This is a genomic window from Streptomyces sp. CA-251387, assembly GCF_050936625.1.
Classification (GTDB): Bacteria; Actinomycetota; Actinomycetes; order Streptomycetales; family Streptomycetaceae; genus Streptomyces.
The window spans coordinates 1,995,643-2,053,313 of sequence record NZ_JBNJMJ010000001.1 but is presented as its reverse complement, the minus strand read 5'-3'; the positions used below and the strand labels follow the sequence as shown (position 1 = coordinate 2,053,313).

At 69.7% G+C, this 57,671-nt stretch carries 45 protein-coding genes and 3 rRNA genes (2 of these 48 only partly in view); 33 read left to right on the top strand and 15 right to left on the bottom strand.

Annotated features, from left to right (window positions below; translation table 11 throughout):
* Positions 1 to 258: the beginning of a FadR/GntR family transcriptional regulator gene (locus ACQEV2_RS09050; RefSeq protein ID WP_433038404.1), read on the bottom strand. Its footprint begins 435 nt before the window's first position; 258 of the gene's 693 nt are visible here — the first part of the coding sequence; the start codon lies at positions 256 to 258; its stop codon lies beyond the left edge, outside the window.
* Positions 259 to 328: 70 nt separating this feature from the next.
* Here ACQEV2_RS09050 and ACQEV2_RS09045 point away from each other — a divergent pair, with 70 nt between their 5' ends.
* The 4 genes from ACQEV2_RS09045 to ACQEV2_RS09030 all read left to right on the top strand — a co-directional run bounded on the left by ACQEV2_RS09045 (position 329) and on the right by ACQEV2_RS09030 (position 2,839).
* Entirely contained in the window at positions 329 to 1,663 is a 1,335-nt protein-coding gene (locus tag ACQEV2_RS09045) for a CynX/NimT family MFS transporter (protein WP_433038402.1), read from the top strand.
* A gap of 49 nt (positions 1,664 to 1,712) precedes the next feature.
* Positions 1,713 to 1,832, top strand: a complete 120-nt coding sequence (locus tag ACQEV2_RS09040; RefSeq protein ID WP_302001726.1) for an SGM_5486 family transporter-associated protein — start codon at positions 1,713 to 1,715, stop codon at positions 1,830 to 1,832.
* A 216-nt stretch (positions 1,833 to 2,048) separates the two neighbouring features.
* Positions 2,049 to 2,255, top strand: coding sequence for a hypothetical protein (locus tag ACQEV2_RS09035; RefSeq protein ID WP_433038399.1), 207 nt, complete (start codon positions 2,049 to 2,051; stop codon positions 2,253 to 2,255).
* A 65-nt stretch (positions 2,256 to 2,320) separates the two neighbouring features.
* The gene (locus tag ACQEV2_RS09030) at positions 2,321 to 2,839 is read left to right on the top strand and encodes a SixA phosphatase family protein (RefSeq protein ID WP_433038397.1); all 519 of its coding nucleotides are present in this window, start codon (positions 2,321 to 2,323) and stop codon (positions 2,837 to 2,839) included.
* A gap of 248 nt (positions 2,840 to 3,087) precedes the next feature.
* On the opposite strand, the gene serB is transcribed toward ACQEV2_RS09030, so the two are convergent.
* Positions 3,088 to 4,296 carry a phosphoserine phosphatase SerB gene (serB, locus tag ACQEV2_RS09025; protein WP_433038395.1) on the bottom strand — a complete coding sequence of 403 codons (1,209 nt, stop codon included), beginning with the start codon at positions 4,294 to 4,296 and terminating at the stop codon, positions 3,088 to 3,090.
* Positions 4,297 to 4,888: 592 nt separating this feature from the next.
* The gene (locus ACQEV2_RS09020) at positions 4,889 to 7,114 is read right to left on the bottom strand and encodes a streptophobe family protein (RefSeq protein WP_433038393.1); all 2,226 of its coding nucleotides are present in this window, start codon (positions 7,112 to 7,114) and stop codon (positions 4,889 to 4,891) included.
* A gap of 239 nt (positions 7,115 to 7,353) precedes the next feature.
* Here ACQEV2_RS09020 and ACQEV2_RS09015 point away from each other — a divergent pair, with 239 nt between their 5' ends.
* A complete protein-coding gene (locus ACQEV2_RS09015) occupies positions 7,354 to 9,930 on the top strand; it encodes an FHA domain-containing protein (RefSeq protein ID WP_433038391.1) in 2,577 nt (858 codons plus the stop codon).
* Between the two features lie 88 nt (positions 9,931 to 10,018).
* On the opposite strand, the gene ACQEV2_RS09010 is transcribed toward ACQEV2_RS09015, so the two are convergent.
* The 3 genes from ACQEV2_RS09010 to ACQEV2_RS09000 all read right to left on the bottom strand — a co-directional run bounded on the left by ACQEV2_RS09010 (position 10,019) and on the right by ACQEV2_RS09000 (position 12,910).
* Positions 10,019 to 10,792 (bottom strand): transglycosylase SLT domain-containing protein, encoded by a 774-nt coding sequence (locus ACQEV2_RS09010; RefSeq protein ID WP_433038389.1) that lies wholly within the window; start codon positions 10,790 to 10,792, stop codon positions 10,019 to 10,021.
* Between the two features lie 298 nt (positions 10,793 to 11,090).
* The gene (locus ACQEV2_RS09005; protein ID WP_433038387.1) at positions 11,091 to 12,215 is read right to left on the bottom strand and encodes an S-adenosylmethionine:tRNA ribosyltransferase-isomerase; all 1,125 of its coding nucleotides are present in this window, start codon (positions 12,213 to 12,215) and stop codon (positions 11,091 to 11,093) included.
* Entirely contained in the window at positions 12,212 to 12,910 is a 699-nt protein-coding gene (locus ACQEV2_RS09000; RefSeq protein WP_433038386.1) for an SDR family NAD(P)-dependent oxidoreductase, read from the bottom strand. Before ACQEV2_RS09000 ends, ACQEV2_RS09005 begins: the two co-directional genes overlap by 4 nt.
* A gap of 242 nt (positions 12,911 to 13,152) precedes the next feature.
* Here ACQEV2_RS09000 and ACQEV2_RS08995 point away from each other — a divergent pair, with 242 nt between their 5' ends.
* The 3 genes from ACQEV2_RS08995 to ACQEV2_RS08985 all read left to right on the top strand — a co-directional run bounded on the left by ACQEV2_RS08995 (position 13,153) and on the right by ACQEV2_RS08985 (position 15,346).
* Positions 13,153 to 14,298, top strand: coding sequence for a GAF domain-containing sensor histidine kinase (locus ACQEV2_RS08995; protein WP_433038383.1), 1,146 nt, complete (start codon positions 13,153 to 13,155; stop codon positions 14,296 to 14,298).
* On the top strand, positions 14,291 to 14,932 hold the full coding sequence (locus ACQEV2_RS08990) for a response regulator (RefSeq protein ID WP_433038381.1): 642 nt from the start codon (positions 14,291 to 14,293) through the stop codon (positions 14,930 to 14,932). Before ACQEV2_RS08995 ends, ACQEV2_RS08990 begins: the two co-directional genes overlap by 8 nt.
* A 168-nt stretch (positions 14,933 to 15,100) precedes the next feature.
* Positions 15,101 to 15,346: a chaplin gene (locus tag ACQEV2_RS08985; protein ID WP_433038379.1), complete on the top strand. Its 246-nt coding sequence runs from the start codon at positions 15,101 to 15,103 to the stop codon at positions 15,344 to 15,346.
* A 271-nt stretch (positions 15,347 to 15,617) separates the two neighbouring features.
* Here the strand turns inward: ACQEV2_RS08985 and ACQEV2_RS08980 are convergent, their stop codons facing one another.
* The gene (locus tag ACQEV2_RS08980; protein WP_433038377.1) at positions 15,618 to 16,406 is read right to left on the bottom strand and encodes a hypothetical protein; all 789 of its coding nucleotides are present in this window, start codon (positions 16,404 to 16,406) and stop codon (positions 15,618 to 15,620) included.
* 154 nt (positions 16,407 to 16,560) lie between these two features.
* Between ACQEV2_RS08980 and ACQEV2_RS08975 the strand changes: the two genes are divergently transcribed.
* From ACQEV2_RS08975 to ACQEV2_RS08965, 3 genes are all read left to right on the top strand, one after another.
* A complete protein-coding gene (locus ACQEV2_RS08975; RefSeq protein ID WP_433038375.1) occupies positions 16,561 to 17,358 on the top strand; it encodes an ABC transporter ATP-binding protein in 798 nt (265 codons plus the stop codon).
* A 95-nt stretch (positions 17,359 to 17,453) separates the two neighbouring features.
* Positions 17,454 to 17,885, top strand: a complete 432-nt coding sequence (locus tag ACQEV2_RS08970) for an NfeD family protein (RefSeq protein WP_433038373.1) — start codon at positions 17,454 to 17,456, stop codon at positions 17,883 to 17,885.
* Positions 17,886 to 18,018: 133 nt separating this feature from the next.
* A complete protein-coding gene (locus ACQEV2_RS08965) occupies positions 18,019 to 18,975 on the top strand; it encodes an SPFH domain-containing protein (RefSeq protein WP_433038371.1) in 957 nt (318 codons plus the stop codon).
* Positions 18,976 to 19,112: 137 nt separating this feature from the next.
* Here ACQEV2_RS08965 and ACQEV2_RS08960 read toward each other — a convergent pair whose 3' ends face one another.
* The 3 genes from ACQEV2_RS08960 to ACQEV2_RS08950 form a co-directional block, all read right to left on the bottom strand.
* Positions 19,113 to 19,619 (bottom strand): HNH endonuclease, encoded by a 507-nt coding sequence (locus ACQEV2_RS08960; RefSeq protein WP_433038369.1) that lies wholly within the window; start codon positions 19,617 to 19,619, stop codon positions 19,113 to 19,115.
* Between the two features lie 146 nt (positions 19,620 to 19,765).
* Entirely contained in the window at positions 19,766 to 20,305 is a 540-nt protein-coding gene (locus tag ACQEV2_RS08955; protein ID WP_433038367.1) for a YbhB/YbcL family Raf kinase inhibitor-like protein, read from the bottom strand.
* 43 nt (positions 20,306 to 20,348) lie between these two features.
* Positions 20,349 to 21,131, bottom strand: coding sequence for a sporulation protein (locus ACQEV2_RS08950; protein WP_433038365.1), 783 nt, complete (start codon positions 21,129 to 21,131; stop codon positions 20,349 to 20,351).
* A gap of 139 nt (positions 21,132 to 21,270) precedes the next feature.
* On the opposite strand from ACQEV2_RS08950, the gene ACQEV2_RS08945 reads away from it, so the two are divergent.
* The 5 genes from ACQEV2_RS08945 to ACQEV2_RS08925 all read left to right on the top strand — a co-directional run bounded on the left by ACQEV2_RS08945 (position 21,271) and on the right by ACQEV2_RS08925 (position 29,538).
* Positions 21,271 to 21,921: a DNA-3-methyladenine glycosylase gene (locus ACQEV2_RS08945; RefSeq protein WP_433038363.1), complete on the top strand. Its 651-nt coding sequence runs from the start codon at positions 21,271 to 21,273 to the stop codon at positions 21,919 to 21,921.
* A gap of 523 nt (positions 21,922 to 22,444) precedes the next feature.
* Positions 22,445 to 23,970: ribosomal RNA gene (locus ACQEV2_RS08940) — 16S ribosomal RNA — on the top strand.
* 304 nt (positions 23,971 to 24,274) lie between these two features.
* Positions 24,275 to 27,395, top strand: a 23S ribosomal RNA gene (locus ACQEV2_RS08935).
* Between the two features lie 104 nt (positions 27,396 to 27,499).
* Positions 27,500 to 27,616: ribosomal RNA gene (gene rrf, locus ACQEV2_RS08930) — 5S ribosomal RNA — on the top strand.
* Together the 16S, 23S and 5S rRNA genes form the textbook arrangement of a ribosomal RNA operon.
* 1,172 nt (positions 27,617 to 28,788) lie before the next feature.
* Positions 28,789 to 29,538: a hypothetical protein gene (locus ACQEV2_RS08925; protein WP_433054291.1), complete on the top strand. Its 750-nt coding sequence runs from the start codon at positions 28,789 to 28,791 to the stop codon at positions 29,536 to 29,538.
* A 73-nt stretch (positions 29,539 to 29,611) separates the two neighbouring features.
* Here the strand turns inward: ACQEV2_RS08925 and ACQEV2_RS08920 are convergent, their stop codons facing one another.
* Positions 29,612 to 30,904 carry a DUF1015 domain-containing protein gene (locus tag ACQEV2_RS08920; RefSeq protein ID WP_433038361.1) on the bottom strand — a complete coding sequence of 431 codons (1,293 nt, stop codon included), beginning with the start codon at positions 30,902 to 30,904 and terminating at the stop codon, positions 29,612 to 29,614.
* Positions 30,905 to 30,976: 72 nt separating this feature from the next.
* Here ACQEV2_RS08920 and ACQEV2_RS08915 point away from each other — a divergent pair, with 72 nt between their 5' ends.
* From ACQEV2_RS08915 to ACQEV2_RS08900, 4 genes are all read left to right on the top strand, one after another.
* A complete protein-coding gene (locus tag ACQEV2_RS08915; RefSeq protein WP_433038359.1) occupies positions 30,977 to 32,005 on the top strand; it encodes an HAD hydrolase-like protein in 1,029 nt (342 codons plus the stop codon).
* 104 nt (positions 32,006 to 32,109) lie between these two features.
* Positions 32,110 to 33,153: a FecCD family ABC transporter permease gene (locus ACQEV2_RS08910; RefSeq protein WP_433038357.1), complete on the top strand. Its 1,044-nt coding sequence runs from the start codon at positions 32,110 to 32,112 to the stop codon at positions 33,151 to 33,153.
* 74 nt (positions 33,154 to 33,227) lie between these two features.
* Complete coding sequence (locus tag ACQEV2_RS08905; protein ID WP_433054288.1) at positions 33,228 to 34,277, top strand: FecCD family ABC transporter permease; 1,050 nt, start codon at positions 33,228 to 33,230, stop codon at positions 34,275 to 34,277.
* Complete coding sequence (locus tag ACQEV2_RS08900) at positions 34,274 to 35,197, top strand: ABC transporter ATP-binding protein (protein ID WP_433038355.1); 924 nt, start codon at positions 34,274 to 34,276, stop codon at positions 35,195 to 35,197. The genes ACQEV2_RS08905 and ACQEV2_RS08900 overlap by 4 nt, the downstream gene beginning before the upstream one ends.
* Positions 35,198 to 35,231: 34 nt before the next feature.
* Here ACQEV2_RS08900 and ACQEV2_RS08895 read toward each other — a convergent pair whose 3' ends face one another.
* The gene (locus ACQEV2_RS08895) at positions 35,232 to 35,579 is read right to left on the bottom strand and encodes an SCP2 sterol-binding domain-containing protein (RefSeq protein ID WP_433038353.1); all 348 of its coding nucleotides are present in this window, start codon (positions 35,577 to 35,579) and stop codon (positions 35,232 to 35,234) included.
* Between the two features lie 42 nt (positions 35,580 to 35,621).
* On the opposite strand from ACQEV2_RS08895, the gene ACQEV2_RS08890 reads away from it, so the two are divergent.
* The 6 genes from ACQEV2_RS08890 (at position 35,622) to ACQEV2_RS08865 (ending at position 42,496) form a co-directional block, all read left to right on the top strand.
* Positions 35,622 to 35,996, top strand: a complete 375-nt coding sequence (locus ACQEV2_RS08890) for a hypothetical protein (RefSeq protein WP_433038351.1) — start codon at positions 35,622 to 35,624, stop codon at positions 35,994 to 35,996.
* A 7-nt stretch (positions 35,997 to 36,003) separates the two neighbouring features.
* Entirely contained in the window at positions 36,004 to 36,819 is an 816-nt protein-coding gene (locus tag ACQEV2_RS08885) for a TlyA family RNA methyltransferase (RefSeq protein WP_433038349.1), read from the top strand.
* Positions 36,816 to 37,721 (top strand): NAD kinase, encoded by a 906-nt coding sequence (locus tag ACQEV2_RS08880; protein ID WP_433038347.1) that lies wholly within the window; start codon positions 36,816 to 36,818, stop codon positions 37,719 to 37,721. The genes ACQEV2_RS08885 and ACQEV2_RS08880 overlap by 4 nt, the downstream gene beginning before the upstream one ends.
* A 232-nt stretch (positions 37,722 to 37,953) precedes the next feature.
* A complete protein-coding gene (gene recN, locus ACQEV2_RS08875) occupies positions 37,954 to 39,672 on the top strand; it encodes a DNA repair protein RecN (RefSeq protein ID WP_433054285.1) in 1,719 nt (572 codons plus the stop codon).
* Positions 39,673 to 40,037: 365 nt separating this feature from the next.
* Positions 40,038 to 40,802 carry a hypothetical protein gene (locus ACQEV2_RS08870; protein WP_433038345.1) on the top strand — a complete coding sequence of 255 codons (765 nt, stop codon included), beginning with the start codon at positions 40,038 to 40,040 and terminating at the stop codon, positions 40,800 to 40,802.
* A gap of 584 nt (positions 40,803 to 41,386) precedes the next feature.
* On the top strand, positions 41,387 to 42,496 hold the full coding sequence (locus ACQEV2_RS08865) for a glycosyltransferase family 4 protein (RefSeq protein ID WP_433038343.1): 1,110 nt from the start codon (positions 41,387 to 41,389) through the stop codon (positions 42,494 to 42,496).
* A 20-nt stretch (positions 42,497 to 42,516) separates the two neighbouring features.
* On the opposite strand, the gene ACQEV2_RS08860 is transcribed toward ACQEV2_RS08865, so the two are convergent.
* Positions 42,517 to 44,199 carry a PucR family transcriptional regulator gene (locus ACQEV2_RS08860; protein ID WP_433038341.1) on the bottom strand — a complete coding sequence of 561 codons (1,683 nt, stop codon included), beginning with the start codon at positions 44,197 to 44,199 and terminating at the stop codon, positions 42,517 to 42,519.
* A 223-nt stretch (positions 44,200 to 44,422) separates the two neighbouring features.
* Here ACQEV2_RS08860 and ACQEV2_RS08855 point away from each other — a divergent pair, with 223 nt between their 5' ends.
* Complete coding sequence (locus ACQEV2_RS08855) at positions 44,423 to 45,928, top strand: APC family permease (RefSeq protein WP_433038339.1); 1,506 nt, start codon at positions 44,423 to 44,425, stop codon at positions 45,926 to 45,928.
* Between the two features lie 10 nt (positions 45,929 to 45,938).
* Positions 45,939 to 46,898, top strand: coding sequence for an LLM class F420-dependent oxidoreductase (locus ACQEV2_RS08850; RefSeq protein ID WP_433038337.1), 960 nt, complete (start codon positions 45,939 to 45,941; stop codon positions 46,896 to 46,898).
* 213 nt (positions 46,899 to 47,111) lie between these two features.
* On the opposite strand, the gene ACQEV2_RS08845 is transcribed toward ACQEV2_RS08850, so the two are convergent.
* Both ACQEV2_RS08845 and ACQEV2_RS08840 read right to left on the bottom strand, forming a co-directional pair.
* A complete protein-coding gene (locus ACQEV2_RS08845) occupies positions 47,112 to 48,494 on the bottom strand; it encodes an FAD-binding oxidoreductase (RefSeq protein WP_433038335.1) in 1,383 nt (460 codons plus the stop codon).
* Between the two features lie 108 nt (positions 48,495 to 48,602).
* Positions 48,603 to 50,405: a glycoside hydrolase family 15 protein gene (locus ACQEV2_RS08840; RefSeq protein ID WP_433054282.1), complete on the bottom strand. Its 1,803-nt coding sequence runs from the start codon at positions 50,403 to 50,405 to the stop codon at positions 48,603 to 48,605.
* Between the two features lie 493 nt (positions 50,406 to 50,898).
* Between ACQEV2_RS08840 and ACQEV2_RS08835 the strand changes: the two genes are divergently transcribed.
* The 5 genes from ACQEV2_RS08835 to ACQEV2_RS08815 all read left to right on the top strand — a co-directional run.
* A complete protein-coding gene (locus ACQEV2_RS08835) occupies positions 50,899 to 52,545 on the top strand; it encodes a CTP synthase (RefSeq protein WP_433038333.1) in 1,647 nt (548 codons plus the stop codon).
* A gap of 92 nt (positions 52,546 to 52,637) precedes the next feature.
* Complete coding sequence (locus tag ACQEV2_RS08830; RefSeq protein ID WP_433038331.1) at positions 52,638 to 53,264, top strand: NUDIX domain-containing protein; 627 nt, start codon at positions 52,638 to 52,640, stop codon at positions 53,262 to 53,264.
* Positions 53,265 to 53,687: 423 nt separating this feature from the next.
* Positions 53,688 to 55,769, top strand: coding sequence for a tetratricopeptide repeat protein (locus ACQEV2_RS08825; protein WP_433038329.1), 2,082 nt, complete (start codon positions 53,688 to 53,690; stop codon positions 55,767 to 55,769).
* A 135-nt stretch (positions 55,770 to 55,904) separates the two neighbouring features.
* Positions 55,905 to 57,029: an alanine dehydrogenase gene (gene ald / locus ACQEV2_RS08820; RefSeq protein ID WP_433038327.1), complete on the top strand. Its 1,125-nt coding sequence runs from the start codon at positions 55,905 to 55,907 to the stop codon at positions 57,027 to 57,029.
* Positions 57,030 to 57,428: 399 nt separating this feature from the next.
* A protein-coding gene (locus ACQEV2_RS08815; RefSeq protein ID WP_398827522.1) for a ParA family protein crosses the window boundary here: on the top strand, positions 57,429 to 57,671 show its start. The gene runs 894 nt beyond the window's last position; only the first 243 of its 1,137 coding nucleotides appear in the window; it begins with the start codon at positions 57,429 to 57,431; its stop codon lies off the right edge, out of view.

Sequence of the window (57,671 nt, the reverse complement as noted above, 5' to 3'; positions counted from 1 at the left end):
GCGGTGCATGACGCCCGCCAGCTCGCTGGTGGCCACCACATAGGTGCCGGAGCCCTGGCGGATGTCCAGCAGGCCGTTGTGCGCGAGCGCGCGGACCGCCTCGCGGACCGTGTTGCGGGCCACGCCGAGCTGCTCGACCAGCTCGGGCTCCGTCGGGATGCGGGAGCCGACCGGCCATTCGCCCGAGGTGATCTGGTTCCGCAACTCCGCGATGACCTGCTCGGACAGTGCCGAGCGGCGGGGGTGGCTCAGGGGCATGGCACACCTTCGCACGGGAAGGCCGGGACCGTGTAGCCCCGGACTGGACAGTCAATCATCCTATGATTCTATGATGGCTCCCATGGCAAGCGAGGACACCCGGACGGTGACGTCCATGCGGATACACACCCCTGAGACACACACCCCTTCCCAGCCCGCCACGCGCGCGTGGACGATGCGGCTGCTTGTGCTCGGCATCGTGCTCACCGCGCTGAACCTCCGCCCCGCCATCACCAGCCTCGGAGCCCTCCTCGAGGAGGTCCGCGACGGGCTCGGCATGAGCGGCAGCGTGGCCGGGCTGCTCACCTCCGTGCCCCCGCTGTGCTTCGCCGTCTTCGGCGTGGCGGCCCCGCGCCTGGCGCGCCGCTTCGGCCCGGGCACGGTGGTGTGCGCGGGCATGGCCGCCATCACCGCGGGCCTGCTGATACGGCCGTACGCCGGAGGTACGGCCGGCTTCCTGGCCGCCACCGCTCTCGCCCTCATGGGCATCGCGGTCAGCAACGTCCTGATGCCGGTCATCGTCAAGCGCTGGTTCCCCGACCGGGTCGGCTCCATGACCGGCCTGTACTCGATGGCCCTCGCCCTCGGTACCGCGTCCGCGGCGGCGGTGATGGTGCCCATGACCGAGGCGCTGGGCGGGAGTTGGCACACCGGGCTCGCGGTGTGGGCGGCGCTCGCGGCGGCGGCCGTAGTGCCGTGGCTTCCCTTCGTACGGGACCGTGGGGCGGCGCCCGCGGCCTCCGCGCAGACGCCTGCCGCCTCCGCGCAGACGCCTGCCGCCTCCGCGCAACAGAATCACGCGCGCGTGGACGCGCCCCCGCTGCGGATCACCCGGAGCCGCACCTCCTGGGCCCTCGCCGTCTACTTCGGGCTCCAGGCCACCGGCGCCTACATCACGATGGGCTGGATGGCGCAGATCTTCCGCGATGCCGGAGTGCCCGCCGGCACGGCGGGGCTGCTGCTCGCCGTCACGATGGTGATGGGCGTGCCGCTGGCCTTCGTCATCCCGCGCGTCGCCACCAGGCTGCCGCACCAAGGGCCGATCGTGCTCGTGCTGGGCGCCTGCGGTCTCGTCGGTTACGCCGGCCTGTACCTCGCGCCGGCCGCCGGCTCCTGGGCCTGGGCCCTGCTGCTCGGCGTCTCCAACTGCTCGTTCCCGCTGGCCCTCACGATGGTCGGCATGCGGGCCAGGACCAGCGCGGGAGTGGCCCAGCTGTCGGGCTTCGCGCAGAGCACCGGCTATCTGCTCTCCATCCCCGGCCCGCTCCTGGTGGGAGTGCTCTACCAGCACAGCGGCGGCTGGGGGCTGCCGATCGCGCTCATGGCCGGCCTGATGATCCCGCAGATGGCGGTGGGTGTCCTGGCGGGACGCAACCGCACGGTGGAGGACGAGGCGGCCCGCTGAGCCGCACCCCGGAGGGCCGCGCCGGGGCGGAGGGTGCGAGACTTGCCGTATGTCGCCAGTGCTCGACCCGAACCCCCAGAACGGCCAGAAGAAGATGCTGCTCGTCTTCGGCGCGTTCTTCGCCATCTTCGTGATCATCGCCGTCATCGCGACGATCGCCTCTCCCTGACGGGAACGCACTGACGCACGTCCCCTACGGATGCGCAGGCCGACATGTACGCATGCCGGCCTGCCGATGGTGGGGCTAGCCCCACCATCCCCTAGGGGGTGGGTGTCAGGGTCAACTGGGTGGATCACCGGATGGGTTGAGGGCCCGGAGTTCCGTAGCTTCGAAGTGTGACCGCGAGAGGCGGACACGGACCGCTCGAGGACTCACGGAGGCACCATGTCGGCCCGCATGCACACCCCGCCCCACCCGGCGTCCACGGGCCGTGCCGACATCCGGCTGCCCTGGTGGGCCCTCGCCCTGCCGACGCTCGCCTTCGTCACTCTGCTGACGCTGATACTCAACCCGTCCGACGCGCAGGCGGCGACCGCCGAGCCCGCGATCACCCAGCTCTTCGAGCGCATACAGCAGCTGATCATGCGCTGAGCACGGGCGAAGCCGCCCGTCAACTCCCTGCGCCCCATGGCCTGTTTCATGCGAAGCTGGGTCTCATGAGCGTCGCAGAATCCCGCAGGATTGTCCTCTTCCGGCATGCGAAAGCCGACTGGCCACAGGTGACCGATCACGAGCGGCCGCTCGCCGACCGGGGCAGAATGGACGCGGCAGAGGCCGGACGCAGGCTGGCCGACACCGACATCCCCTTCGATCTGGCCCTGTGCTCCACCGCGACCCGGACCCGGGAGACCTGGAAGCTCGCCGTCCACGAGTTCCCGCACCGGCCGAAAACCATCTACGAAGAGCGGATCTACGAGGCCTCGCCCGGCGAGCTGATCGCCGTGCTCAACGAAACACCCGACGACGTGCAGAACGTCCTGCTGATCGGCCACAACCCGGGCGTGCAGGGCCTCGCCGAAATCCTGTCCGGCTCGGCCGAGGACGAGGCACGCGAGCGGATGAGCCGCCGCGGCTTCCCGGCCGCCGCCTTCGCCGTCCTCTCCTTCAGCGGCCCCTGGAAGACGCTGGAGCCCGGCGTGGCCACGCTGCTGGACTACTGGGCACCCTCGGAGTGACCGCCCCACGCGTAGGGCCCGGCACCGTTGTGGTGCCGGGCCCTACGCGTGCAGGTCAGCGGATGAGGGGGGTGCGAGCCGTCAGGCCGGGTGATCACGGGCGAGTCGTCGGGTCCGGGTGATCACGGTGGGTCGTCGGGTCCAGGTGATCATGGGCGGGTCGTCAGGTCCGGCAGATCACGGGCGAGTCGTCAGGTCCGGCAGATCACGGGCAGGCCGTCAGGTCCCGGACGAGTACGTGCCGCTCATCAGGCCTCGTCGTGCATGTCCGCCGCCTCGACCTCTTCGCGGGTGACGCCCAGCAGATACAGGACCGTGTCCAGGAACGGCACGTTCACCGCCGTGTGCGCGGCCTCCCGCACCACCGGCTTGGCGTTGAAGGCGACGCCCAGACCGGCCGCGTTGAGCATGTCCAGGTCGTTGGCACCGTCGCCGATCGCCACCGTCTGCGACAGCGGCACCCCCGCCTCGGCGGCGAACCGGCGCAGCAGCCGCGCCTTGCCCGCCCGGTCCACGATCTCGCCGGTGACCTTGCCCGTCAGCTTGCCGTCGACGATTTTCAGCGTGTTCGCCTGGGCGAAGTCGAGCCCGAGCCGCTCCTTGAGATCATCGGTGACCTGGGTGAACCCACCCGAGACGACCCCGACTTGATAGCCGAGCCGCTTCAGCGTACGGATCAGCGTGCGCGCGCCCGGTGTCAGCCGCACCTCGCTGCGCACCTTCTCCACCACCGAGGCGTCCAGCCCCTCCAGCAGCGCCACACGCGCGTGCAGCGACTGCTCGAAGTCCAGTTCCCCGCGCATCGCGGCCGCCGTCACCTCGGCCACCTTGTCCTCGCAGCCGGCGTGCGCGGCGAAGAGCTCGATCACCTCGTCCTGGATGAGCGTGGAGTCCACGTCCATCACGACCAGGCGCTGCGCGCGCCGGTGCAGGCCGGCCGCGACGACCGCGATGTCGACACCCAGTGCCGCCGCGTCCGTCACCAGGGCGGTGCGCAGCGGCTCGGTCTCCACACCGGACACCGCGAACTCGACCGCGGTGACGGGGTACTTGGCGAGCCGGAAGATACGGTCGATGTTGCCGCCGGACTTGGTGATCCGGGCGGCGATCGCGGCCGTCGCCCCCGCGGTGAGCGGGTGCCCGAGCACGGTCACCAGGGAGCGTCCGAGCCCGCGGGGCCGGTTGTCGCCGCGGCCGGAGATGATCTCCGCCTGCATCTTCATCGACTCCGCCCAGCTGTGGACGGTCGCCCGCAGATCACCCTCCAGATCGGCCGGGGGCTGCGTCACGAGCGCGCACAGCGTGATCCGGCCACGGGTGACGACCTGCTCGATGTCGACCACGTCGACGGAGTAGGCGGCCAGCGTGTCGAAGAGGCCGGCCGTGATGCCCGGCCTGTCCTTCCCGAAGATCTTGACGAGAAGTGTGGGGATGTCGGAGGTCTGCGAAGCGCTCATGGTGCTTCCACCGTATCCGGCACTCAGTGCCTGGTGCCCCTGAGGTCCGTCTAGCGGACACGGAACAGTGGGTGTCTGGCGGATGGCCCGAGTCTTACATTCCGGCCACGGCTGCACCAGTGGCTGTGAGCCGGCACAGGGGCACCTGTGGGCCGAGCTCACCGACTCGTATCCCGCACGGTTCCCTTGCCGCTCGAGGGCGACCGTGTGCCGCTTGGAGGCGAGGGCGATGCGGCTGGGAGGCGAGGGCGGTGCGGCTGGAGGCGGCCGTGGTGCCGTTGGGAGGCTGCCGTGGTGCCGGTGGGAAGGCCGCCGTCTGGATCCTGCTGGGTGTGATCGTCGCCGAGCTGTGGGCGGAGGTGCCCCTTTCGCGGACGGCGACGGCGAGGAGTTCCCCCCGCCGCACCGATCTCCGTCAAGGAGGCCGTCATGCCGTGGTCGCAGTTCCGTCAAGCCGTCGTCGGGCGTCCGCGGCATCCACGGGTACGTGTCGACACGGACGCCAGACGGCGTCACCCGGCCGCCTCCGCAGCCGTACCGCGGCCCCTGCCCGGGCGGTTCACCAGCGAGGCAGTCCTGCCCCGCTCACGGATCACGAGCGCCCCTTCGGCTTCCTCGGTGGCGGGAGAGGAGGAGGGGGTGGCGGAGGTGGCGGAGGTGGCGGTCCTTCGCCCGCTCCGGACGACGACCGGTCCCCACGCCGTCGAGGAGGCCGGGGCTGCCTCGGGGGCGGACCGATCGGCCGGATGACCGTGGGCGCGCCGTACATGTCGTCGCCACCGGCGGACGGAGGCTCACCGGGCGCCTGACTGGACGGCGGCTCAGCGGACTGCGGGTCACCGGGCCGCCGTATGTCGTCCGACCCCGACCCCACGTCGCGCTGAGACCGCGCGCCGCGTGCGGGCCCCGGCTCGCGTCCCGACTGCGGCCCGTCCCCCGACCCCGGCTCGCGTCCTGACCCCGGCCGCGCATCGCGCCCCCACCCCGCGTCGCTTCCGCGCGCCCCGTCGGACGGTGGCGCGCCTCCGGAAGGCGGGGCCGCACCCGGCGGCCGCGCGTCCTCCGGCTCGCGTAGTTCCTCCGGCATGCGCAGGTAGGGGTTCGTCCCCGGGTTCGGTGGCCGATACGGCGTGCCGGGCGCGTACGGCCCGGGCAGGCTCCCGTACGGCGAAGCCCCGGCACCCTCCGTCGGCGTGCCGGCCGCACTGGCGCTGTCCGTCACCGTGGCCGCCGTACCGGCTCCTTCCGCCGGTCCCGCAACACCCGGCCTCGCACCCGCCGCCACCTCGCCCCGCGCCGCCGCTGTCGCCCGTCGCCCCGCGGCCCCGGTCGCCCGGGCGAGCAGCCCTCCTACGGCGCCCGCTCCCGCGCCCCACGCCGCCCCCAGGACCAACGCCATGCCGAGGTTTCCCCGCAGCTGCACCCCGGCGCCGAACGCGTCGAAGCCCAGCACCGACAGCGAGGCGTCCACCGACACCTCGGTCAGCCACGCGAGCAACGGCAGCGTCAACGCCGTGGCGACACCGAGCCGCAGCGCACACCGCCCGGCGAAACGGAGGGGCCCTGGATCCCGTACGCCCCGGATACCTGTGCCGCCACCGGCATCGGCGCCTGGTTGCCGTACGACTTCCGCATCCAGCCTTCTGACGCCACCGACCCCGTCGCCCCTGCCCAGCGCCCCGGCCCACCCCCCGACCCGCGCCTCCACCGGCGTCCGTACCGCAGTCAGCACGCCCGCGAGCAGGATCATCACCGCCGTCGCGACCCCCAGCAGCCACACCCGGCCGTCCAGCTCCGCCAGCCTGCTCAGCGTCACCGTCTGGTCGGAGTCGCTGTTCAGCAGGTCGTCCAGCGGAGTCGGCAGCAGGGCCGCCAGGACCCCGGTCGCCCTGCCGTCGAACGGCACCAGCAGGCCGATCGGGACGCCGAGCCACACGCCGTTCGGGGCGCCGAGCAGGGCGGCGCCCGCGATGCGCTTGGGGTGGGCGTCGCCGATCGCCGCGTAGGCCGCCGCCGCGAGCCCGGCGGCGACCGCGATCAGGAGCACCGTGACGAGGGCGGAGACGGCGGGTCGTACGACGCGGTGCACGGCCTCCCAGCCGCGCGGCAGCGGGGTGCGGCGCGAGGCCAGCAGGGCGATCAGGAGGATGCCGGCGGACCAGCCCATACCGCCGAGCAGCGTCGGCGCGGTGTCCACCGTGAAGCCGACCGCCGCCTTCGCGTCGATGAGGTCGCCGATCTGGTCGGGCAGCAGCCCGCCGATGTCCCCGATGTCGCCCAAGCCGGGGATCTCGACACCACCGCCCCCGCCTCCGCCTCCGCCCGGCAGGTCGTCGAGCCCCAGCGAGCTGCCGTCGATCGTGATGACGTCGTGGCCCGCCCACGCGAGTCCGCCCAGCATCGCCACGAACAGCGCGACCACCGCGCCCGCGCGCGCGAGGAGTTCGGCCGGCGCGATCACAACTCCCGTGGCCCGCAAGGACCGTAGGAAGAACCACGACAACAGCACCGCGCCGACCAGGCTCACCCCGAGTGGCGTGATCTCGACGGCGGTCGCAGCCTCCGCGCCCGTCAACCCGAAAGCGGACACATCACCGGACGGTGTGACCGAACCACCCGCCCCAAGGGCCACCACCGCCGCGGTCATCGGGCCAAGAGAACTCGACGTGTCCGCCTCCAGCAGATGCAGCCCGAGCGCCGCCGTGCCCGCCATCCCGATCAACGCCCAGCTCACAGAGGCGATCGCGGACAGCAGGATGTCCCCCCACGGCAGCCGTGCGCCGTGCCTCGCGGTCTCGACGTTCGTGGACGCGCTCATGCAGACCCCCCGATCCGCGGCACCGCCGGCTCGCCGCGCATGTCCCCCTCGCGTGGATTACCACTCTCCGGGCTGGTTTCCACCCCGTCAACGGAACCAGTCGAAGCACGCGCGCGTGCCAGTCATAAGGCCCGACTTTCAGTCAGGGGGCGGAGCCTGAAATAGTTCCCGACGATGTTCGACATCCCTAGACTCCCTCTGATGGGGGTAACTCGGGGGACTACTCAGTGGGGCATGGAGTGCCGGAACTCGTACTGGAATTGAATGGACGGACCTGGACGCTCGATCCGTCCAGGTCCTACACCCTCGGACGCGATCCGCAGGGCGACATCGTGTTCGACGACGCCAGGGTGTCCTGGCGGCATGCCACGGTCAGCTGGAGCGGCCGCAGTTGGGTCCTCGAGGACCACGGCAGCACCAACGGCACGTTCGTGCAGGGCCAGCGGGTCCACCAGGTGGAGATCGGCCCGGGCATGGCCGTGCACCTGGGCAACGCGACCGACGGACCGTGCCTGAACCTCTCCGGCACCGCGGCTGGCGTCGCCTCGCCGCAGGCCCAGCCGCAGCAGCAGCCGTACGCCGCGCAGGGCGCACAGGCCGGCTGGGCTCAGCAGGCACCGGCCCAGCAGGCACCGGTGCAGCAGACACCGGTGCAGCAGACACCGGCCCAGCAGGTCCCGCAGCAGCAGGCCCCGCAGGCCGGCTGGCAGCAGCCGCAGCAGCCGTCCGTCGCGAAGGTGCCGCACCAGCAGGGCCCCGGCGGTGGCGCGGGGGCGCCGCCGGTCTACGGCGACCGCAGCCCCACCACGTTCCACCAGTTCTCGATCGGCCGCGTCATGCGCATCGGCCGTGCCCTGGAGAACGAGCTGGTCGTCTCCGACCTGCAGGTCTCCCGGCACCACGCCGAGTTCCACTCCATGCCCGACGGCCGTATGGAGATCCGCGACCTCGGCTCCCACAACGGCACCTACGTCAACGGCCAGCCGATCCCCAAGGGCGGCTCGCAGCTGCTCGGCCCCACCGACATCGTGGGCGTCGGCCACTCCACGTTCCGCATCGTCGGCGACCGCCTCGAGGAGTTCGTCGACACCGGTGAGATCTCCTTCTCCGCCCGCCATCTGACCGTCACGGTCGACGGCGGCAAGCAGATCCTCAAGGACGTCTCCTTCGGCGTCCCGGAGAAGTCCCTCATCGCGGTCATCGGCCCGTCCGGCTCGGGCAAGTCGACCCTGCTCAAGGCGCTCACCGGCTACCGCCCCGCCAACCAGGGCGATGTCCTCTACGACAACCGCAACCTCTACAAGCAGTTCGCCGAGCTGCGCCAGCGCATCGGTCTGGTCCCGCAGGACGACATCCTGCACAAGGAGCTGACCGTCAAGAAGGCCCTCAAGTACGCGGCCAAGCTCCGCTTCCCCGCCGACACCACGGCCAAGGAGCGCGAGGCCCGCATCGACGAGGTGCTGCGCGAGCTGAAGCTGGACATCCACAAGGAGAAGAAGGTCACCTCCCTCTCCGGCGGCCAGCGCAAGCGCGTCTCGGTGGCCCTGGAGCTGCTCACCAAGCCGTCGCTGATCTTCCTGGACGAGCCCACGTCGGGCCTCGACCCGGGTATGGACCGCGACGTCATGCAGCTGCTGCGCGGCCTCGCCGACGACGGCCGTACGGTCCTCGTCGTCACCCACTCCGTGGCCGAGCTGGCGCTGTGCGACAAGCTCCTGGTGATGGCGCCGGGCGGTGCGGTCGCCTACTTCGGCCCGCCGGAGGAGGCGCTGAACTTCTTCGGCTACGACACCTGGGCCGACGTCTTCTCCGCTTTCGAGAACTACCGCGACTACGACTGGGCGGGACGCTGGAAGGGCTCGCAGCACTACCAGATGTACGCCGCGGACATCGACGCGATTGCTCCGCAGTCCGTACAGATGCCTCCGATGCAGGCGATGAAGCCGCCGAAGCCGCAGGGCTGGATGTCCCAGTTCCTGACCCTGGTGCGCCGCTACGTTTCGGTGATCGCCTCCGACAAGGGCTTCCTGGCCCTGACGGTGATCCTGCCGCTCGTCCTCGGCTCGGTGAGCCTGCTCATCGACTCCGGCAAGGACCTCCTGGTCAACACGGAGATCAATCCGAACACAGGCAAGCCCGTCGCCAACGGCACGGCCCTCACCGTGCTGCTGATCCTCGCGGTGGGCGCCTGCTTCGCCGGCGCCGCCAACTCCGTCCGTGAGCTGATCAAGGAACGGGTCATCTACGAGCGGGAGCGCGCGACCGGCCTGTCCCGGTCCGCGTACCTGATGTCCAAGGTGTTCGTGCTCGGTGTGATCACTGTGCTACAGGGTCTGATGGTCGGTGTCATCGGCTTCTCCAGCCGCACCATCCCGGACGAGGGTCTGATCCTCGGCAGCCAGATCCTGCTGGAGCTCTGCATTCCGATCATGGCGCTGGGCTTCACCGCGATGATGTTCGGCCTGATCATCTCGGCCCTGGTGAAGACCGCCGAGAAGACCATGCCGCTGCTGGTCATGTTCGCGATCGTCCAGGTCGTCTTCACCGGCTGTCTGTTCCCCCTGGCCAACTCCATCGGCGTCAACGAGCTCTCGTACCTGATGCCGTCGCGCTGGGCGGTCGCCGCCGCGGGTGCCACGCTGGACTTCAACCAGATCAGTCCGCCCGCCAAGGGCGACAGCAACGACCCGCTGTGGGAGCACACCGTTGGCGCCTGGACCATGGACATGCTCGCCCTGATCGCCCTCGGCGTGATCTGCGGCTTCTTCGTGGCCCGCTTCCTGCGCCGCCACGAGCCCGAGGTCATGCGCAAGTAGTCCCTGTCGTACGACGCACGAAGGGCGGCACCCCGTCAGGTGGGTGCCGCCCTTCGGCGTACGGATCAGAGGCCCGCGCCTACCTCGCTCAGTACGCGCTGTTGACGTTGTCGATCGAGCCGTACCGGTCGGCCGCGTAGTTGGCGGCGGCGGTGAGGTTGGCGACCGGGTCGTACTGGCTCCAGGCCGTGCCCGGGACGTGGTAGGCGTCGAAGGTCGGCTTGATGACCTGCAGCAGACCGATCGACGGAACGCCGTTCTGGGCGTTGATGTCCCAGTTGTTGATGGCGTTCGGGTTGCCCGAGGACTCCCGCATGATGTTGCGGTACAGGCCGTTGTAGGAGCCCGGAATGTCGTGCTTCTTCATGATGTCCAGGGCCTCACGGATCCAGCCGTCGAGGTTGTTGGCGTAGCTCTTCGCGGCGACCGGCTTGACCTGGACGCGCTCGGCGGACCGGCTGGCGGCCTCCTTCGCCTTGCGCGCGGCCTCCGCCTTCTTCTTGGCGGCAGCCTCGGCGGCCCTCTTCTTGGCGGCAGCTTCGGCGGCCACGTGCTTGTCGTGGGCCACCGCGGCCCTGTGCTTGGCGGCAGCCACGGCAGCCTTGTGCTTGGCCGACATCTCCTCGGCCTTCACGCTGGGGGACGCGAGCTGGTCGGTGACGCTGGCCTTGACGTCCTTGATCTGCTCACTGCTGTACGCCACCCGGCCCGTGGGGGCCTCGGCCGTGGTCGTCTGTGCGTTGCCGGGGACGGCGGTGAAGGCGAGGGCGGCGGCACCGAGGGTGGCGACACCGGCGATCGCGATCTTGTGCCGCTTGGTCAGCGCACGATTGTGACCGCGGTTGAAGGTGTTTTTGAGCATGGCAGATGGACCTCTTCGAATAGCGCGGAGGTCGCTCGCTGTCCTGCGTGGGACACGGGTGCTTCCGGCACAAGCGCCGCGGTCGGAACCCGCGGCGCTGAGCGACGTCAGCCATTCTTAGCGGCCGCAAAATTGCCAGGCAAAGGTGTGACGTACGATCCCCGGTAGTGGATCAGGGAGGGGCAAAACCGGACAGATGGGAAGGTCTGTCCCGCTCAAAAGGGGCGAGTTATCTCCTACTCCCCTTCGTATGTGATCTGAGCCCTATTGGCGGGCTCACATCGGCCGCGTAACGGTCTCACCGGCAGTTGCTGGAGCAATGCTCTGTGTGAGGACCCTCCGTCGGGAGGATGAGATGGACGTCGCCGAACTCGTGCCACAGGTAGAGCCCGCGCAGCGCCTCGTCGTAGCTGCGGTCGATCGCGGCCCGTCCCGCGACCGCCTCCAGCATCAGCAGATGCGAGGCCTCCGGCTCGTGCAGCCCGGTCAGCAGCCCGTCCACCACCCGTACCCCGCGCTCCGGCGTGACGACGAGATCCGTCCACCCTTCACGCGCGCGTACGACCCCGTTGGCGTCCACCGCCGACTCCACGGCCCGCACGGCGGTCGTCCCGACGGCGATCACCCTGCCGTCCCCCGCCTTGACCGCATTGATCAGCCGAGCCGACGCCTCCGGCACCGCGAACCGCTCCGGATACGGCGGCTCGTGCGCCTCCGCCGAGGCCACCCCGGTGTGCAGCGTGATCGGCGCGAACTGCACACCCCGGCTCACCAGCTCCGTCACCATCCGCACCGTGAAGGGCCGCGCCGCGCTCGGCATCTCCGCGCTGCCCGTCCCGTCGGCCGACGGCAGCGCGAACACCGTCTGGTACACGGACAACGGCTGGTCCCGCTCCGTATAGGAGTAACGAATCGGCCGCCCGTGCTCACGCATCAGTCCGAGGATCCCTGCCCCCTGGATGTCGCCCCCACCTTCAAGGTCCCCCTGGGGTCCGGCCACCCGTGCCCACCACAGCCGCTCACTCCCCGAGCTCAACGGCTCCTCCAGCACCAGCCGCACGCCCCCGGGAAGCCGCACCTCGGTCCCCGCAGGCCCTCCCGCACGCGCGCGCGTAGTGCCCCGTTCATCGGGATCCCGCAGCTCGACCGCCCACCGCCCGTCGTCCCCGCGCGTGGAGAAGTGGGCCACCACGCGCGCGTGCCCGATCCACCCGTCCACGGCGGCGGCCAGCGTCTCCGACGTGTTGACGACCAGGAGATCCCCGGCCCGCAGCAGCAGCGGCAGCTCGCAGAACGTGTGATGCGACACCTCGCTGCCCCGCGACACCAGCAGCCGTACGGCATCCCGGTCCAGCCCCGGCCCGCGCTGCTCGGCCGGGATCCGCGCCGACAACTCCTCCGGCACCCTCACCACCAGGGTCATCGCCGCCCCTCCAGCAGGGCCGGAGCCCCATAGCGACCGCTCGCCGGCCGCTCGTCCAGCAGTTGCAGAAAGGCCGGCACCACACTGGCCGGCGTCGGCCGCGGATCGTCGTCGTCCGGTACGGCCGCCGCGTACAGGTCCGTGCCCATGTCCCCGGGGTCGACCGCCCACACCCGCAGCCAGGGCTCCTCCTCCCCGAGCACTGCCGCGAGATGGTCGAGGGCGGCCTTCGACGCCCCGTACCCGCCCCACGTCTCGTACGCCTCGGCGGCCGCGTCCGAGCTGACCGTGATCACCGCGCCCGTCCCGGACGCCCGCAACAGCGGCAACGCCTCCTGGACCAGGCCCAGCGCGGCGACCACGTTCACCTCCAGCGCCCGGCGCAACCCCTCCAGCGGCAGTGTGTCCAGCCGTACCAGCGGCTCGGCGCCCAGCGCGCTGGCGTTGCTCACCAGCAGGTCGACGCCGCCCAGCTGCCAGGCGGCCGCCACCAGCTCGGACCGGTGCCCGGCGTCCGTGACGTCCCCCGGCAACGCCGTCACGCGCGTGCCGTACGTCTGGAGCCCGGCCGCCGTCTCCTCCAGGACCTCCGCCGTCCTGGCGTCCAGCACCAGATCCCAGCCGCGCGCGGCCAGCGCCTCGGCGAGCGCCCGCCCCAGCCCCTTCGAGGCCCCCGTGATGATCGCTACCGGCATGACAACCGTCCCCTCGTTCCAGGCCGCCTCCGATCGGCGGTGCCCTCAACGTAGGAACCGGGTCACCCGCCGCGCCTCGGACGCGGGGCGCAAAGCCTCGGGGCCCTTCGTCCTACACCGCGCACCGTGGGCCTTTCGCCCTAAGCCGCCGAGCCCGGGACCGCAGACCTAGGTCGCTGGCCGCAGCCGGCCGCCTCCACAGGTCCGATCCGGCTGTCACACCCCGCCGGTACCGTGAGGGCATGAGTCAAGGCCCCAGGTCCGGCCTAGCGGCGGTGAGCTCCGCGCTGCTGGCCATGAGCAGGCATCTCGAGGTGCGCGACGTCCTCAAGACGATCGTCGCCTCGGCCCGCGAGCTGCTCGACGCGCAGTACGCCGCGCTCGGCGTGCCGGACGACCACGGCGGCTTCGCCCAGTTCGTGGTCGACGGGGTCAGTGACGCGCAGTGGAAGGCGATCGGCCCGCTGCCCCGCCAGCACGGCATCCTTGCCGCGATGCTCCAGGAGGCCAACGTCGAGCGCCTGGCCGACGTCCGCAAGGACCCGCGCTTCGAGGGCTGGCCGTCGGCGCACCCCGACATGTCCGACTTCCTGGGCCTGCCGATCCGCGACGGCGACGAGGTCATCGGCGCACTCTTCCTGGCCAATAAGAACTGCCCGAAGCCGCAAGGAAGTTGCGGCTTCACGGCAGAGGACGAGGAACTGCTCTCCATCCTCGCCCAGCACGCCGCGATCGCCCTCACCAACGCCCGCCTCTACGAACGCAGCCGCGAGCTGACGATCGCCGAGGAACGCTCACGCCTCGCCCACGAACTGCACGACGCGGTCAGCCAGAAGCTGTTCTCCCTGCGCCTGACGGCCCAGGCGGCCGCCGCCCTGATCGACCGCGACCCGGGCCGAGCCAAGGGCGAGCTGCACCAGGTGGCCGCGCTCGCCGCCGAGGCCGCCGACGAACTGCGCGCCGCAGTCGTCGAGTTGCGCCCCGCCGCCCTCGACGAGGACGGCCTCGTCGCCACCCTGCGCACCCAGATCCAGGTCCTCGACCGCGCCCACACCGCGCGCGTCACCTTCGCCGGCCGCGGGGTGAAGGCCCTGCCCTCCGCCCAGGAGGAGGCCGTGCTGCGCGTCGCCCAGGAGGCCCTGCACAACGCCCTGCGGCACTCCGGAGCCGAGCACGTCGACGTGACGCTGGACCGGCGCGGCAGCGGAGCGGTCCTGCGGGTCACGGACGACGGCAGCGGCTTCGACCCGAAGGCGATACGCCGCGCAGGGCGCCACCTCGGCCTGGTCTCCATGCGGGACCGGACGAGCGGGGTCGGCGGCACGCTGACCGTGGAATCGGCGCCCGGCAAGGGCACCACGATCGAGATGGAGGTCCCCGGTGGCTGACGCAATCAAGGTGCTGCTCGTCGACGACCACCAAGTGGTCCGCCGGGGCCTGCGCACCTTCCTCGAAGTGCAGGACGACATCGAGGTCGTGGGCGAGGCCGCCGACGGCGCCGAGGGAGTGGCCCGAGCCGAGGAGCTGAAGCCGGATGTCGTCCTCATGGACGTCAAAATGCCGGGCATGGACGGCGTCGACGCCCTGCGCAAGCTCCGCGAACTGGACAACCCCGCGCGCGTGCTGATCGTCACCAGCTTCACCGAACAGCGCACGGTCATCCCGGCCCTGCGCGCGGGCGCCGCCGGTTACGTCTACAAGGACGTGGACCCGGACGCGCTCGCCGGAGCCATCCGCTCGGTCCATGCCGGCCACATCCTGCTCCAGCCCGAGGTCGCGGGCGCCCTGTTGTCCCAGGAGGAGGCCAACGCGGGGCAGGGGAGAGGCGGCTCGCTGACGGAGCGGGAGCGCGAGGTCCTCGGACTGATCGCGGACGGCCGCTCGAACCGCGAGATAGCCAGAGCCCTGGTCCTGTCGGAGAAGACCGTCAAGACCCACGTCTCGAACATCCTGATGAAGCTCGACCTGGCGGACCGCACGCAGGCCGCGCTGTGGGCCGTACGCCATGGCGTGACCGGCTGAAACGCTCTCCGCAGGACATGACGCTCGGCAATTCGGAGGGTTCCCCTCCGGGCTGAGATTCATACCGTCGTGGGAATGTCCCCCGGATGGCGCATCCTTCGTGGATCTCCGCCGTTCTCCAGTGCGTGCTGCGGCGACTGCCGCGGCAATCGCAAGGAGGGCTTAGAAGTGAAGAACCTGAAGAAGGCAGTGGCTGTGACGATGGCGGCCGGTGGCCTGCTGGCGGCCGGTGCCGGAATGGCCTCTGCCACCGACGGTGCGCACGCCAACGGCAAGGCCGTGGGCTCCCCGGGCGTCGCCTCGGGCAACCTCGTCCAGGTCCCCGTGGACGTGCCGGTCAACGTCTCCGGCAACACCGTGAACGTCGTCGGCCTGCTGAACCCGGCCCACGACAACCTGGCCGTCAACCACTGACGACCACCCCGAAGCAAGCAGTGACCTCCGGCCTCCTGGGCGCCCCCGGGAGGCCGGTCAGTTTCTCGGCGCATCTCTGCTGCAGCTGACGCGGCCTGCAACCAGCCGTGCCGCTGGGGCGGCTCCCGTCGCAAAGAGGGGCGGCACCCCGCCAGCGCCGGGCCGCGCGACCCACCCCCGCCCAGCACCTCGCCGCGCGACCCGTCCCACCCCCGCCCAGCGCCTCGCCCGCCGAGCGACCCGCCCCACGCCGCGCACCCTCAGCCCGCGCTCAGCGCATGCCCCGCTCCCGCTCCTCCACATACGCGTTGTACGCAGCCACCTGCGCCCGCCGAGCAGTCCGCTCAACAGGCCGCAGCACCTCGGACCGCGCCGCCATCTCGGACGCACTCATGGCCCCGCCGTGCCCGTTCCCATAGGCAAGGGAGATCAACAACCCCACCCGCTGCGCAAGCTCCAGCACCCGCACCGCCCGCGGCGGATACCCCGGTGCCAACACCTCCCGGCCCCGCTCGGCCCGCGCCCGATACGCATCGATCGCCGCCTCCGCCACCGGCCCCGACCCGGCGACATCAAGCCGCGACAACATCTCGGTAGCCTCCCGCAGCGCCTCCGCCAGCTCCCGCTCCGCCTCACCCAGCGACGGCACATCGGCAGGCGGCGCCTCCCGCACACCCAGGCAGTGCCACACGACCTCGACATGCACATCACCGTCGGGCCCGGCCTCGTACACCTCCGGCACCAGCCCGAACGCGGCGCCGTGACAGATCACCGCCTCCTCGGCATCCAACGCCCGCGCATTGAACTCCGGCGGCCCACTCAGCCCCAGCGGATGCCCCGGCGCCGGCAGCGCGACCCGTAGCCCGCTCACCCCGAGCGCCCGCAGCCGCCCCAGCGCCAGCGTGAGCCCGACGGGCGCCGACTCACCCGGCAGCCCCTCCACCCGGTGCACGGCATCGTCCCCGACGATCTCGAGCACAGCGTCATCCGGCGAGACAAGTCCGGCCAATAGGGCATTTCCCCAAGCCGCAAGACGTCCTGAACGTGGTTCCGAGAGCATGCCCCCACCCTAAGGACCGGACCGATGGAATGAAGCGCTGGACCGGTGGCGTAGATTTCGTTGAGGGCTGCGCCCACCGGCGCACGCGACCACCGAGACGCCTAGCCGCCGAGACGCCGACACCGGTCACACTGCAAGGGGAGACAACGCGCTCATGAGCGATGTTCTGGAGCTTCAGGACGTATCCGTGGTCCGTGAGGGCCGGGCTCTGGTGGACCAGGTCTCCTGGTCGGTCAAGGAGGGCGAGCGCTGGGTCATCCTCGGCCCCAACGGAGCCGGCAAGACCACCCTCCTGAACGTCGCGTCCAGCTACCTCTACCCGACCACGGGCACCGCCACCATCCTCGGCGAGACCCTCGGCAAGCCCGGCACCGACGTCTTCGAGCTGCGCCCGCGCATCGGCGTGGCCGGCATCGCCATGACCGAAAAGCTGCCCAAGCGCCAGACCGTCCTCCAGACCGTGCTGACCGCCGCGTACGGCATGACCGCCACCTGGCACGAGGACTACGAGGAGATCGACGAGCAGCGCGCCCGCGCCTTCCTCGACCGTCTCGGCATGAGCGAGTACCTCGACCGGAAGTTCGGCACCCTCTCCGAGGGCGAGCGCAAGCGCACCCTGATCTCCCGCGCCCTGATGGCCGACCCCGAGCTGCTCCTCCTCGACGAGCCCGCCGCCGGCCTCGACCTCGGCGGCCGCGAGGACCTCGTCCGCCGCCTCGGCCGCCTCGCCCGCGACCCGATCGCCCCCTCGATGCTCATGGTCACCCACCACGTGGAGGAGATCCCCCCGGGCTTCACCCACGTCCTGATGATCCGTCAGGGCAAGGTGCTCGCCGCCGGGCCGCTGGAGCTGGAACTCACCTCCCGCAACCTCTCCCTCTGCTTCGGCCTCCCCCTCGTCGTCGAACAGGTCGGCGACCGCTGGACCGCACAGGGCCTCCCCCTCTCCTGACCCCGCCCTTCACCCCGCGAACACCCCGGTAAGAAGGCCCTTCAAACTGATCGGCGCCCTGTCCGCGACAGGGCCCGCAGTCCTACCATGACCATGTGGAAATCGACGCGTGGGTTTGGTGGTTGATCGGCGCGGCAGCGCTCGGCATCGGGCTCGTGATCACCGCGATGCCCGAACTCGGCATGCTGGCGGTGGGCGCGGTCGCGGCCGCGGTGGTCGCCGGCATCTTCGGCGGTGACGCCGTCGTCCAGGTCGTGTCCTTCGTCGTCGTCTCGACCGCACTCATCGCCGTCGTACGGCCCATCGCGAACCGACATCGCGCACAGCGGCCCCAACTCGCCACCGGCATTGAGGCATTGAAGGGCAAACAGGCCGTCGTACTGGAGCGCGTCGACGCCTCCGGCGGCCGGATCAAGCTCGCCGGAGAGGTCTGGTCGGCACGCTCCCTCGACACCGACCGCGCCTACGAAGTAGGCCAGGAAGTGGACGTCGTGGACATCGAGGGGGCCACGGCGATCGTCATGTGACCTCGCACGACGTAAGTGGCGCGAACGCGCCACGGGCCACGCGACGGTCTGTCAGACTCGACCAGCAAGATCTTCAACAACCATAAGATCTGCCGAAGTTGCCGCAGCGGAGAAGGGATACGGGGAAACGACGATGGAACCGGTCATCATCGTATTGATCATTCTGGTGGTGTTGGTCTTCATCGCCCTGATCAAGACGATCCAGGTCATCCCGCAGGCGAGCGCGGCCATCGTCGAGCGCTTCGGTCGCTACACGCGGACACTCAACGCGGGCCTGAACATCGTGGTGCCGTTCATCGACACCATCCGCAACCGCATCGACCTGCGTGAACAGGTCGTGCCGTTCCCGCCGCAGCCGGTGATCACCCAGGACAACCTGGTCGTGAACATCGACACGGTCATCTACTACCAGGTGACCGACGCCCGCGCCGCCACCTACGAGGTCGCCAGCTACATCCAGGCCATCGAGCAGCTCACGGTCACCACACTCCGCAACATCATCGGCGGCATGGACCTCGAACGGACCCTGACCTCCCGCGAGGAGATCAACGCGGCCCTGCGCGGCGTCCTCGACGAGGCCACCGGCAAGTGGGGCATCCGCGTCAACCGCGTCGAACTCAAGGCGATCGAACCGCCGACCTCCATCCAGGACTCGATGGAGAAGCAGATGCGCGCCGACCGTGACAAGCGCGCCGCGATCCTCACCGCCGAAGGTACGCGCCAGGCCGCCATCCTCACCGCCGAGGGCGAGAAGCAGTCCCAGATCCTCCGCGCCGAAGGTGAGGCCAAGGCCGCCGCCCTACGCGCGGAAGGCGAAGCCCAGGCCGTCCGCACGGTCTTCGAAGCGATCCACGCAGGCGACCCCGACCAGAAGCTCCTGTCCTACCAGTACCTCCAGATGCTCCCGAAGATCGCCGAGGGCGACGCCAACAAGCTCTGGATCGTCCCCAGCGAAATCGGCGACGCCCTCAAGGGCCTCTCGGGCGCAATGGGCAACCTGGGCGGCCTGGGCGGCGGTTCGGGCAACGGAGCCTCCGGCAACAGCGGAGGCTCCGGAACGGAACGCCGAGAGAAGCCGCAGATCGACTGACGGCAGGAGGCCGTACGCCAAAGGGGCCCGCCTTCCAAGGAAGGCGGGCCCTACTTCCCTCAGGGGCGCGGGGAACTGCGCGACAAGCCACACACAACCCGCGGCCAACGACCAACTCCAGGCCCTACGGCGATCGGTCAGGCCGCGTCCAGTGCCAGCCAATCCGGCAGCGCAGCAAGGTCGTCGGCCCCCAGCGCCAGCAACATCGCATCGGCCGGCGTCGGCTCGAACGGCTCCCGCAGCAGCGGCATCCCCGCCTGCTCAGGCGTCCTGTTGGCCTTCCGGTGATTGTCCTCCGCACAAGAGGCCACCGTATTCAGCCACGTGTCCTGCCCACCCTGAGACCGCGGCACCACATGGTCCACGGTCGTAGCCCTGCGCCCGCAGTACGCGCACCGGTGCCGGTCCCGCACCAGAACACCCCGCCTCGACCACGGCGCTTGTCTTCGGAACGGCACCCGTACGTACCTGCAGAGCCGAATCACCCTGGGCGCCGGTATGTCGACCGCGGCTCCACGCATCCGCAGTTCGGGGTGGGCCTGCTCAACAACGGCCTTGTCCTGAAGCACCAGAACGACGGCTCGGTTCAACGTCACCGTCGACAGCGGCTCGAAGCTCGCGTTCAGTACCAGCGTGTCCCGCATGACCAGCCCACCTCCCGTGTGCACCTGCCCACCCCCTGGCGGGCTGGGATCAACTCTGGCCGGGCACGCCGAGATGGACAACGAAATAAAAAATGCCCGCCCCTGATCACTTCCAAGACCAGGGGCGGGCAAACGTTCCATGAACGTCAGGCTTCGGCAGGAACCTCGTACTCAGCGATCACATGGGCACGCGCGATCGTGTGGAACCGCAGATTGAACCCGACGGCGGCCGGGCTGGCATTCTCGTCCGGCCCGAGCTTCTCCTGGTCCACGGCGTACACCGTGAACACATAGCGGTGCGGCCCGTCCCCGGCCGGCGGCGCGGCACCGCCGAAGTCCTTCGACCCGTAGTCGTTACGAGCCTGGATCGCACCCTCCGGCAGACCCTCGAACTTGCCGCTGCCCGCACCGGCCGGCAGCTCGGTCACCGAGGCCGGGATGTCGAAGACGACCCAGTGCCAGAACCCGCTTCCCGTAGGAGCGTCGGGGTCGTAGCAGGTCACGGCGAAGCTCTTGGTCTCGGCCGGGAAGCCCTCCCAGCGCAGGTGCGGCGAGGTGTTGCCGGCCGCGTAGACCTGAGCGTCCTTGAGGGTTCCGCCGTGCTCGACGTCCTCGCTCACGACCGTGAAGGACGGCACGGGCGGATGGAAGTCGTGCGGCAGCGGCCGCCTCTTGAGCTCGGTCACTTCGATACCTCCTGACGAACCAGTGGAATCAGCAGTTCCGAGCCTAGAACCAGTTGCGCTTGCTGCCGACCTCGGACAGCCACTGGTTGAGGTACGCCGCCCAGTCGGTCCCGTGGAAGTCGTTCAGACCGACCTGGAACGACCGGAAGGTGTCGCTGCCCTCGCTGAAGAGCCCCGGCTTCTTGTCCATTTCGAGGACGACGTCCATCGCGTGCTCATCCGCGACGAAGCTCAACTCGACCTGGTTGATACCGCGGTACTGCTGCGGCGGGAAGAACTCGATCTCCTGGTAGAACGGCAGCTTCTGCCGCGTACCGCGGATGTGGCCGCGCTCCATGTCCGCGTTCTTGAAGCGGAAGCCCAGCTGGACGAAGGCGTCGAGGATCGCCTTCTGCGCGGGCAGCGGGTGCACGTTGATCGGGTCCAGGTCGGTGGAGTCCACGGCCCGCGCGATCGCCAGCTCGGTGGTCACACCGATGTTCATCCCGCGCAGCGCCTGACCGTCGATCATGGTGATCGGCGTCTCCCAGGGGATCTCCAGCGTGAAGGGCACCCCGTGCACGGCCTGGGCCTGGAGCTCGAAGGCACCACCGAGCTGCACCTTCGTGAACTCGATGTCCTGCTTGTACTCCGAGTCCTGGCTCTCGACCTCGACACGCGCCTGAAGGCCGACGGCCAGGCCCTCGATGTCCTGGTTCACGGACCCGCCCTGAATCCGCACCTCACCCTGGACGACACCGCCCGGAACGACGTTGACCTCCGTCAACACCGTCTCGACCGAAGCACCGCCGGCCCCCAGGCTCGCGAGCAGCTTCTTGAACGCCATGACTCTCCTCTTCTCAGAGTGGATCCCTGATCCCTACAAACGCGATCCGACCGTGGCCGGTTCCGCACCCCACCCTGGCAAGGCGCACGCCCCGTGACCACCCCGTCGCGACCACCCGTCTGCACTACCCTCGGACGGCATGATCGTGACCCCCGACCGTACGCCTCTCCCCCGAAACTTCTTCGACCGGCCCGTCCTGGAGGTCGCCCCCGACCTCCTGGGCCGCATCCTCGTACGCACGACACCGGACGGTCCGATCGCCCTCCGCCTCACGGAGGTCGAGGCCTACGACGGCCCGAACGACCCCGGCTCCCACGCCTATCGCGGCCGCACGGCCCGCAATGACGTGATGTTCGGTCCCCCCGGGCATGTCTACGTCTACTTCACCTATGGCATGTGGCACTGCATGAACCTGGTGTGCGGCCCCGACGGCCAGGCGAGCGCCGTCCTCCTCCGGGCGGGCGAGATCGTCGAGGGCGCCGAGCTCGCCCGCAAGCGTCGACTCTCGGCCCGGAACGACAAGGAACTGGCCAAAGGCCCGGCCCGACTGGCCACCGCCCTGGGCGTGGACCGGGCCCTGGACGGTACGGACGCCTGCGCCTCCGGCGAGACACCCCTGAGGATCCTCACCGGCACCCCTGTGCCCTCCGACCAGGTACGCAACGGTCCCCGCACCGGCGTGGCAGGCGACGGCGGTAACGGGGACATCCACCCCTGGCGCTTCTGGATCGCCAACGACCCCACGGTGAGCCCCTATCGGGCCCACGTCCCGAGGCGCCGCCGAAGTTGACGCGCTCTTGCGAGGCGCGTAACGTAGCCCGAGCCGCTGAACCGGGTACTGCGCTAGTCAGCAGCCGGAGCGGCCAACCCACTACCTACGAGAACCCCTCAGCGGGGTCAATTCTGGTGTGCTCGCATGCCCGAATTCGAACCCGCCGCCCCCGATTATGAATCGGGCGGGGGAATCGGCTAACGTAGTGAATGTCGAAAGGCCGACGGGCGAAAGCCCAGAGCCTCCCGACATCCCGCCGACAGGGAATCGGATCCGAAAAAGGATCTGATAGAGTCGGAAACGCAAGACCGAAGGGAAGCGCCCGGAGGAAAGCCCGAGAGGGTGAGTACAAAGGAAGCGACCGTTCCTTGAGAACTCAACAGCGTGCCAAAAGTCAACGCCAGATATGTTGATACCCCGTCTCCAGCATCTGCTGGGGCGAGGTTCCTTTGAAAAAACACAGCGAGGACGCTGTGAACGGTCGGGCCTATTCCGCCTGACTGTTCCGCTCTCGTGGTGTCACCCCGATTACGGGGAAGCATTCACGGAGAGTTTGATCCTGGCTCAGGACGAACGCTGGCGGCGTGCTTAACACATGCAAGTCGAACGATGAACCACTTCGGTGGGGATTAGTGGCGAACGGGTGAGTAACACGTGGGCAATCTGCCCTGCACTCTGGGACAAGCCCTGGAAACGGGGTCTAATACCGGATATGACCATCTTGGGCATCCTTGATGGTGTAAAGCTCCGGCGGTGCAGGATGAGCCCGCGGCCTATCAGCTTGTTGGTGAGGTAACGGCTCACCAAGGCGACGACGGGTAGCCGGCCTGAGAGGGCGACCGGCCACACTGGGACTGAGACACGGCCCAGACTCCTACGGGAGGCAGCAGTGGGGAATATTGCACAATGGGCGCAAGCCTGATGCAGCGACGCCGCGTGAGGGATGACGGCCTTCGGGTTGTAAACCTCTTTCAGCAGGGAAGAAGCGAAAGTGACGGTACCTGCAGAAGAAGCGCCGGCTAACTACGTGCCAGCAGCCGCGGTAATACGTAGGGCGCAAGCGTTGTCCGGAATTATTGGGCGTAAAGAGCTCGTAGGCGGCTTGTCACGTCGGTTGTGAAAGCCCGGGGCTTAACCCCGGGTCTGCAGTCGATACGGGCAGGCTAGAGTTCGGTAGGGGAGATCGGAATTCCTGGTGTAGCGGTGAAATGCGCAGATATCAGGAGGAACACCGGTGGCGAAGGCGGATCTCTGGGCCGATACTGACGCTGAGGAGCGAAAGCGTGGGGAGCGAACAGGATTAGATACCCTGGTAGTCCACGCCGTAAACGGTGGGCACTAGGTGTGGGCAACATTCCACGTTGTCCGTGCCGCAGCTAACGCATTAAGTGCCCCGCCTGGGGAGTACGGCCGCAAGGCTAAAACTCAAAGGAATTGACGGGGGCCCGCACAAGCGGCGGAGCATGTGGCTTAATTCGACGCAACGCGAAGAACCTTACCAAGGCTTGACATACACCGGAAAGCATCAGAGATGGTGCCCCCTTGTGGTCGGTGTACAGGTGGTGCATGGCTGTCGTCAGCTCGTGTCGTGAGATGTTGGGTTAAGTCCCGCAACGAGCGCAACCCTTGTCCCGTGTTGCCAGCAGGCCCTTGTGGTGCTGGGGACTCACGGGAGACCGCCGGGGTCAACTCGGAGGAAGGTGGGGACGACGTCAAGTCATCATGCCCCTTATGTCTTGGGCTGCACACGTGCTACAATGGCCGGTACAATGAGCTGCGATACCGCGAGGTGGAGCGAATCTCAAAAAGCCGGTCTCAGTTCGGATTGGGGTCTGCAACTCGACCCCATGAAGTCGGAGTCGCTAGTAATCGCAGATCAGCATTGCTGCGGTGAATACGTTCCCGGGCCTTGTACACACCGCCCGTCACGTCACGAAAGTCGGTAACACCCGAAGCCGGTGGCCCAACCCCCTTGTGGGGAGGGAGCTGTCGAAGGTGGGACTGGCGATTGGGACGAAGTCGTAACAAGGTAGCCGTACCGGAAGGTGCGGCTGGATCACCTCCTTTCTAAGGAGCATCTAGGCCGCCAGGCTTGCTTGGTGGTCCAGAGCCACTACGTCGGCGAACGATCGACGGTGGTTAGCTCATGGGTGGAACGTTGACTACTCGGCACACTTGACCAGCTTTTCTTCCTAGTACTGCTTCGGCGTGGAACGGAATGGGGAGTGGCGAGGGTGTCGGGCACGCTGTTGGGTGTCTGAGGGAATGGATTTTTCCTCAGTTGCCGGCCCCAGTGCACTCGGATCGATGATCCGGGGTGATGGGTGGTTGGTCGTTGTTTGAGAACTGCACAGTGGACGCGAGCATCTGTGGCCAAGTTTTTAAGGGCGCACGGTGGATGCCTTGGCACCAGGAACCGATGAAGGACGTGGGAGGCCACGATAGGCCCCGGGGAGTCGTCAACCAGGCTTTGATCCGGGGGTGTCCGAATGGGGAAACCCGGCAGTCGTCATGGGCTGTCACCCATACCTGAACACATAGGGTATGTGGAGGGAACGCGGGGAAGTGAAACATCTCAGTACCCGCAGGAAGAGAAAACAACCGTGATTCCGGGAGTAGTGGCGAGCGAAACTGGATGAGGCTAAACCGTATACGTGTGAGACCCGGCAGGGGTTGCGTATGCGGGGTTGTGGGATCTCTCTTTCACGGTCTGCCGGCTGTGAGACGAGTCAGAAACCGTTGATGTAGGCGAAGGACATGCGAAAGGTCCGGCGTAGAGGGTAAGACCCCCGTAGTCGAAACGTCAGCGGCTCGTTTGAGAGACACCCAAGTAGCACGGGGCCCGAGAAATCCCGTGTGAATCTGGCGGGACCACCCGCTAAGCCTAAATATTCCCTGGTGACCGATAGCGGATAGTACCGTGAGGGAATGGTGAAAAGTACCCCGGGAGGGGAGTGAAATAGTACCTGAAACCGTGTGCCTACAAGCCGTGGGAGCGTCGGAGTGGAGCTTGCTTCACTCTCGTGACTGCGTGCCTTTTGAAGAATGAGCCTGCGAGTTTGCGGTGTGTTGCGAGGTTAACCCGTGTGGGGAAGCCGTAGCGAAAGCGAGTCCGAATAGGGCGATTCAGTAGCGCGCTCAAGACCCGAAGCGGAGTGATCTAGCCATGGGCAGGTTGAAGCGGAGGTAAGACTTCGTGGAGGACCGAACCCACCAGGGTTGAAAACCTGGGGGATGACCTGTGGTTAGGGGTGAAAGGCCAATCAAACTCCGTGATAGCTGGTTCTCCCCGAAATGCATTTAGGTGCAGCGTCGTGTGTTTCTTGCCGGAGGTAGAGCACTGGATAGGCGATGGGCCCTACCGGGTTACTGACCTTAGCCAAACTCCGAATGCCGGTAAGTGAGAGCGCGGCAGTGAGACTGTGGGGGATAAGCTCCATGGTCGAGAGGGAAACAGCCCAGAGCATCGACTAAGGCCCCTAAGCGTACGCTAAGTGGGAAAGGATGTGGAGTCGCACAGACAACCAGGAGGTTGGCTTAGAAGCAGCCACCCTTGAAAGAGTGCGTAATAGCTCACTGGTCTAGTGATTCCGCGCCGACAATGTAGCGGGGCTCAAGCGCACCGCCGAAGTCGTGTCATTGCGATATATACCCCCAACGGGGATCGTGATGGGTAGGGGAGCGTCGTGTGCCGGGTGAAGCAGCACCGGAAGGTAGTTGTGGACGGTTCACGAGTGAGAATGCAGGCATGAGTAGCGATTCACACGTGAGAAACGTGTGCGCCGATTGACTAAGGGTTCCTGGGTCAAGCTGATCTGCCCAGGGTAAGTCGGGACCTAAGGCGAGGCCGACAGGCGTAGTCGATGGATAACCGGTTGATATTCCGGTACCCGCTGTGAAGCGTCAAACATCGAACCAGGCGATGCTAAGTCCGTGAAGCCGCCCCGGAGCCTTCGGGCAAAGGGGAGTGGTGGAGCCGACGAACCAGACCTGTAGTAGGTGAGTGATGGGGTGACGCAGGAAGGTAGTCCATCCCGGGCGGTGGTTGTCCCGGGGTAAGGGTGTAGGCCGTGCGATAGGTAAATCCGTCGCACTTGTGGCTGAGACCTGATGCCGAGCCGATTGTGGTGAAGTGGATGATCCTATGCTGTCGAGAAAAGCCTCTAGCGAGTTTCATGGCGGCCCGTACCCTAAACCGACTCAGGTGGTCAGGTAGAGAATACCGAGGCGTTCGGGTGAACTATGGTTAAGGAACTCGGCAAAATGCCCCCGTAACTTCGGGAGAAGGGGGGCCAGCTCTGGTGAGAGGACTTGCTCCTCAAGCTGGGGGTGGCCGCAGAGACCAGCGAGAAGCGACTGTTTACTAAAAACACAGGTCCGTGCGAAGCCGTAAGGCGATGTATACGGACTGACGCCTGCCCGGTGCTGGAACGTTAAGGGGACCGGTTAGCTCCATTTCGGTGGGGCGAAGCTGAGAACTTAAGCGCCAGTAAACGGCGGTGGTAACTATAACCATCCTAAGGTAGCGAAATTCCTTGTCGGGTAAGTTCCGACCTGCACGAATGGCGTAACGACTTCTCGACTGTCTCAACCATAGGCCCGGTGAAATTGCACTACGAGTAAAGATGCTCGTTTCGCGCAGCAGGACGGAAAGACCCCGGGACCTTTACTACAGTTTGATATTGGTGTTCGGTTCGGCTTGTGTAGGATAGCTGGGAGACTGTGAAGCTTGGACGCCAGTTCAGGTGGAGTCGTCGTTGAAATACCAGTCTGGTCGTGCTGGATGTCTAACCTGGGTCCGTGATCCGGATCAGGGACAGTGTCTGATGGGTAGTTTAACTGGGGCGGTTGCCTCCTAAAGGGTAACGGAGGCGCCCAAAGGTTCCCTCAGCCTGGTTGGCAATCAGGTGTTGAGTGTAAGTGCACAAGGGAGCTTGACTGTGAGACCGACGGGTCGAGCAGGGACGAAAGTCGGGACTAGTGATCCGGCGGTGGCTTGTGGAAGCGCCGTCGCTCAACGGATAAAAGGTACCCCGGGGATAACAGGCTGATCTTCCCCAAGAGTCCATATCGACGGGATGGTTTGGCACCTCGATGTCGGCTCGTCGCATCCTGGGGCTGGAGTCGGTCCCAAGGGTTGGGCTGTTCGCCCATTAAAGCGGTACGCGAGCTGGGTTTAGAACGTCGTGAGACAGTTCGGTCCCTATCCGCTGTGCGCGTAGGAGTCTTGAGAAGGGCTGTCCCTAGTACGAGAGGACCGGGACGGACGAACCTCTGGTGTGCCAGTTGTTCTGCCAAGGGCATGGCTGGTTGGCTACGTTCGGGAGGGATAACCGCTGAAAGCATCTAAGCGGGAAGCCTGCTTCGAGATGAGGACTCCCACCCACTTGATGGGGTAAGGCTCCCAGTAGACGACTGGGTTGATAGGCCGGATCTGGAAGCACGGTAACGTGTGGAGGTGACCGGTACTAATAGGCCGAGGGCTTGTCCATAGAGGCTCGCGTCCACTGTGTCAGTTCTGAGACAACGACTGTTGTCGGCTTTGAGCAGAACAGACAAAAGAAAAGTGTGCTTGTTCGCTCGAAACCATTAGGGTTTCGGTGGTCATAGCGTGAGGGAAACGCCCGGTTACATTCCGAACCCGGAAGCTAAGCCTTACAGCGCCGATGGTACTGCAGGGGGGACCCTGTGGGAGAGTAGGACGCCGCCGAACAATCTTTGGGAAGGACCCCTGGTCACCAGCGTTCAGCTGGGACCAGGGGTCCTTTCGTTTTTAGAATGCTTGCGGTACCGAAGACAGGAGTCACCATGTCCACCAACTCTCCCGACGATCGACCGGAGCGGGACCAGCGCCGACGGGACAGTGGTGACCGCGGCGACCGGGGGGATCGGGGGGATCGGGGGGATCGCCGAGGATTCCGCGGCGACCGCGGCGACCGTGGTGGCTTCCGGCGGGACAACGAAGGCCGTGACGACCGGTCCGGTGGGCCGCGCCGGGACAACGACCGTGGTGGCTACGGCCGTCGGGACGACCGTCGAGGTGACGACCGCGGTGAGCGCGGTGGCGATCGCGGTGGTTTCCGCCGTGACGACAGCCGCGGCGGCTACGGCGGCCGGCGCGATGACCGGCGTGAGGGTGACCGTGGGCCGCGTCCGGCGTTCCGGCGTGACGACCGGTCCGGTGGGCCGCGCCGCGACGACCGTGACCGCGATCGTGGCTTCCGTCGTGACGGTGACCGAGACCGCCCCGCCTTCCGCCGAGATGACCGCCGTGACGACCGTCGCGACGACCGCCGCGACGACGACCGTGGTGGCTACGGCCGTCGCGATGACCATCGCGGTGGTTACGGCCGCCGAGACGACCGTCGGGGCGATGACCGCAGCGAGCGCGGCGGCTTCCGCCGTGATGACCGCCGTGATGACCGCCGTGATGACCGCCGTGATGACCGCCGTGATGACCGCCGTGATGACCGCCGTGACGATCGGCGTGACGACCGCCGTGACGACCGCCGCGACGGGGATCGTGGGGGCTTCCGGCGGGATGACCGGGACCGTGGATTCCGTGGCGACGACCGCGACCGTGGCTTCCGCCGGGACGACCGGGGTGAGCGCGGCGATCGCGGTGACCGTGGTGGGTTCCGTCGCGACGAGCGTCGGGGCGAGGATCGTGGGGACCGTGGTGGGTTCCGGCGTGAGGACAGCCGGGGCGAGCGCGGTGGGTTCCGTGGGCGGGACGACCGTGGAGGCCGTGGGTTCCGGCGTGACGACCGGGGCGGACGTCCCGGCGGGTTCCGTGGGCGGGACGACCGGCGTGACGACCGGCGCGGCGGTGGCCGGTTCCGTGACGAGCGGGACCGTGACCGCGACCGCGAGCCGATCAAGCGGCTGCCGATCCCCGAGGACGTCACGGGCGACGAGATCGACAAGGACGTACGGCAGGAGCTGCAGAGCCTGCCGAAGACGCTCGCGGAGGATGTCGCCAAGAACCTGGTGATGGTCGCTCGGCTCATCGACGAGGACCCCGAGGGTGCGTACGGCTACTCCAAGGTGGCGCTGCGGCTCGCGTCGCGTGTGGCCGCCGTACGGGAGGCCGCCGGGTTCGCCGCGTACGCCAACCAGAAGTACGGTGAGGCGCTCGCCGAGTTCCGGGCGGCTCGGCGGATGACCGGCAACACCGACCTGTGGCCCGTCATGGCCGACTGCGAGCGTGGGCTCGGGCGGCCGGAGAAGGCGCTCGACATGGCCGGCGCGCCCGAGGTGCAGAAGCTGGACAAGGCCGGGCAGGTCGAGATGCGGCTCGTCGCGGCCGGCGCCCGGCGTGACATGGGGCAACTGGACGCGGCCATCGTGACGCTGCAGAGCCCCGAGCTGGCCTCCAACGCCGTACAGCCGTGGACCGCGCGGCTGCGGTACGCGTACGCCGACGCGCTGCTTGCCGCCGGGCGGCAGGGTGAGGCGCGTGAGTGGTTCGCCAAGGCCGTCGAGGCCGACAAGGACGGCAGCACGGACGCCTCCGACCGGCTCGCCGAGCTGGACGGTGTCGAGTTCGTCGACGCCTTCGACGAGAACGAGGGTGAGAACGAGGACGACCGCGGCGACGAGCAGGCTCGGCCCGATGAGGGCGACAAGGAGTGAGCGGCGCTTGAGGTGAGGGGCGGGATCCCGGGAAGGGGTCCCGCCTCTCGGCGTTTCAGGAGGCCTCCGGCGTTCAGAGGTCCAGGGCGCGCAGGACCAGGCCCGAGGCCGGCTTCGGGCCGAACGACGTCGACTTGCGGGGCATGGTGACGCCCTGGCGGGCGAGGTCGCGTACGACGTCCTCGCGGACCGGGTGCATCAGGACGGCCGTACCGCCGTCGCGTTCCGCCTTCCGGACGGTGGCGGCGGTGTCGTGGATGTAGGCGATACGCGTCGGGTCGTCCTCGGGGATGTGCCAGACATGGGCGAGGAGTGTGGCGTGCAGGACCGTCGCGTCCAGGGTGCGCCAGGCCGCCGGGCGGTCGGCGGGGACCGTACGGGCGAGGAGGGCCGCGTCCGGCTGGTCGACGAGGTGGAAGGCGCCGTCTCCGGCGAGGAGGTAGGCGTTGCCCGTGCAGGCCGCGTCGGCCAGCGCCTCCAGGGCCTCGGGCAGCGGCGCGTCGAGGCGGCGTACGCGGAACAGGCCGTCCAGGGCGGCCAGGGCGTCCGGTACCGGGAGGCCGTGCAGGAGGCGGTGGATCGCGCGGACGCGGAGGGGGTAGCGGGCTGTGTCGACCAGGAGGACGAGGCCGTAGTCCCAGGCGCTGGGGGAGGGGTGCTCCGCGCGTAGACGGCGGTACGTCGCCCAGCGGTGGTGGCCGTCGGCGATCAGGGCCTGGTGGCGGGTCAGGTCGGACTGGACGCGGGCCAGGTCGGCCGGGTCGGTGATCGACCACAGGCGGTGGCTGAAGCCGTCCTCCGTGGTGGTCGCGAGGAGCGGCGGGCGTTCGACCGTGCGCTCGATGACGGCGGTCGTGTCGGCGGCCGTGCCGTTGCCGCGGTAGGTCAGGAGCAGGGGCTCGAGGTTCGCCGACGTGGCGCGCATCAGGGCCGCGCGGTCGGCGACCACGTGCGGCATGACGTCCTCGTGCGGCAGGACCAGGCCCTCCGCCGGCTCCGTCACGCGCAGGGCGCCGATGATGCCGCGCTGCAGCATGCCGTCGCCGTCGTGCTGTTCGTAGACGTAGAGGCCGGGCTCGGGGTCGGCGGTCAGGACGCCTTCGGACAGCCAGCGGCGCAGGGTCTTCGCTGCCTGTTCGTTGCGGGCGCTGGGCGTGCCGGCCTGGGGGAGGATCAGGCGGACGATGTTGTGCGGGTCCGCGTCCTGGAGGTGATGCAGGCCGTCGGGGCGGACGACGACGTCGTACGGAGGGGATGTCACGGCGGCCAGGCTGCCGACCCGGTCGGGGTCGTAGCGAAGCCCTCGGAACGGGGTGAGTTCGAGGCCTCGGCGCGCCGTTGCTTCCGGGTGACCTGCTGTGTTCATCCCGGCATCGTACGGGTGTCAGTGGCATGGGGGATGATCGGGGGAAAGCCGTCGAACGAGGAGCGATGCGGAATGAGCCAGAGCGTCAGGACGAGGCCCGAGGGCAGTGGCCAGGCCCTGAGCGAGGCGTACGACACGGCGCTGCTCGACCTCGACGGTGTGGTGTACGCGGGGGGCAACGCGATCGTGCATGCCGTGGAGTCGCTCGCCGTGGCCCGGGCGGGCGGGATGCATCTGGCGTACGTCACGAACAACGCCCTGCGGACTCCGGACACGGTGGCCGCGCATCTGACGGAGCTGGGGATACCCACGGGGGCGGACGATGTCATCACCTCGGCGCAGGCGGTCGCGCGGCTGATCAGTGAGCAGGTGCCGGCGGGGGCGCGGGTGCTGGTGATCGGCGGCGAGGGGCTGCGGGTGGCGCTGCGCGAGCGCGGGCTGGAGCCGGTGGAGTCGGCGGACGACGATCCGGCGGCGGTCGTGCAGGGGTACGGCGGGCCCGAGTTGCCGTGGGGGCGGTTCGCGGAGGCCTGTTACGCCATCGCACGCGGGGTGCCGTGGTTCGCGTCCAACACCGATCTGACGATTCCGAGCGCGCGCGGGATCGCGCCGGGCAACGGGGCGGCCGTGGAGGTCGTACGGATAGCCACCGGCGCCGAACCGCAGGTGGCGGGCAAGCCGTTGCCCCCCATGCACCGGGAGACGATCCTGCGGACCGGAGCCGAGCGGCCGCTCGTGGTCGGGGACCGGCTGGACACGGACATCGAGGGGGCGTTCAACGGGGACGTCGACTCGCTGCTGGTGCTGACCGGGGTGACCGACGGCGCCCAGCTGCTCGCCGCGCCGCCACAGCACCGGCCGACGTATGTCGACGCCGATCTGCGGGGGTTGCTCACCGGGCAGCCGGAGGTCACCCCGGACGGGGGCGGCTTCCGATGTGGCGGCTGGACGGCGACCGCCGGGGCGGAGCGGCTGGAACTCGACGGCGACGGTTCGGGCTTGGACGGGCTGCGGGCGCTCTGCGCGGCGGCCTGGACCATGGCCGGAGAGGGCTCGTGTGCGCTGGACGCGGGGAAGGCGCTGGCGCGGCTGGGGTTGTGAGTCGGCGTACGGCGCTGTGAGTCGTCGTACGGCTCCGGAGTGAGTGCGGGCACGCTCGCGCAGCGGGATCGTGGCTGAATGGGAGGGTAGGCTAACCTAACTGCGTGTTGGTCGACAGTCCTCCCGAACAGCGCGCGGAGCCCGAGTCCGCGCCCCCAACCCGACGGGCGATACGTGCCGTTGGGTTGCTTGTCTCTGTCCTGATTCTGGTGGTCGTCGCGTTGGCGAGCATCGCGATCGGGGCGAAACAGCTGTCTCTCGGGGAGGTCTGGCACGGCTTGTTCGAGGCTTCCGGGACCTACGGCGACGTCGTGGTCGACGACCGGATCTTGCGCACCGTTCTCGGACTGCTCGCCGGTGCCGCCCTCGGCCTCGCCGGGGCCGTGCTGCAGGCCCTCACCCGCAATCCGCTCGCTGATCCCGGCCTGCTCGGCATCAACGCGGGCGCGTCCGCCGCCGTCGTCACCGCCATCACCTTCCTCGGCGTCACAAGCCTGAGCAGCTATGTCTGGTTCGCCTTCCTCGGCGCGGCCGCGGTCGGGGCGATGGTCTGGTTCCTCGGCGGCAGCCGGGGTGCCACGCCGGTCCGGCTCGCGCTGGCCGGTACGGCGATCAGCGCCGCCCTCTACGGTTATCTCCAGGCCGTGATGATCATGGACGACGCGGCGCTCAACAAGATGCGCTTCTGGACGGTCGGTTCGCTGTCCTCGGCGACCGACCAGACCATCACCCAGGTACTGCCGTTCCTCCTCGCGGGCACGGTCCTCGCGCTCGCCCTCGCCCGTCCGCTGAACGCCATGGAGATGGGCGACGACACCGCCAAGGCCCTCGGCGCCCACCTCAACCGCACCCGGGTCCTGTCGATGCTGGCCGCGACCGTGCTGTGCGGGGCCGCGACCGCCGCGTGCGGGCCGATCGTGTTCGTCGGCCTGATGGTGCCGCACGTCGTACGGTCCTTCACCGGACCCGACCTGCGCTGGATCCTGCCGTACGCGGCCATCCTGTCGCCCGTGCTGCTGCTCGGCGCCGATGTCCTCGGCCGGATCGTCGCCCGGCCCTCCGAGCTCCAGGTCGGCATCGTCACCGCGATCCTCGGCGGACCGGTCTTCATCTTTCTCGTACGACGGCGGAGGACGGCGCAACTGTGAGGACGGCACTGAAGAACGACGCCAAGAGCGCGTCGAAGACCTCGAAGAGCGAAGCGAAGACCGGGGGCAAGCCCCTGGGGAAGGCCACCCGTGCCACCCGTGCCGTGCGGACCCCGGGCGGGTTCTCCGTGCGACTGGACGTCCGGGCGCTGACCGTCGTCGTGCTGCTGCTGGGCGCAGCGCTCGCCGCGAGCGTCGCGCTGATCGGCACCGGCGACTTCCCGATCGCGGCGGGGGACGTACTCAAGACGCTGGTCGGGGACGGCAACGCGGGGCAGGAGTTCATCGTCAACGAGCTGCGGCTGCCGCGGGTCCTGGTCGGGCTCCTGGTCGGGGCCTCGCTGGGCCTCGGCGGTGCGCTGTTCCAGGCGCTGTCCCGCAACCCGCTGGGCAGCCCCGACATCCTCGGCCTCGGGCAGGGCGCCACGGCCGGGGCGCTCGTGGTGATCGTGCTGTTCTCCGGGAACGCCAGCGAGGTCACCGTCGGCGCGCTCGTGGGCGGACTCGGGACCGGGCTCGCCATCTATCTGCTCGCCTGGAAGCGGGGCGTGCACGGTTATCGACTGGTCCTGGTCGGTATCGGCATGTCCGCGATCATGACGGCGGTCAACGGCTATCTGCTGACCAAGGCCGACCTGGTCGACGCCGCCCGCGCGGTGGTGTGGATGACCGGATCCCTCAGCGGCCGTGACTGGGCCCAGGTCTGGCCGCTGCTGTGGCTGTGCGCCGTGCTCGTACCGCTCGTCCTCGGCAATGCGCGCGAGCTGCGGATGATGGAGATGGGCGACGACGTCTCGTACGCCCTCGGAGTGCGCGTCGAACGCGTACGGCTGCTGCTGATGCTGTCCGCCGTGCTGCTCACCGCGGCCGCCACCGCCGCCGCCGGCCCCGTCAGCTTCGTCGCGCTCACCGCCCCGCAGCTCGCCCGGCGCCTGACCCGCTCGCCCGGGCCGAACCTGCTGCCCTCCCTGTGCATGGGCGCCGCCCTCCTCGTCACCGCCGACTGGATCTCCCAGCGGGTCTTCGGCGCCGACCAGCTGCCGGTCGGCGTGGTCACGGGCGTGCTCGGCGGCGTGTACCTGCTGTGGCTGCTGGTCACCGAGCGCAAGGCGGGCCGGATATGAGCGCCGGCAGCAGTAGCGACGCCCGCATCAGTGAGGGCCCCATCAGCGAGAGCCTCAGCAGCGGGCCGAACAACGGGCTGAACAACCGAAGGAGCACTGTGAACCGCCTGTCCGCCGACAACGTCACCCTCGCCTACGACCAGCGGGTCATCGCCGAGCAGTTGTCGGTGGAGATACCCGACAACTCCTTCACCGTGATCGTCGGCCCGAACGCCTGCGGCAAGTCCACGCTGCTGCGGGCGCTGTCGCGGATGCTCAAGCCCAGCGAGGGTCGGGTGCTGCTGGACGGGCAGGTCATCCAGTCGATGCCGGCGAAGAAGGTCGCGCGCACGCTGGGGCTGCTGCCGCAGTCGTCGATCGCGCCCGACGGGATCACCGTCGCCGACCTGGTGGGCCGCGGCCGCTACCCGCACCAGGGCATCCTGCGCCAGTGGTCCACTGAGGACGAGCGGGTCGTACAGGAGTCCATGGAGCAGACCGGCGTCGCCGAGCTCGCCGATCGCTATGTCGACGAACTGTCCGGCGGTCAGCGGCAGCGCGTGTGGATCGCCATGGCTCTCGCCCAGCAGACGCCGCTGCTGCTGCTCGACGAGCCGACGACCTACCTCGACATCCAGCACCAGATCGACGTCCTCGACCTCTGCGCCGAGCTGCACGAGGAGCAGGGGCGCACGCTGGTCGCCGTACTGCACGACCTCAACCACGCCGCCCGGTACGCCACGCACCTCATCGCCCTGCGCGGCGGGGAGATCATCGCCGAGGGCGCGCCGAACGACATCGTGACGGCCGAGCTGGTCGAGGAGGTCTTCGGGCTGCGCTGCCAGGTGATCGACGACCCCGAGACCGGCACGCCGCTGGTGGTGCCGGCGGCGCGGAAGGCGCGTACGGCGGCGAAGGTGGTCGCTACCGAGGCTTCCTGAGCTCCTTGGGGCCCCTGAGCTCCCTGAGGAGTCGCTACAGAAGCTTCCTGAGGAGCAGCAGGTCGCGCAGACCCGCGTGCAGCTTCACCCGGCCCGAGCCCCAGGCCTTGGCGAAGTTCAGCTCGCCATTGACCAGGGCGACCAGGTCGTCGCCGGTCATGCTGAGTCTGATCTCGGCCTTCTCGCGGGGCGGACCCTGGAACGTGTCGTGGACATGGATGCGGCCGCCCGCCATGCGGCCGGCGAACGTCACGTCCAGGTCGGTGATGTGGCAGCTCACCGAGCGGTCCAGGGTCGCGGCCGTGCGGACGTCCCCTTCGGCACGCTGCATGTTGTCCGAGAGCTTTTCGAGTGCGGCGCGGCACTCCTCGATCGTGGCCATCGCGATCGACGGTACCCCAGCGGTTCGGGGTAGCGTCTGGGCATGAGCGACTCAGTTCCGGAGACGGAGATCCCGGACCCGCGGATCCCGGACCCGCGGATCCCGGACGCGGGGATCCCGGACGCGGGGATCCCGGGGGAGGCGACCGAGGCGGTGGCCGAAGCGGAGGCCGAGCTTGCGGTCGAACCCGAGTACGACCCCGCCGCCCCCGCCCCGCTGAACATCCCCCGCATCCCCACCGGCAACGCCGACGTCGACGCCCAGCTGGAGCGGCTGGGCGATGCCGACCACCTCGCCACCGACGGGCACATCGAGGTGTACGAGGATGTACATCGGGGGCTGCGTGACGCGCTGACCGCGCTCGACGCCCGCCCGGGACCTCCGGCGCCCCCACCGACGTATGGCAGTAGGAGCTGAACCGAACGTGGCAGGAGTCGCACGCCGCCGTCTCGACGCGGAGCTGGTCCGCCGCAAGCTCGCGCGTTCGCGTGAGCACGCCAGCCAGCTGATCGCCGCCGGGCGGGTCACCGTCGGCAAGACCGTCGCGACCAAGCCCGCCACGCAGGTGGAGACCGCGGCGGCGATCGTCGTCACGGCCGACGACAGTGATCCCGAGTACGTGTCGCGGGGCGGGCACAAGCTCGCGGGTGCGCTGGAGGTCTTCGTACCGCAGGGGCTCCAGGTGGAGGGGCGGCGGGCGCTGGACGCCGGGGCGTCGACCGGGGGATTCACCGACGTGCTGCTGAGGGCGGGAGCCGCGCATGTCGTCGCCGTCGACGTCGGATACGGACAACTCGCCTGGACTCTCCGGAGTGATGAACGCGTCACCGTCAAGGACCGTACGAACGTACGCGAGTTGACGCTCGAAGCGATCGATGGGGAACCAGTGGATCTAGTCGTGGGGGATCTGTCCTTCATCCCGCTCGGACTGGTGCTGCCCGCCCTGGTGCGGTGCGTGAAGCCGGACGCCGACCTGGTGATGATGGTCAAGCCGCAGTTCGAGGTGGGGAAGGAACGGCTGGGGAACGGCGGGGTCGTCCGCAGTCCTCAGCTGCGGGCCGAGGCCGTGCGCGGCGTGGCCGAGAAGGCATGGGAACTCGGGCTCGGGGTGAAGGGCGTCACGGCCAGTCCGTTGCCCGGACCCTCCGGGAATGTCGAGTACTTTCTGTGGCTGCGTGCCGGGGCGCCTGCCCTGGACCCGGCCGACGTTGACCGAGCAGTGGCGGAGGGGCCGCGTTGATGCAGAACCGAGCTCGTACTGTTTTCCTGCTCGCCCACACCGGGCGGCCCGCCGCCATCCGCAGTGCCGAGCTCGTGGTCAAGGGGCTGCTGCGGTCGGGGATCGGTGTGCGCGTGCTGGAGGCGGAGGCGGAGGATCTGCCTCTGCCGGAGGAGGTGCAACTCGTCAAGGAGGCGACCCCGCAGTGCCTCGACGGGTGCGAGCTTCTCATCGTGCTCGGCGGTGACGGGACGCTGCTGCGGGGCGCCGAGTTCGCGCGGGCATCCGGGGTGCCGATGCTGGGCGTCAACCTGGGGCGGGTCGGGTTCCTCGCGGAGGCCGAGCGCGACGATCTCGACAAGGTTGTCGACCGGGTCGTGACCAAGGCGTACGAGGTCGAGGAGCGGATGACCGTCGACGTCGTCGTTCATCAGAACGGCAACGTCGTGCACACCGACTGGGCGCTGAACGAGGCGGCCGTGCAGAAGGCGGGCGCCGAGAAGCTGCTCGAGGTCGTGCTGGAGATCGACGGGCGGCCGGTTACGGGGTTCGGGTGCGACGGCATTGTGCTGTCCACGCCGACCGGCTCGACGGCGTATGCCTTCTCTGCGGGTGGGCCGGTGGTGTGGCCCGAGGTGGAGGCGCTGTTGATGGTGCCGATCAGTGCGCATGCGTTGTTTGCGAAGCCGTTGGTGACGTCGCCGGATTCTGTGCTCGCTGTGGAGGTTCTGCCGCATATCCCGCCGGGGGTGTTGTGGTGTGACGGGCGGCGGACTGTGGAGTTGCCGCCGGGGGCGCGGGTCGAGGTGCGGCGGGGGGCTGTGCCGGTGCGGCTGGCTCGGTTGCACCATGCGTCGTTCACGGACCGGTTGGTTGCGAAGTTTGCGTTGCCGGTTTCCGGGTGGCGGGGGGCGCCTCACTAGCCATCTGTGGGGGGTGGTTCGGAGCGTCGGCGGCTGCGGGTGGTTCGTGGCTGGTCGCGCCCACGCGGCGGAGCCGCAAATCGATACAGCCCCGCGCCCCTGGGTATCTCCACTCGCCTGGGTGACATGCGAGGCCCATACACATTCGTCACCTGGACCTTCACATCAGGGGGCTGGGGGGCGTCGCACTCTCCACCCCTGACCTCGTAAGGTCGTGTCCGTGTTGGAGGAGATGCGGATACGGTCGCTCGGGGTCATCGACGATGCGGTCGTCGAGCTGTCGCCCGGGTTCACCGCCGTCACCGGTGAGACGGGTGCGGGCAAGACCATGGTGGTCACCAGCCTCGGGCTGTTGCTGGGTGGGCGTGCGGATCCGGCGCTCGTGCGGATCGGGGCCGAGAAGGCTGTCGTGGAGGGGCGGGTCACCGTGCCCTCGGACGCGTCGGTCGCCGTACGCGCCGAGGAGGCCGGGGCCGAGCTCGACGACGGGGCGCTGCTGATCAGCCGTACCGTTTCCGCCGAGGGGCGGTCGCGGGCGCACCTGGGTGGGCGGTCCGTTCCGGTGGGCGTTCTCGCCGAGCTCGCCGATGAGCTCGTCGCCGTGCACGGGCAGACCGACCAGCAGGGGCTGCTGAAGCTGTCCCGGCAGCGGCAGGCGCTCGACCGGTACGCGGGGGACGCCGTCGCCGGGCCGCTGGCCAAGTACGGCGAGGCCTACCGGCGGTTGCGGGCTGTCTCGGTCGAGCTGGAGGAAATCGTCACGCGCGCGCGTGAGCGGGCCCAGGAAGCCGACATGCTGCGGTACGGGCTCGACGAGATCGCGGGCGTGGAGCCGCGTGCCGGTGAGGATGTCGAGCTCGCGGAGGAGGCGGAGCGGCTCGGGCATGCGGAGGCCCTGTCGTCGGCCGCCACGGCCGCTCATGCCGCCCTCGCCGGCAATCCCGAGGACCCCGAGGGCATCGACGCCGCCACGCTCGTCGCGGGCGCTCAGCGTGCCCTGGACGCCGTGCGGTCGCACGATCCGGCGCTGGCCGCGCTGGGCGACCGGATCGGCGAGATCGGGATCCTGCTGGGCGATGTCGCCGGAGAGCTGGCGGGGTACGCCGACGATCTGGACGCCGATCCGCTGCGGTTGGCGGCCGTCGAGGAACGGCGGGCCGCGCTCGGCGCGCTGACGCGGAAGTACGGCGAGGACGTCGCCTCGGTGCTGGCCTGGGCCGAGCGCAGCGCCGCGCGGCTCACCGAACTGGACAGCGACGACGAGCGGATCGAGGAGCTGACCGCCGAGCGGGATGCGCTGCGTGCCGAGCTGGGCGGGCTGGCGCAGGCGCTGACCGATGCGCGGACGGAGGCCGCCGAGCGGTTCGCCGCCGCCGTGACCGCCGAGCTGGCCTCGCTCGCCATGCCGCACGCGCGCGTGTCCTTCGCCATCCGGCAGACCGAGGATCCGGAGGGGGTCGAGGTCGGCGGGCGTACGGTCGCGTACGGGCCGTCCGGCGTCGACGAGGTCGAGCTGCTGCTCGCGCCGCATCCGGGGGCGCCGCCGCGGCCCATCGCCAAGGGCGCGTCCGGCGGTGAGCTCTCGCGCGTGATGCTCGCCGTGGAGGTCGTGTTCGCCGGGACGGATCCCGTGCCGACGTATCTCTTCGACGAGGTCGACGCCGGTGTCGGCGGCAAGGCGGCGGTCGAGATCGGGCGCCGGCTGGCGCGGCTCGCGAAGACCGCGCAGGTCGTGGTCGTGACCCATCTTCCGCAGGTGGCCGCCTTCGCCGACCGGCAGTTGCTCGTGGAGAAGACCAACGACGGGTCGGTCACCCGGTCCGGTGTGAAGGTCCTCGAAGGCGAGGACCGGATCCGGGAGCTGTCCCGGATGCTCGCCGGACAGGAGGACTCGGAGACCGCACGGGCGCACGCGGAGGAGTTGCTGGCGACGGCTCGGGCGGACGTGTAGCGGGCTCCTCCGCTCTGCGAGGGGCGGCGCTGTCGGCCGGCGAGGGGCGGGCATCCGGGGGCCGGGAGGGCCGCCGGGACCAGGGAAGGGCCGGGCTGTCATGGCGGCCCGGCTTGGCGGTTGTGGCGGGCGCTAGCCGGGGGCCGGATTGGCAGTGGTAGCTGGGGCCTGTTGCCGGGGCGGAATTGGCTGTGGTGGCCGCGGCCGCGATGGCTGAGGCTGGGCTTGGCAGTGGTGGCGAGGGTCGGCAGCCGCGGCCGGGCTCGGTAGCGGGGGCCGTGTCGTCAGCCTGGCCGCGATTGGCGGTCGTGGCCGGGGTCGGCAACCGGGCCTTGATTGTCAGTGGTGGCCCGTAGCGTGGCCGCATGATCCAACGTGCTCCCAGGACCACCGCCTTCGGCCTCTCCGCCGCCCTCACCCGCGCCACCGTCGCCGCCCTGCGTGCCAAGGCACCCGGTGGGCCCGGCCGTTGGGAGCGGAAGAACTACGCGGGCCGGACCGTGGAGTTGTACGCCGGTGCCGCCTCCGCCCTGGCGACCGCGGTCGCGGCCGGACGCGTGCGGCCGGCCGCCGGGGTGGCCGTGGCTGTCGCCGGAGCCTGCGGGGCGTACGACGACGTCGCCGGGGCCGGTGATCCTCGGCGCGGGTTCGGGGCGCATCTCTCCGCCCTCCGGGACGGCGAAGTCACCAGCGGCGCGGTCAAGTTGATCGGGATATCAGCGGCGGGGCTCGTCGTGGGGGCGTTCCTCAAGGAGCGGCCCGTGGACAAGCTGCTCGCGGGCGTGGTGATCGCCGGGGCCGCGCACTTCGTCAACCTCGTGGACGTGCACCCGGGCAGGGCCGCCACCGCGGTGCTCGCGCTCGGGGCACCGGGGCTGCTCCGAGAAGGGCCCGGCGCCCGGATCGCCGCCACCGCCATGGGTACCGCCGCGGCCGTACTGCCCGACGACCTCGGTGAGCGGGCGATGCTCGGCGACACCGGCGCCCATGCGCTGGGCGCGGCCCTGGGCGCCGCCGTCGTCGCCGGGAACAGTCGGGCAGGGCTGGTCGCGCATGCCGCCGCCCTCGTGGCTGCCGCGGCGTACGGCGACAAGGTGAGCGAGGCGGCGCGTGCGCTGGGCGGGCGGTGAGACGAAGGACAGCCTGTCACCGAGGCGTTGGCCGGTCCGCTGAGGCGGAGGGTCGGCTCGTCCTGGAGGTGTGGTCGGTCCGCTGAAGCGAAGGTCGGCTCGCCCCGGAGGCGAGGTCGGCCCACCGAAGCGGGAAGCCGACCCTCCCTGGACGCGTGGTCGGTCCACCCAAGCAAAGGTCAGCCCTCCCCAAGGCATGGTCGGCCCACTCGTGAGGCGACGACGGGCTGTGGGTGTCGTTGACGGCCTTGCCGGGGAGACGAGCATCAGCCCATCGCAGTGCGTCGGAGTGGACGCCGGGCCTGTTGTCGGGTCGGCGCGGTGCGTTGGATCAGGCTCGCCGCTGCGGCGGGCGCCGCGTGCAAGTGTTCGGGTGGAACCCGGGGTTCCTCACCCATGCAGGTGACTCGCCCCGCCGTAGCGCCCGGCCCCCGCCCTCCCGCCGTTCACGGAACACCCGTACGTGCTGGCATCCTTGGCGTAAACACGTCGTACGCGTAGGGATCCTCGCGGTACATCCCCTCCGCCCGATCCTTCTGTACTTTCTTCGTGACCGCCCACCCACAACCAGGAGCCCCGGCCACGTGACCCCCGTGAGCAGCCCCTCACCGCACGGCCAGTCGTCGCTGCGCACCGTGCAGGTGCTGGGCGGCGGCAACGCCGGCAGTAGCGCGCATGTGCGATCGCTGGCCTCGGGGCTGGTCGCGCGGGGTGTGCGGGTCACCGTGTGCGCCCCTGTCGAGGCCGATCACCTCTACGACTTCACGGGCGCCGGCGCCGAACACGTGCACGTGCCGAGGAGCAGCGACCCCGCCTCAGTGGCCGCGCTGAGGGCAGCGTGTGCGGATGCCGACCTGGTGCATGCGCACGGGCTGCACGCATCCTTCCGTGCCGTGCTGGCGCTCAGCGGGCGGCGCACTCCGCTCGTCGTCACCTGGCACGACCGGGCGTATGCCGAGGGGGCCCGCGCCCATCTCGTACGGCTGTTGGAGCGGCGGGTCGTCAAGGGCGCCTCCGTCGTGCTCGCCCGCCGCACCGGTGCGCGGGACGCGCGGCTCGCCGCCGTCGCGCTGCCCGGGCCGCGCCGCGGCGTCGAGCACGACGACCCCGACCGGCTGCGGCCCAAGGTCCGCGCCGAACTCGGCGCCACCGGACGCCCGTTGCTGATCGCCGTAGGCTCGCTGGAGCGGCATCGCGGATACGACGTACTGCTGGACGCCTCGCGCGCGTGGCGGCGGCTCGATCCGGTGCCGTTGGTGGTGATCGCGGGTGAGGGGGAGCTGCGGGGCGCGCTGCAGCGGCGGATCGAGGACGAGGGGCTGCCGGTGCGGCTCATCGGGCGGCGCGACGACGTCTCCGAACTGCTTGCCGCCTCCGACATCGCGCTCCTGCCCAGCAGGTGGGAGTCGCGGTCCGTGCTGGCCCAGGAGGCGCTTCACGCGCGCGTGCCGCTCGTGGCCAGCGGCGTCGGCGGCATCCCGGAACTCGTCGGCGACGCGGCCGAACTCGTCCCGTACGGCGACCCGGAGGCGCTCGCCGACGCCGTCGTACGGCTGCTCGGCGACCCGGAGCGGCGGGAACTCCTCAAGGAGCGGGGCGTGCGGCAGGCGGCGACCTGGCCGACGGAGGACGAGACCGTGGCCCAAGTCCTCAGCGTGTACGACGAGTTGACGCAGCCCCGGCCGATGATCTAGGCGCTCGGCAGTGGCCCTTCCTACGGCACGTGCCGCCGCGCGCGCAGCGCCAGGCTCAACGCCAGTACCGTCTGCGGGTCGTCGAGGTCGGTGCCGAGCAACTCGCCGATGCGGGCGAGGCGGTTGTAGAGCGTCTGCCGGTTGAGGTGCAGCTCGCGGGCCGTCTCGGCCTTGCGGCCCGCGTGCGCCAAGTAGGTCTCCAGGGTGGGCAGCAGGGGCGGTTTGGAGCCGTTGTCGTGGTCGCGGAGCGGGCCGATCGCGCGGTCCACGAAGGCCGCGAGGTCCGGGTGGTCGCGCAGCCGCCACAGCAGCAGGTCGATGTCCAGGCGGCGGGCGTCGTACCAGGGGCGGTCCGTCAGGCCCTGCGCCGCCGTCGCCGTCTCCGCCGCGTGCCTGAGGCCCGCCGAGGCCGCCGCCCAGCCGCCGGTCACCCCGACGACCACGACCGGCGGCTGCGCCCCGGGCCGCTGGATCCCGGCCCGCTCCACACCCGCCCGCAGCGCCGCCGCGACCCGGTCCGCGACCGCCGACCGCTCCGACCCCGACCGCAGGCCCAGCAGCACCAGGACACGGCCCTCCACCGGCCGTACGCCAAGCAGCACCGGCACGCCCACCGACGCCAGCTCCTCCGCGACCGCACGCGCCAGCACCGCCCAGCCGCCGCCAGGGGACAGCACATCGCCCAGCCGCATCACCACCGGCAGCAGCGGGCTGGTGCCCGGCTTGAAGCCCAGCACGCGCGCCTGCGCCGGGGCGTCCTCGGCGGCGATACGGCCCTCCGCGAGGTCGGTCAGGAAGTCCCCGCGTCCGCGTGCCGCCAGCTCCTCCTCCTGCCGCGCCTGCATCAGCACCACGGCCAGAATCCCCGCCGCCCGCTCGGCAGCCATGCGATGGACGGGCGTGAGCGGGCCCCGCACGGGGAGCAGGACGAGCCGCGCCCGGACCGAGGCTGTCCTGGGGCCGCCGCCCGGCACATCCACCAGCACCGACCCGGCGGGCGGCGGCGCGTCCTTGTGCTGCCCCCGCAGCCCCTCCCACACCTGCAACGGATCCGCACCCTCGGGCCCGGCCCCGGCGGCGTACAGCAGCCGGCCGTCCGTCGTCTCCAGGAAGACCGGATTGCCGCTGAAGTCGGCCAGGATGCCGAGCACCTGGGGCACACCGCCGCCGCCGAGCAGTGCTTCCGTGCACCGCCGGTGCACCTCCTCCGCCCGTTGCAGCAGCGCGTAGTGGCCGTTGACGATCTCGGTGTGGATCTCCTCGGTGACCGTCACGAAGGGCACCTCGCGATGTAGCTGGACGAGCGGCAGCCCGGCCGCACGGGCCGTGTCGACCAGCGCGGCGGGTAGGCGCGTGAAGCGCGGGCCGAGCTCGACGACGAGGGCCGCGATACCGCGCTCGGCCAGGGTGCGCACGAACGCGCGCTGGTCGGCCGGGCGGGTGCCGAGACCGTAGCCCGTGGTCAGCAGCAGTTCCCCGCCCTTCAGCAGCGAGGCGATGTGCGGCACCTCGCCCGCGTGCACCCACCGCACGGTCCGGCCCAGCCGGTCGGCGCCCGCCAGGATCTCGGGGAGCCCACTGCGCAGCCCGGGCAGCTCCAGCGCCCGTCGCACGGTGATCCCGGCGCCGTGGGTGCCGAATCCGCCGTCCGTGCCGTCCGTGCCGCCTGTACCGCTGGCCGTACCGCCCGTACCGCTGTCCATGAGCCGGACGCTACCCGCGGGGATGCTTCCACGACATCTCCGGACGGTTACGGAGAAGATCACCGGCGCCCGACGCCCGACAATGCGTCGCGCCGGACGCCGGATTGCCGGACCCCTTGTCGGTTGTGGCGTACATCACTGCGCCGCCAGACTGACGCATCCGAAGGAAAGCGGCGCCTTCACCTTCGGATTTCGTTGCGGAAGCACCGTCGAAAGGGATGGAATGACGGAAACACCCACGCGAGAGGTTCACCGGCTCAAGGCGAACTCCGTCGGCCTGATGGGCGTCGTCTTCATGGCGGTCGCCACCGCCGCGCCGATCACCGCGATGACCGGCAACCTGCCCATCGCGGTGGGCTTCGGCAACGGCACGGGCGCGCCCGCCGGCTATCTCTTCGCGACGCTCGTGCTGACGGTGTTCTCAGTTGGATACGTCGCCATGGCCCGCCGTATCACCGCCGCCGGCGCCTTCTACGGCTACATCTCACACGGCTTGGGCCGGATCACCGGCATGGCCTCCGGGATGCTCGCCGTGCTGGCGTACGTCGTCTTCGAGGCGTCCATCGTCGGAGTCTTCTCGTACTTCGCGCAGACGACGGTCCACGACCAGCTCGGCCTCGACCTGCCCTGGGTCCTGTACGCCGCCGCCATGCTGCTGGTCACCGCGGTCCTGGCGTACTTCGACATCAACCTCACCGCGAAGGCCCTCGGCGTGATGCTGATCGCCGAGATCGCGGTTCTCTTCGCGGTCGCCACGGCCGTACTCCTGCACGGCGGCGGCCCGGACGGCATCCCCGTGGAGCCCGTCAATCCCAAGAACGCCTTCACGGGCGCGTCCGCCGGACTGGGCCTGTTCTTCGCCTTCTGGTCGTGGGTCGGCTTCGAGTCGACCGCGATGTACGGCGAGGAGTCACGCGACCCCAAGCGCGTCATCCCGCGCGCGACGCTGATCTCGGTGATCGGCGTCGGGCTGTTCTACATCTACGTCTCCTGGATGACCATTGCCGGCAACGGCCTCAAGGCCTCCGTCGAGATCTCTTCCGGCACCAGCCCCCTCGACCTGTTCTTCGCCCCGGCGCACACCTACCTCGGCGCCTGGGCGGTCGACGCCTTCCAGTGGCTGCTGATCACCGGCTCGTTCGCCTGCGGGATGGCCTTCCACCAGTGCGCGGCCCGCTATCTGTACGCCATCGGCCGCGAGGGCTTCCTGCACCCCGGGCTCGGCCGTACGCACGCCCGGCACGGGTCGCCGTACGTCGCGTCCTTCGTGCAGTCGGTCATCGCCGTCGCGCTCGTCGGGGCCTTCTGGCTGACCGGTCAGGACCCGTACATCCACCTCTACACGCTGCTCGCGATCCTCGGCACGATGGCGATCCTCATCGTGCAGACCCTGTGCTCCTTCGCGGTCATCGGCTACTTCCGCAAGAACCATCCCGAGGACCGCCACTGGTTCCGCACGCTCACCGCCCCGCTGCTCGGCGGCGTCGGCATGATCGCGGTCGTGGGCCTGCTGGTGACCAACCTGGACACCGCGGCCGGTACGGCGGCCGACTCGCTCTTCTTCAAGGCCATCCCGTGGATCGTGGGGCTGGTGTTCTTCGGCGGGCTCGGGCTCGGCCTGTATCTGAAGGTCAGGCAGCCCGAGCGCTACGACATCATCGGCCGGATCGTGCTGGAGGACTCGGCCGAGCGGGAGGAAGATCCGGTTACGGCACGTGCGGCGGGGTAGCGGCGTCGGCATGGACTTCAGCGTGGTGGCCGTGGCACGGGAGGACGACAGTCCGGTCGATGAGCCGTTGCGGGTGGCGGTGGCCGCCGATCGGCTCGGGTACCGCGAGGTGTGGGCGGGGGAGGGGCCGACCTGGGACTCCTTCGTCCTCGCCGCCGCGATCGGGCGGGCCACCGAGCGGGTCGCGCTGACGGCCGGTCCCGTGGCGGTGTCGGTGCGGGATCCGTTCGGCATCGCGCGGGGCGCCGCCTCGGTCGCCGCCGTCACCGGGCGGCCGGTCGGGGTGGCGCTGGGGACGTCCAGCAAGCGGGTCGTCGAGGGCGTGCACGGGGTGCCGCGGGTGCGGCCCGCGGCGGCGATGGAGGGCTCGGCAGCGGCCGTACGCGGCTTCCTGCACGGCAGGCCCGGCGAGTCGGTGGTCCCCGGCAGCGTCTTCCGGCGCCGCCTCCAGCCGCCCGGTGGCCCGCTCACCGTCGCGGCTTTCGGTGACCGCGCGATCGCCACGGCGGCCGCGCACGCCGACCGGATGCTGCTCGACATCGTCTCGCCGGAACAGGTCCGCACGCTGCGGGCGAAACTCGAAGCGGCCACCGAGCGTGCGGGCCGTACGGCACCGCCGATCCTGGCCGCCTGGCTGCCGGCCGCCGTCGATCCGGACCCGGACTCTCTCGCGCAGGTCCTGCGGAGCATCGCCGGGTATCTGACGGTGCCGGGCTACAGCGACATGTTCGAGGCGGCAGGGTTCGGTCAGGCCGTCGAGCTGGCCCGTACCGGTGCCGACTCCGGCACGCTGGTCGGGGCGCTGCCCGCCGAGGCGGCCGGTGTGGTCGGCCTGGTGGGCGACGCCGACGCCGTACACGCGCGTGCCGAGGAGTACGCCGAGGCCGGGCTCGACGAGATCGCCCTCGTCCCGGCTACGGCGGCCGATCCGGGCGGGGAGCGGACCCTGAGGGCGCTCGCGCAGACCTGAGGGCCGTCGTGTCTCCGCCGGTGCAGGCGTTGTCAGAGGCTGCCCGTAGCTACGGGCGCTGTGCGGTGCCGCCCGCCTGACAGCCGGGGGCAGGCGTCGGTCCGCGCAGGCTGGTCCAGGCCGCCATGATCCTGCCCGCGCAGCCCTGATCGCGGAATCCGGAATCCAACAGGAACCCGGAATCCAACCGGCATCACGGCGGCCGTCGAAGCTTCAGGCCGGCCTGATGTTGTGGTTGAACCGGAAGACGTTGTCCGGGTCGTAGCGCCGCTTCAGTTCCGCCAGCCGCCGGGTGTTCTCGGCGCCCAGGCCCGCGATCACGCGTTCCGCGCCCTCGTCGCCGATGAAATTCAGGTAGACGGCGCCGGTGCTCCACGGCCGGACGTCGTTGCGGACGTCACGGACCCACCGGATGCACCGCTCGTCGTCCGCCGGGTCCTCCCACATGCCGTAGGGGTGCACCGCCCAGGGCGCGTCCCGGTAGGGCACCGGGTACTCGTGCGGGCCGGCGGCGATCGCGCCGCCCTGCGGGAGGAGGGCGTGCTGGGTGCCGGTCGGTACGGGCATGCTCAGCGCGTCGGCGCAGTAGACGTCGACGAAGTCGTCCGGCGCTCCCGTCAGATACTCCGCCGACCAGTAGTGCCGCATGCCGGGCGGATCGTCGATCATGCACTGCACATCGGCGTACGGCATCGCGCCGACGATCTCGGCCTCGTGCGGCAGCGCCAGCAGCGGCTCGGCGTACTTGCGCATGTCCTGCTCGGCACCGGCGTACGTCAGGAGCGCACCGCACACCAGCGTGCCGACCAGGGGCGGCGGCACGAAGTCCGCGGGCGGGCCGGTGAACCACAGGATGCCGCCGCCCACCTCGTCGGGGCCGGACTCCATCACGTCGCGGAAGGTGCGGACGGCGTCCGGTGCGAATTCCGGCCGGTACAGCAGCAACGCGATGGCGAACTCGGGCAGCTCGTGCAGCTTCAGCGTGATCGCGGTGGCGACGCCGAAGTTGCCGCCGCCTCCGTGCAGGGCCCAGAACAGGTCAGGGTTCTCGTCGGCGTTCGCGTGGGTCAGGTTGCCGTCGGCGGTGACCAGCTCGACCCCGAGCAGATTGTCCACGGCGAGTCCGCAGCAGCGGTCGAGCCAGCCGGTGCCGCCGCCGAGCACGAAGCCGCCGACGCCGGTGGTGGACGCCCGGCCCCCGGTCGTGGCGAGGCCGTGCGGCTGGGTGGCGCCGTCCAGGTCGCTCATCGTGGCCCCGCCCGCGACCCGTACCGCCTCGGCCGCGGGATCGACGGTGACCGCGCGCATATGGCGCAGGTCGATGACCAGACCGTTGTCGTTGAGCGCCATGCCCGCCACGCTGTGCCCGCCGCCGCGCACCGCGATGTTGAGATCCAGGTCACGCGCGAACCGCACGGCCCGCACCACGTCGTCCTCGTCCACGCACTGCGCGATCACCGCGGGCCTACGGTCGATCATGGTGTTGAAGACGACCCGCGCGTCGTCGTAGCCGACCTCGCCCGGCGCGAACACATCACCGGAGAGATCCTCGCGCAGCGCGGCGAGGGCCGCGCCCGCCTTCGAGCGGGAAGCCATGGCCGCCCCCTTCCGACAAGGGGCAATCGCTGCTTCCAGGCTAGGCGGGCGCGACAGGTCCGTCCTGTTCAGCCGGATCCCGTGCTGGTCAGCCGGATCCCGACCTGTTCAGCCGCCGTACGCCCCGGACGCCGTCAGCCGCAGGGCGGTGTCGATCAGCGGAACGTGGCTGAAGGCCTGCGGGAAGTTGCCGACCTGGCGCTGCAGGCGCGGGTCCCACTCCTCCGCCAGCAGACCGAGGTCGTTGCGCAGGGACAGCAGCTTCTCGAACAGCTTGCGAGCCTCGTCGACGCGGCCGATCATCGCCAGGTCGTCGGCCATCCAGAACGAGCAGGCCAGGAAGGCGCCCTCGTCGCCGGGCAGCCCGTCGACGCCCTCGTCCTCGCCCTGGGTCGGGTAGCGCAGGATGAAGCCGTCCGGCGTGGACAGCTCACGCTGGATCGCCTCGATGGTGCCGATGACGCGCTTGTCGTCCGGCGGCAGGAAGCCCATCTGCGGGATCAGCAGCAGTGAGGCGTCGAGCTCCTTCGAGCCGTACGACTGCGTGAAGGTGTTGCGCTCCTTGTCGTAGCCCTTCTCGCACACGTCCCGGTGGATGTCGTCGCGCAGCTCCTTCCAGCGCTCCAGCGGGCCGTCGGCGTCGCCGGACTCGATGAGCTTGATGGTGCGGTCGACGGCGACCCAGGCCATCACCTTGGAGTGCACGAAGTGGCGGCGCGGGCCGCGCACCTCCCAGATGCCCTCGTCCGGCTCGTCCCAGTGGTCCTCCAGGTAGCGGATCAGCTTCAGCTGGAGCAGCGAGGCGTAGTCGTTGCGGGCCAGGCCCGTCATGTGGGCCAGGTGCAGGGCCTCGGTGACCTCGCCGTACACGTCCAGCTGGAGCTGGTGCGCGGCGCCGTTGCCGACCCGGACCGGGGCGGAGCTCTCGTAGCCGGGCAGCCAGTCCAGCTCGGCCTCGCCCAGCTCGCGCTCGCCGGCGATGCCGTACATGATCTGCAGGTTCTCCGGATCGCCCGCGACCGCCCTGAGCAGCCACTCCCGCCAGGAACGGGCCTCCTCGCGGTAGCCGGTGCGCAGCAGCGAGGACAGGGTGATCGCCGCGTCGCGCAGCCAGGTGTAGCGGTAGTCCCAGTTGCGGACGCCGCCGATGTCCTCCGGCAGCGAGGTCGTGGGCGCCGCGACGATGCCGCCGGTCGGGGCGTACGTCAGCGCCTTCAGCGTGATCAGAGAGCGGATCACCGCCTCGCGGTACGGGCCGTGGTACGTACAGTGCTCGACCCACTCCCGCCAGAAGTCCTCCGTCGCCTCCAGCGACTGCTCCGGCTCCGGCAGCGCCGGCGGCTGCTTGTGCGAGGGCTCCCAGGAGATGGTGAACGCGATCCGCTCACCCGGGGCCACCGTGAAGTCCGAGTACGTCGTCAGCGACTTGCCGTAGGTCTCGGCCTCCGCGTCGAACCACACCGAGTCCGGGCCGGCGACGGCGACCGTACGGCCCTCGTGCTTGTGGACCCACGGCACCACCCGGCCGTACGAGAAACGCATCCTGAGCGCCGAACGCATCGGCACCCGGCCCGAGACGCCCTCCACGATGCGGATCAGCTGGGGCGCGCCGTCACGCGGGGGCATGAAGTCGATCACCCGGACCGTGCCGCGCGGCGTGTCCCACTCGGACTCCAGGATCAGCGAGTCGCCGCGGTAGGTGCGCCGGGCCGCGGTGGGCGGCGGGGCGTCGGAGGCATGGGCGGGGCCGAGCCGCCAGAAACCGTGCTCCTCGGTGCCCAGCAGGCCGGCGAAGATGGCATGCGAGTCGAAGCGGGGCAGGCACAGCCAGTCCACTGTGCCGTCCCGGCAGACCAGTGCGGCGGTCTGCATGTCTCCGATGAGTGCGTAGTCTTCGATGCGCCCGGCCACGTGCAACTCCAGTCGAACGGCCACGTCACCCCCTTCTGGCAAGGGGGCTCTCGCTAGTGCGGTCAAGGGGTGGTTGTAATGCGTCGTTGAGCCGTGAAGCAAAGCAGTCGCTTCCGCCCTGAGGCAAACGACGGTCTCTTCTCAACAATCTCTGCTCAACGAACTGACGAGCTCTCGTTGTTCCGGGTGTGACGGGCGGGGGTGGTGCCGTGTTTGCCGGCCGGGCTCGGCAGCGAATGTCCGAGCAGGATACGACGCACGTAGATGATCTGCGTGCCGCTCCGGGCAACCCGGGTCGGCCGAACGGGTGAGCAAGGGGTGAGCGATGGGTGAGAAACGGGCGGGCCGTGCGGATCCGTGCCGAATCGTGTGCGGAGCGTGGCCGGAAGCCGTCGCTGCTCGGCGCTGATACCCTGGTAGCCCGTGGACCGGTGGGCGTGAAGACCCCCGAACCGCACTTCAAGATCGCGACCACGGGAGCCCCCTCTTGGCCATGCCAAAATCCACGACGACCAAGCACATCTTCGTCACCGGGGGTGTCGCCTCCTCGCTCGGCAAGGGCCTGACGGCCTCCAGCCTCGGCATGCTGCTCAAGGCGCGGGGCCTGCGCGTCGTCATGCAGAAGCTGGACCCATACCTCAATGTCGACCCTGGCACGATGAACCCCTTCCAGCACGGTGAGGTGTTCGTCACCAACGACGGCGCCGAGACCGACCTGGACATCGGCCACTACGAGCGTTTCCTCGACCGTGACCTGGACGGCTCCGCCAATGTCACCACCGGTCAGGTGTACTCGACGGTGATCGCCAAGGAGCGGCGCGGCGAGTATCTGGGCGACACCGTGCAGGTCATCCCGCACATCACCAACGAGATCAAGCACCGCATCCGCCGTATGGCGACGGACGAGGTGGACGTCGTGATCACGGAGGTCGGCGGCACGGTCGGCGACATCGAGTCGCTGCCGTTCCTGGAGACCGTCCGCCAGGTGCGTCACGAGGTCGGCCGGGACAACGTATTTGTGGTGCATATCTCGCTCCTGCCGTACATCGGCCCCTCGGGAGAGCTGAAGACGAAGCCGACCCAGCACTCGGTTGCGGCTCTGCGGAACATCGGTATTCAGCCAGATGCGATCGTGCTGCGCTGCGACCGTGAGGTGCCGACCGCGATCAAGCGCAAGATCTCGCTGATGTGCGACGTCGACGAGGCCGCCGTGGTGGCCTGCCCCGACGCCCGCTCGATCTACGACATCCCGAAGACCGTGCACGGCGAGGGCCTGGACGCCTACGTCGTCCGCAAGCTGGACCTGCCGTTCCGCGACGTGGACTGGACGACCTGGGACGACCTGCTCGACCGCGTCCACAACCCCGACCACGAGATCACCCTCGCCCTGGTCGGCAAGTACATCGACCTGCCCGACGCCTACCTCTCGGTCACCGAGGCGCTGCGCGCGGGCGGCTTCGCCAACAAGGCCCGCGTGAAGATCAAGTGGGTCACCTCCGACGACTGCAAGACCCCCGCCGGCGCCAAGCAGCAGCTCTCCGACGTGGACGGCATCTGCATCCCGGGCGGCTTCGGCGACCGCGGTGTGCTCGGCAAGGTCGGCGCGATCAAGTACGCCCGCGAGAACAAGATTCCGCTGCTCGGGCTGTGCCTGGGCCTGCAGTGCATCGTGATCGAGGCGGCGCGCAACCTCGCCGACATCGGCGACGCGAACTCCACCGAGTTCGACCCGGCCACCTCCCACCCGGTCATCTCCACCATGGCCGAGCAGCTCGACATCGTCGCCGGTGAGGGCGACATGGGCGGCACCATGCGGCTGGGCATGTACCCGGCCAAGCTGGCCGAGGGCTCGATCGTCCGCGAGGTGTACGACGGCAAGGAGTACGTCGAGGAGCGGCACCGTCACCGGTACGAGGTGAACAACGCCTACCGCGCGGAGCTGGAGAAGAAGGCGGGCATCCTGTTCTCCGGCACGTCCCCCGACGGCAAGCTCGTGGAGTACGTGGAGTACCCCCGCGAGGTCCACCCTTACCTGGTGGCCACGCAGGCCCACCCCGAGCTGCGCTCGCGTCCGACGCGTCCGCACCCGCTGTTCGCGGGCCTCGTGAAGGCCGCGGTCGAGCGCAAGAATTCGAAGTAACACACCAGTTGTACGGTGGCCGGGGTGCAAACCTTCAAAGGTGCGCACCCCGGTTTTCTTTGGCGGGTTGAAAGCGTGTGGAAGGGCAGGGCATGACGATCAAGGACACCCCGCAGGAGTGGGAGATCCGGGCGACGGACACCCCCTTCGTGGGCAACAAGACCTCCGTCCGCACGGACGACGTGGTCATGCCCGACGGCTCGGTGGTACGCCGCGACTACCAGGTCCACCCCGGCTCGGTGGCCGTCGTCGCCCTCGACGAGGAGGACCGCGTCCTGCTCATCAAGCAGTACCGGCACCCGGTCCGGCAGAAGCTGTGGGAGATCCCGGCCGGCCTGCTCGACGTCCCCGGCGAGAACCCGCTGCACGCCGCCCAGCGTGAGCTGTACGAGGAAGCCCACGTCAAGGCCGAGGACTGGCGGGTGCTGACCGACGTCTACACCACTCCCGGCGGGTGCGACGAGGCCGTACGGATCTTCCTCGCCCGGGATCTGTCCGAGGCCGACGGGGAGCGCTTCGACGTGGAGGACGAGGAGGCCGACCTGGAGCACGCGCGCGTGCCGGTCGATGAGCTGGTCAGGGGCGTGCTCGCGGGCGAGTTGCACAACAACTGTCTCGTCGTCGGCGTGCTGTCCCTGGTCGCCGCGCGGGGCGGCGACGGGCTGGACGCGCTGCGCCCGGCGGAGGCACCGTGGCCGGCGCGTCCGTTCGAGTCCTGAACGCGCCGCCCTCTCCGGGGCCCAGCGGCACACAGGGGAGTCCCCCGGTCGGATGATCCGATCGGGGGACTTTTCCGCTCTGCGCCGACGGGAACGTCATAGCGCGTGAACCAGCGTGAACTAGGCTGCCCACTGCCCGTAGCCGAAGTGACAGGCTTGCAGTTCGGGAGCACCGATGGCTTCGACGCCCAGACCGCGTCCAGCATCCGCGAAGGGTGCCGAGGCGATGGGCTGCGCCCCGCGGCTCGGGTATCTCGGCCCGGCGGTCATCACACCGTCAGCATCCCGGAAAACCGGGTCCACCGGCCGCGGCCGGAATTGTGCCTGCAGGAGTCGGGCGTGTGCCCGGCCAGCATACGGACCGCTGGGCGTTCGTGTGGTGCTCTTGCGGCAACCCGCCCTGGGCGGGAAGGGAGTATGACGGTGGCGGAACAGGCGGTCGCATCCGGAGAACGGGCGGCAGACGTGGCACCCGGCATCCAATTCCTCGGCCGTGCACGCGAGTTGAAGGAGCTCCGCGCCGACATCGAGCGTGCGGGCCTGGACACCCTCTCCGGCCGTAAGGTGCCACGCGCGCGCGTGCTGCTCATCGCCGGCCGTCCCGGCTCGGGCCGTACCGCGCTCGCCGAGGAACTGGTACGGCAGGTGGCGGACCGTTACGCCGACGGTGTGCTGCGCGCCCGCCTGAGCGAGCCCGACGGCACCCCCGTCCCCGTCGCGCGCGCCGCCCGCGAGCTGCTCACCGCCCTGGACCGGCCGATTCCGCCCGGCGCCGGCGAGGACGACCTCACGGCGGCCCTGCGCGAGGCCCTGGCCGGGCGGCGGGCCCTGCTCCTGCTGGACGACGCGGCCGAGGCCGAGCAGGTCGACGCCCTGCTGCCGGACGCCCCGCAGTGCCTGGTCGTCGCCGTCTCCGGCGGACCGCTGACCGGGATCGCGGACGTACGGCCCTGCACCCTCGGCGGACTGGACACCAAGTCGGCGGTGGAGCTGCTGTCCCGGCACGCCGGCTCGGTCCGCATCACCGTCGACCCGCGGTCCGCCGAGGGCCTCGTGGAGGTGTGCCAGGGGCAGCCCGCCGCGCTGATGCTGGCGGGCGGCTGGCTCGCCGCCCGCCCCAAGGCGGCCGTCGCCGACCTCGCCAAGCAGCTGCGCGCCGAGGGCGACGAGGGCACCGCGCTCGGCCGGGTCTTCCGCCTCGCCTACGCGTCCCTGCCGACCACCGCCGCCCGGATGCTGCGCCTGCTCACCCTCGCCCCGGGCGGCTTCGTCGACCCGCACACCGCCTCGGCCCTGGCCGGCTGCTCGGTCGACGGCGCCCGCACCACCCTGGACGACCTGGTCGCCCTCGGCCTGCTGCACACCGTCGACTCGCCGCTGCCGCAGTACGAGGTCCCGGCCTGTCTGTACACCCACCTCAAGGCCCGCACAGAGACCCAGGACCGCCCCGCCGAGCTGCAGCTGGCCCGCGCCCGCGTGCTGGAGCGGACCGTACGGCTGCTGCAGTCCTGCCGGGCGATCACCGAGACCGACAGCCCCGAGACCCGCCAGAAGCTCCTCGGCATGCCCCAGGCCCTGCGCTTCCCCAACCCCCGGGCGGCCGCGGACTGGCTGACCATCCGCAGGCCCGCCCTGCTGGCCTCGGCCCGGGCCGCGGTCGCCGACGGGGAGCTGGACACCCTCGCCCGGCGCCTGATGTCCCAGCTGGTCAGGGCGCTGGTCGTGCACGTCGGCACACAGGCGGCCGCCGACGACCTGTACGGCATCCACGGCCTGGTCCTCGACGTGGCCGAGCGGCAGAACCTCCCGCGCGAGAAGGCCGCCGCCCTGCTGAACCTCGGCGACGTCGACGCCCGGACGGGGCGTACGCAGGCGGCCCTGGTGCGCTATCGGGCCGCGCTGGACGCCGGCCGGGAGGCGAACGACCCGTATGCGACCGGCCGCGCGATGGAATCCGTAGGCGGCGCCCACCTGGAGCTCGGGGACTACGACCGGGCCGCCGACTGGTTCGGCCGGGCGCTGGCCCAGCGGCTGGCCCGCGACGAGCGCGCGGACGCCGCCCGGCTGTACGGCCGTATCGGCGCCGCCCACACCTATGCGGGCCGGTACGGCGAGGCGCTGCGGAACTGGCGGGCCGCGGTCGCCGGGTACCGCAAGAACGGCGATCTCGCCGGTCACGCACGGGCGTTGAGCGAGCTGGCCCGGGTCCAGGAGTACGCGGGACGGCCCGAGGAGTCGCTGAGCACCTGCCAGGAGGCGGTGGAGTGGGCGCGGCGCGCCGAGGACACGCGGCTGCAGGCGGCGCTGTACCTGCGGCTCGCCGACACCCTGGAGCGCCTCGGCGATCCCGCGGCGGCGCAGCTGCACCGGGGAGCGGCCCGGCGGATGCTGGGGGAGGAGCCCGAGGAGCCCGATGTGGACGAGTCTGGCACCGAGCAAGACGCTTTCGAGCCGGAACATGACGCTAACGCCTGCGAAATCCGTAGTACATCCACTGAAGATTGATGCAATGAAAGGCTAGACAGCGAGAACACCTTCATTAGACTGGCTCTGCCGCACCTTCTCCTGCGGTGTCTCCCGGTGTGCCCTGCACGCTCGGGTATGTCATGTAATGCCCCCACACCCTCTGAGCCAAGGACCGTGATCGACGTGAAGGTCGGCATCCCCCGCGAGGTCAAGAACAACGAGTTCCGGGTGGCCATCACCCCCGCCGGCGTGCACGAGCTGGTGCGCCATGGCCACCAGGTCGTCATCGAGCAGGGCGCCGGTGTCGGCTCGTCGATCCCGGACAGCGAGTACGTCGCCGCCGGCGCCCAGATCCTCGGCACCGCCGACGATGTGTGGGCCACCGCCGACCTGCTGCTGAAGGTCAAGGAGCCCATCGCCGAGGAGTACCACCGCCTCCGCAAGGACCAGACGCTCTTCACCTACCTGCACCTGGCCGCCTCCAAGGAGTGCACGGACGCGCTCATCGAGTCCGGCACCACGGCGATCGCCTACGAGACGGTCGAGCTGCCCTCCCGTGCCCTGCCGCTGCTCGCCCCCATGTCCGAGGTCGCCGGGCGCCTCGCCCCGCAGGTCGGCGCCTACCACCTGATGCGCGCGGGCGGTGGCCGCGGCGTGCTGCCCGGCGGCGTCCCGGGTGTGCCGGCCGGCAAGGCCGTCGTCATCGGCGGTGGCGTCTCCGGCTGGAACGCCGCCCAGATCGCCATCGGCATGGGCTTCCACGTGACCCTGCTCGACAAGGACATCAACAAGCTCAAGGAGGCGGACAAGATCTTCGGTACGAAGATCCAGACCGTCGTCTCCAACGCCTTCGAGCTGGAGAAGGCCTGCCTCGAGGCCGACCTCGTCATCGGTGCCGTCCTCATCCCGGGCGCCAAGGCGCCGAAGCTGGTCACCAACGAGCTGGTCTCGCGGATGAAGCCGGGAAGTGTCCTTGTCGACATCGCGATCGACCAGGGCGGCTGCTTCGAGGACTCCCGCCCGACGACGCACGCCGAGCCGACCTTCCCGGTCCACAACTCGGTCTTCTACTGCGTCGCCAACATGCCCGGCGCGGTGCCCAACACCTCCACCTACGCGCTGACCAACGCCACGCTGCCGTACATCGTCGAACTGGCCAACAAGGGCTGGGTCGAGGCGCTGCGCCGTGACCCCGCGCTGGCCAAGGGCCTCAACACGCATGACGGCAAGGTGGTTTACCGCGAGGTGGCGGAGGCACACGGCCTGGAGCACGTGGAGCTCGAATCGCTGCTCGGCTGAGCCGATCGACTAAGTCACTTTCTGGTAAAGGCGATACGTCAACACGAGTCGTCAACCGAACGCACCCGGCCGGACCTTGCTCAAAAAGGTCCGGCTGGATGTGTGTATGGTCACTTTGCGGCACTCGGTCAACTCGCCTCGAACGCAACCCTTCGGGCGATTCGTACACCGGTGAAACCTGCTGTGCGACGGCCGTACGCCCTTGACAGCGCGATGTTTCATTGTCGACACATCTGCCCGGTCCGGCGGATTGTGTTGCTGCGGACCGCCGACACGCCATAGAGTCGCCAACCGTCGGCATGGTGCCACGCTGACCTGTCTAGAAGTTTCCTGGTCACCAAGGAGGTAAGACGACTTGTGAATGAGTCGACATTTTCTCCCGGGGGTGGTCAACCAGGAATGCCTGTACGGGGCCAGGGTCCCGCGGGATTCGAGGCTGTCGGCTCCGTCGCTGTCCGAACCTTCGCAGCCCACCAGAGCCAGACCAGCCCCCACACGGCTCTGTCAGCACACCAGAGCATGGATGGCCATCACGTGAACGCCATGGCCGGCGACGGAAGTGGCGCGCCCCACAACCACTTCGCCGACTACGACGAACTGCCCGAAGGGCACTTCTACGACCCCGACGCGGAGTACGAGCCC

Bases quoted from the DNA above. Each gene is read 5' to 3' on its own strand.
- ACQEV2_RS09000 (WP_433038386.1), bottom strand. From the start codon at position 12,910: ATGCCGGTAGCGATCATCACGGGGGCCTCGAAGGGGCTGGGGCGGGCG.
- recN (WP_433054285.1), top strand. From the start codon at position 37,954: ATGCGGATACGGTCGCTCGGGGTCATCGACGATGCGGTCGTCGAGCTG.
- ACQEV2_RS09020 (WP_433038393.1), bottom strand. From the start codon at position 7,114: ATGAGCGCGTCCACGAACGTCGAGACCGCGAGGCACGGCGCACGGCTG.
- ACQEV2_RS08830 (WP_433038331.1), top strand. From the start codon at position 52,638: ATGACGATCAAGGACACCCCGCAGGAGTGGGAGATCCGGGCGACGGAC.
- ACQEV2_RS08975 (WP_433038375.1), top strand. From the start codon at position 16,561: ATGAGCGATGTTCTGGAGCTTCAGGACGTATCCGTGGTCCGTGAGGGC.
- ACQEV2_RS08845 (WP_433038335.1), bottom strand. From the start codon at position 48,494: ATGGCTTCCCGCTCGAAGGCGGGCGCGGCCCTCGCCGCGCTGCGCGAG.
- ACQEV2_RS08965 (WP_433038371.1), top strand. From the start codon at position 18,019: ATGGAACCGGTCATCATCGTATTGATCATTCTGGTGGTGTTGGTCTTC.
- serB (WP_433038395.1), bottom strand. From the start codon at position 4,296: ATGAGCGCTTCGCAGACCTCCGACATCCCCACACTTCTCGTCAAGATC.
- ACQEV2_RS08895 (WP_433038353.1), bottom strand. From the start codon at position 35,579: ATGGCCACGATCGAGGAGTGCCGCGCCGCACTCGAAAAGCTCTCGGAC.
- ACQEV2_RS08995 (WP_433038383.1), top strand. From the start codon at position 13,153: ATGAGTCAAGGCCCCAGGTCCGGCCTAGCGGCGGTGAGCTCCGCGCTG.
- ACQEV2_RS09045 (WP_433038402.1), top strand. From the start codon at position 329: ATGATGGCTCCCATGGCAAGCGAGGACACCCGGACGGTGACGTCCATG.
- ACQEV2_RS08835 (WP_433038333.1), top strand. From the start codon at position 50,899: ATGCCAAAATCCACGACGACCAAGCACATCTTCGTCACCGGGGGTGTC.
- ACQEV2_RS09040 (WP_302001726.1), top strand. From the start codon at position 1,713: ATGTCGCCAGTGCTCGACCCGAACCCCCAGAACGGCCAGAAGAAGATG.
- ACQEV2_RS09035 (WP_433038399.1), top strand. From the start codon at position 2,049: ATGTCGGCCCGCATGCACACCCCGCCCCACCCGGCGTCCACGGGCCGT.
- ACQEV2_RS08980 (WP_433038377.1), bottom strand. From the start codon at position 16,406: ATGCTCTCGGAACCACGTTCAGGACGTCTTGCGGCTTGGGGAAATGCC.
- ACQEV2_RS08915 (WP_433038359.1), top strand. From the start codon at position 30,977: ATGAGCCAGAGCGTCAGGACGAGGCCCGAGGGCAGTGGCCAGGCCCTG.
- ACQEV2_RS08900 (WP_433038355.1), top strand. From the start codon at position 34,274: ATGAGCGCCGGCAGCAGTAGCGACGCCCGCATCAGTGAGGGCCCCATC.
- ACQEV2_RS08950 (WP_433038365.1), bottom strand. From the start codon at position 21,131: ATGGCGTTCAAGAAGCTGCTCGCGAGCCTGGGGGCCGGCGGTGCTTCG.
- ACQEV2_RS09010 (WP_433038389.1), bottom strand. From the start codon at position 10,792: ATGCTCAAAAACACCTTCAACCGCGGTCACAATCGTGCGCTGACCAAG.
- ACQEV2_RS08855 (WP_433038339.1), top strand. From the start codon at position 44,423: ATGACGGAAACACCCACGCGAGAGGTTCACCGGCTCAAGGCGAACTCC.
- ACQEV2_RS09005 (WP_433038387.1), bottom strand. From the start codon at position 12,215: ATGACCCTGGTGGTGAGGGTGCCGGAGGAGTTGTCGGCGCGGATCCCG.
- ACQEV2_RS08920 (WP_433038361.1), bottom strand. From the start codon at position 30,904: ATGAACACAGCAGGTCACCCGGAAGCAACGGCGCGCCGAGGCCTCGAA.
- ACQEV2_RS08850 (WP_433038337.1), top strand. From the start codon at position 45,939: ATGGACTTCAGCGTGGTGGCCGTGGCACGGGAGGACGACAGTCCGGTC.
- ACQEV2_RS08890 (WP_433038351.1), top strand. From the start codon at position 35,622: ATGAGCGACTCAGTTCCGGAGACGGAGATCCCGGACCCGCGGATCCCG.
- ACQEV2_RS08860 (WP_433038341.1), bottom strand. From the start codon at position 44,199: ATGGACAGCGGTACGGGCGGTACGGCCAGCGGTACAGGCGGCACGGAC.
- ACQEV2_RS08870 (WP_433038345.1), top strand. From the start codon at position 40,038: ATGATCCAACGTGCTCCCAGGACCACCGCCTTCGGCCTCTCCGCCGCC.
- ACQEV2_RS08945 (WP_433038363.1), top strand. From the start codon at position 21,271: ATGATCGTGACCCCCGACCGTACGCCTCTCCCCCGAAACTTCTTCGAC.
- ACQEV2_RS08960 (WP_433038369.1), bottom strand. From the start codon at position 19,619: ATGCGGGACACGCTGGTACTGAACGCGAGCTTCGAGCCGCTGTCGACG.
- ACQEV2_RS09030 (WP_433038397.1), top strand. From the start codon at position 2,321: ATGAGCGTCGCAGAATCCCGCAGGATTGTCCTCTTCCGGCATGCGAAA.